The 54,294-nt window shown below is 66.6% G+C and carries 62 protein-coding genes and 1 pseudogene (2 of these 63 cut by a window edge); 16 read left to right on the forward strand and 47 right to left on the reverse strand.

Annotated elements, in window-relative coordinates:
* The 6 genes from C6A82_RS07205 to C6A82_RS07230 form a co-directional block, all read right to left on the reverse strand.
* Positions 1 to 299, reverse strand: the 5' portion of a protein-coding gene (locus C6A82_RS07205) for a carboxymuconolactone decarboxylase family protein (protein ID WP_105347057.1). 277 nt of this gene lie to the left of the window's left edge; 299 of the gene's 576 nt are visible here — the first part of the coding sequence; the start codon lies at positions 297 to 299; the stop codon falls past the left edge of the window.
* Positions 296 to 607 carry a hypothetical protein gene (locus C6A82_RS07210; RefSeq protein WP_105347059.1) on the reverse strand — a complete coding sequence of 104 codons (312 nt, stop codon included), beginning with the start codon at positions 605 to 607 and terminating at the stop codon, positions 296 to 298. The genes C6A82_RS07205 and C6A82_RS07210 overlap by 4 nt, the downstream gene beginning before the upstream one ends.
* 111 nt (positions 608 to 718) lie before the next feature.
* The gene (locus C6A82_RS07215) at positions 719 to 1,165 is read right to left on the reverse strand and encodes an STAS domain-containing protein (RefSeq protein WP_233217048.1); all 447 of its coding nucleotides are present in this window, start codon (positions 1,163 to 1,165) and stop codon (positions 719 to 721) included.
* 327 nt (positions 1,166 to 1,492) lie between these two features.
* Positions 1,493 to 2,545, reverse strand: a complete 1,053-nt coding sequence (locus C6A82_RS07220; protein WP_105347061.1) for a M42 family metallopeptidase — start codon at positions 2,543 to 2,545, stop codon at positions 1,493 to 1,495.
* A gap of 4 nt (positions 2,546 to 2,549) precedes the next feature.
* Positions 2,550 to 2,783, reverse strand: a complete 234-nt coding sequence (locus tag C6A82_RS07225; RefSeq protein ID WP_105347063.1) for a CsbD family protein — start codon at positions 2,781 to 2,783, stop codon at positions 2,550 to 2,552.
* A 60-nt stretch (positions 2,784 to 2,843) separates the two neighbouring features.
* Entirely contained in the window at positions 2,844 to 3,083 is a 240-nt protein-coding gene (locus tag C6A82_RS07230; RefSeq protein ID WP_105347065.1) for a DUF6480 family protein, read from the reverse strand.
* Positions 3,084 to 3,169: 86 nt separating this feature from the next.
* Here C6A82_RS07230 and C6A82_RS07235 point away from each other — a divergent pair, with 86 nt between their 5' ends.
* From C6A82_RS07235 to C6A82_RS07250, 4 genes are all read left to right on the forward strand, one after another.
* Positions 3,170 to 4,042 carry an alpha/beta fold hydrolase gene (locus tag C6A82_RS07235; protein WP_105347067.1) on the forward strand — a complete coding sequence of 291 codons (873 nt, stop codon included), beginning with the start codon at positions 3,170 to 3,172 and terminating at the stop codon, positions 4,040 to 4,042.
* Positions 4,043 to 4,062: 20 nt separating this feature from the next.
* Complete coding sequence (locus C6A82_RS07240) at positions 4,063 to 4,962, forward strand: NAD(P)-dependent oxidoreductase (protein ID WP_105347068.1); 900 nt, start codon at positions 4,063 to 4,065, stop codon at positions 4,960 to 4,962.
* 4 nt (positions 4,963 to 4,966) lie between these two features.
* On the forward strand, positions 4,967 to 5,719 hold the full coding sequence (locus C6A82_RS07245; protein ID WP_105347070.1) for a S9 family peptidase: 753 nt from the start codon (positions 4,967 to 4,969) through the stop codon (positions 5,717 to 5,719).
* 87 nt (positions 5,720 to 5,806) lie between these two features.
* Positions 5,807 to 6,241: a hypothetical protein gene (locus tag C6A82_RS07250; RefSeq protein WP_105347071.1), complete on the forward strand. Its 435-nt coding sequence runs from the start codon at positions 5,807 to 5,809 to the stop codon at positions 6,239 to 6,241.
* On the opposite strand, the gene C6A82_RS07255 is transcribed toward C6A82_RS07250, so the two are convergent.
* Both C6A82_RS07255 and C6A82_RS07260 read right to left on the reverse strand, forming a co-directional pair.
* Positions 6,222 to 7,034 (reverse strand): endonuclease/exonuclease/phosphatase family protein, encoded by an 813-nt coding sequence (locus C6A82_RS07255; protein ID WP_199193876.1) that lies wholly within the window; start codon positions 7,032 to 7,034, stop codon positions 6,222 to 6,224. The genes C6A82_RS07250 and C6A82_RS07255 overlap by 20 nt on opposite strands.
* Positions 7,031 to 8,002, reverse strand: coding sequence for an NADPH:quinone oxidoreductase family protein (locus C6A82_RS07260; protein WP_105347073.1), 972 nt, complete (start codon positions 8,000 to 8,002; stop codon positions 7,031 to 7,033). The genes C6A82_RS07255 and C6A82_RS07260 overlap by 4 nt, the downstream gene beginning before the upstream one ends.
* A gap of 63 nt (positions 8,003 to 8,065) precedes the next feature.
* On the opposite strand from C6A82_RS07260, the gene C6A82_RS07265 reads away from it, so the two are divergent.
* A complete protein-coding gene (locus C6A82_RS07265) occupies positions 8,066 to 8,248 on the forward strand; it encodes a hypothetical protein (protein ID WP_105347075.1) in 183 nt (60 codons plus the stop codon).
* On the opposite strand, the gene C6A82_RS07270 is transcribed toward C6A82_RS07265, so the two are convergent.
* Positions 8,245 to 9,594, reverse strand: coding sequence for a flavin monoamine oxidase family protein (locus C6A82_RS07270; protein WP_233217050.1), 1,350 nt, complete (start codon positions 9,592 to 9,594; stop codon positions 8,245 to 8,247). The genes C6A82_RS07265 and C6A82_RS07270 overlap by 4 nt on opposite strands.
* 28 nt (positions 9,595 to 9,622) lie before the next feature.
* On the opposite strand from C6A82_RS07270, the gene C6A82_RS07275 reads away from it, so the two are divergent.
* From C6A82_RS07275 to C6A82_RS07290, 4 genes are all read left to right on the forward strand, one after another.
* On the forward strand, positions 9,623 to 10,594 hold the full coding sequence (locus C6A82_RS07275; RefSeq protein WP_199193878.1) for a TIGR03617 family F420-dependent LLM class oxidoreductase: 972 nt from the start codon (positions 9,623 to 9,625) through the stop codon (positions 10,592 to 10,594).
* Between the two features lie 39 nt (positions 10,595 to 10,633).
* A complete protein-coding gene (locus C6A82_RS07280) occupies positions 10,634 to 12,133 on the forward strand; it encodes an NAD(P)/FAD-dependent oxidoreductase (RefSeq protein ID WP_105347078.1) in 1,500 nt (499 codons plus the stop codon).
* Positions 12,134 to 12,143: 10 nt separating this feature from the next.
* Positions 12,144 to 12,509, forward strand: coding sequence for a DUF4345 domain-containing protein (locus C6A82_RS07285; protein WP_105347080.1), 366 nt, complete (start codon positions 12,144 to 12,146; stop codon positions 12,507 to 12,509).
* A 152-nt stretch (positions 12,510 to 12,661) separates the two neighbouring features.
* Positions 12,662 to 13,762 carry a ferritin-like domain-containing protein gene (locus tag C6A82_RS07290; protein ID WP_105347081.1) on the forward strand — a complete coding sequence of 367 codons (1,101 nt, stop codon included), beginning with the start codon at positions 12,662 to 12,664 and terminating at the stop codon, positions 13,760 to 13,762.
* A 7-nt stretch (positions 13,763 to 13,769) separates the two neighbouring features.
* On the opposite strand, the gene C6A82_RS07295 is transcribed toward C6A82_RS07290, so the two are convergent.
* Both C6A82_RS07295 and C6A82_RS07300 read right to left on the reverse strand, forming a co-directional pair.
* On the reverse strand, positions 13,770 to 14,885 hold the full coding sequence (locus tag C6A82_RS07295) for a hypothetical protein (RefSeq protein WP_311101728.1): 1,116 nt from the start codon (positions 14,883 to 14,885) through the stop codon (positions 13,770 to 13,772).
* Positions 14,885 to 16,027, reverse strand: a complete 1,143-nt coding sequence (locus tag C6A82_RS07300) for a phosphotransferase family protein (RefSeq protein ID WP_105341698.1) — start codon at positions 16,025 to 16,027, stop codon at positions 14,885 to 14,887. Before C6A82_RS07300 ends, C6A82_RS07295 begins: the two co-directional genes overlap by 1 nt.
* Before the next feature lie 41 nt (positions 16,028 to 16,068).
* Here C6A82_RS07300 and C6A82_RS07305 point away from each other — a divergent pair, with 41 nt between their 5' ends.
* A complete protein-coding gene (locus C6A82_RS07305) occupies positions 16,069 to 16,671 on the forward strand; it encodes a TetR/AcrR family transcriptional regulator (RefSeq protein ID WP_105341697.1) in 603 nt (200 codons plus the stop codon).
* A 4-nt stretch (positions 16,672 to 16,675) separates the two neighbouring features.
* Positions 16,676 to 17,377, forward strand: coding sequence for a PIG-L deacetylase family protein (locus C6A82_RS07310; RefSeq protein WP_105341695.1), 702 nt, complete (start codon positions 16,676 to 16,678; stop codon positions 17,375 to 17,377).
* Here the strand turns inward: C6A82_RS07310 and C6A82_RS07315 are convergent.
* From C6A82_RS07315 to C6A82_RS07400, 18 genes are all read right to left on the reverse strand, one after another.
* Positions 17,359 to 18,132, reverse strand: a complete 774-nt coding sequence (locus tag C6A82_RS07315; RefSeq protein WP_105341694.1) for an enoyl-CoA hydratase — start codon at positions 18,130 to 18,132, stop codon at positions 17,359 to 17,361. The two genes, C6A82_RS07310 and C6A82_RS07315, sit on opposite strands and share 19 nt — an antisense overlap.
* A gap of 77 nt (positions 18,133 to 18,209) precedes the next feature.
* On the reverse strand, positions 18,210 to 19,793 hold the full coding sequence (gene nuoN / locus C6A82_RS07320; protein WP_311101729.1) for an NADH-quinone oxidoreductase subunit NuoN: 1,584 nt from the start codon (positions 19,791 to 19,793) through the stop codon (positions 18,210 to 18,212).
* Positions 19,790 to 21,337 carry an NADH-quinone oxidoreductase subunit M gene (locus C6A82_RS07325; RefSeq protein WP_105348055.1) on the reverse strand — a complete coding sequence of 516 codons (1,548 nt, stop codon included), beginning with the start codon at positions 21,335 to 21,337 and terminating at the stop codon, positions 19,790 to 19,792. Before C6A82_RS07325 ends, nuoN begins: the two co-directional genes overlap by 4 nt.
* Before the next feature lie 23 nt (positions 21,338 to 21,360).
* Positions 21,361 to 23,304 carry an NADH-quinone oxidoreductase subunit L gene (gene nuoL, locus C6A82_RS07330; protein ID WP_105348046.1) on the reverse strand — a complete coding sequence of 648 codons (1,944 nt, stop codon included), beginning with the start codon at positions 23,302 to 23,304 and terminating at the stop codon, positions 21,361 to 21,363.
* Positions 23,305 to 23,311: 7 nt separating this feature from the next.
* Positions 23,312 to 23,611, reverse strand: a complete 300-nt coding sequence (gene nuoK, locus C6A82_RS07335; RefSeq protein WP_066980161.1) for an NADH-quinone oxidoreductase subunit NuoK — start codon at positions 23,609 to 23,611, stop codon at positions 23,312 to 23,314.
* Entirely contained in the window at positions 23,608 to 24,366 is a 759-nt protein-coding gene (locus C6A82_RS07340) for an NADH-quinone oxidoreductase subunit J (protein WP_233217113.1), read from the reverse strand. The genes nuoK and C6A82_RS07340 overlap by 4 nt, the downstream gene beginning before the upstream one ends.
* A gap of 11 nt (positions 24,367 to 24,377) precedes the next feature.
* On the reverse strand, positions 24,378 to 24,956 hold the full coding sequence (nuoI, locus tag C6A82_RS07345) for an NADH-quinone oxidoreductase subunit NuoI (RefSeq protein ID WP_105348043.1): 579 nt from the start codon (positions 24,954 to 24,956) through the stop codon (positions 24,378 to 24,380).
* Positions 24,949 to 26,163, reverse strand: coding sequence for an NADH-quinone oxidoreductase subunit NuoH (gene nuoH / locus C6A82_RS07350; RefSeq protein WP_199193918.1), 1,215 nt, complete (start codon positions 26,161 to 26,163; stop codon positions 24,949 to 24,951). The genes nuoI and nuoH overlap by 8 nt, the downstream gene beginning before the upstream one ends.
* 2 nt (positions 26,164 to 26,165) lie before the next feature.
* On the reverse strand, positions 26,166 to 28,550 hold the full coding sequence (locus C6A82_RS07355; RefSeq protein ID WP_105348039.1) for an NADH-quinone oxidoreductase subunit G: 2,385 nt from the start codon (positions 28,548 to 28,550) through the stop codon (positions 26,166 to 26,168).
* A complete protein-coding gene (gene nuoF, locus C6A82_RS07360) occupies positions 28,550 to 29,875 on the reverse strand; it encodes an NADH-quinone oxidoreductase subunit NuoF (protein ID WP_105348037.1) in 1,326 nt (441 codons plus the stop codon). The genes C6A82_RS07355 and nuoF overlap by 1 nt, the downstream gene beginning before the upstream one ends.
* 1 nt (position 29,876) lies before the next feature.
* Positions 29,877 to 30,785: an NADH-quinone oxidoreductase subunit NuoE gene (gene nuoE, locus C6A82_RS07365; protein WP_105348036.1), complete on the reverse strand. Its 909-nt coding sequence runs from the start codon at positions 30,783 to 30,785 to the stop codon at positions 29,877 to 29,879.
* A gap of 28 nt (positions 30,786 to 30,813) precedes the next feature.
* The gene (nuoD, locus tag C6A82_RS07370; protein ID WP_105348034.1) at positions 30,814 to 32,145 is read right to left on the reverse strand and encodes an NADH dehydrogenase (quinone) subunit D; all 1,332 of its coding nucleotides are present in this window, start codon (positions 32,143 to 32,145) and stop codon (positions 30,814 to 30,816) included.
* Positions 32,145 to 32,855 carry an NADH-quinone oxidoreductase subunit C gene (locus C6A82_RS07375; RefSeq protein WP_105348032.1) on the reverse strand — a complete coding sequence of 237 codons (711 nt, stop codon included), beginning with the start codon at positions 32,853 to 32,855 and terminating at the stop codon, positions 32,145 to 32,147. Before C6A82_RS07375 ends, nuoD begins: the two co-directional genes overlap by 1 nt.
* Complete coding sequence (locus C6A82_RS07380; protein ID WP_105348030.1) at positions 32,852 to 33,406, reverse strand: NADH-quinone oxidoreductase subunit B family protein; 555 nt, start codon at positions 33,404 to 33,406, stop codon at positions 32,852 to 32,854. Before C6A82_RS07380 ends, C6A82_RS07375 begins: the two co-directional genes overlap by 4 nt.
* Complete coding sequence (locus C6A82_RS07385; protein WP_105348029.1) at positions 33,397 to 33,768, reverse strand: NADH-quinone oxidoreductase subunit A; 372 nt, start codon at positions 33,766 to 33,768, stop codon at positions 33,397 to 33,399. The genes C6A82_RS07380 and C6A82_RS07385 overlap by 10 nt, the downstream gene beginning before the upstream one ends.
* A gap of 165 nt (positions 33,769 to 33,933) precedes the next feature.
* Positions 33,934 to 34,335 (reverse strand): response regulator transcription factor, encoded by a 402-nt coding sequence (locus C6A82_RS07390; RefSeq protein WP_105348027.1) that lies wholly within the window; start codon positions 34,333 to 34,335, stop codon positions 33,934 to 33,936.
* A gap of 23 nt (positions 34,336 to 34,358) precedes the next feature.
* A complete protein-coding gene (locus tag C6A82_RS07395; protein WP_105348025.1) occupies positions 34,359 to 34,895 on the reverse strand; it encodes a YceI family protein in 537 nt (178 codons plus the stop codon).
* A gap of 13 nt (positions 34,896 to 34,908) precedes the next feature.
* A complete protein-coding gene (locus C6A82_RS07400) occupies positions 34,909 to 35,325 on the reverse strand; it encodes a nuclear transport factor 2 family protein (RefSeq protein WP_105348024.1) in 417 nt (138 codons plus the stop codon).
* Between C6A82_RS07400 and C6A82_RS07405 the strand changes: the two genes are divergently transcribed.
* Positions 35,324 to 35,953 carry a class I SAM-dependent methyltransferase gene (locus tag C6A82_RS07405; RefSeq protein WP_105348022.1) on the forward strand — a complete coding sequence of 210 codons (630 nt, stop codon included), beginning with the start codon at positions 35,324 to 35,326 and terminating at the stop codon, positions 35,951 to 35,953. The genes C6A82_RS07400 and C6A82_RS07405 overlap by 2 nt on opposite strands.
* Positions 35,954 to 35,970: 17 nt before the next feature.
* Here C6A82_RS07405 and C6A82_RS07410 read toward each other — a convergent pair whose 3' ends face one another.
* The 11 genes from C6A82_RS07410 to C6A82_RS07460 all read right to left on the reverse strand — a co-directional run bounded on the left by C6A82_RS07410 (position 35,971) and on the right by C6A82_RS07460 (position 45,819).
* Entirely contained in the window at positions 35,971 to 36,321 is a 351-nt protein-coding gene (locus tag C6A82_RS07410; RefSeq protein WP_105348020.1) for a DUF6285 domain-containing protein, read from the reverse strand.
* On the reverse strand, positions 36,318 to 37,271 hold the full coding sequence (locus tag C6A82_RS07415; protein WP_105348018.1) for a phosphotransferase family protein: 954 nt from the start codon (positions 37,269 to 37,271) through the stop codon (positions 36,318 to 36,320). The genes C6A82_RS07410 and C6A82_RS07415 overlap by 4 nt, the downstream gene beginning before the upstream one ends.
* Positions 37,268 to 38,506, reverse strand: a complete 1,239-nt coding sequence (locus C6A82_RS07420; protein WP_105348016.1) for an acyl-CoA dehydrogenase family protein — start codon at positions 38,504 to 38,506, stop codon at positions 37,268 to 37,270. Before C6A82_RS07420 ends, C6A82_RS07415 begins: the two co-directional genes overlap by 4 nt.
* A gap of 28 nt (positions 38,507 to 38,534) precedes the next feature.
* On the reverse strand, positions 38,535 to 39,146 hold the full coding sequence (locus C6A82_RS07425) for a TetR/AcrR family transcriptional regulator (protein WP_105348053.1): 612 nt from the start codon (positions 39,144 to 39,146) through the stop codon (positions 38,535 to 38,537).
* Positions 39,147 to 39,161: 15 nt separating this feature from the next.
* Positions 39,162 to 40,076 (reverse strand): hydroxymethylglutaryl-CoA lyase, encoded by a 915-nt coding sequence (locus tag C6A82_RS07430; protein WP_105348015.1) that lies wholly within the window; start codon positions 40,074 to 40,076, stop codon positions 39,162 to 39,164.
* Positions 40,073 to 41,275, reverse strand: a complete 1,203-nt coding sequence (locus C6A82_RS07435) for a CaiB/BaiF CoA-transferase family protein (protein ID WP_105348013.1) — start codon at positions 41,273 to 41,275, stop codon at positions 40,073 to 40,075. Before C6A82_RS07435 ends, C6A82_RS07430 begins: the two co-directional genes overlap by 4 nt.
* The gene (locus C6A82_RS07440; protein WP_105348012.1) at positions 41,272 to 42,438 is read right to left on the reverse strand and encodes an alpha/beta fold hydrolase; all 1,167 of its coding nucleotides are present in this window, start codon (positions 42,436 to 42,438) and stop codon (positions 41,272 to 41,274) included. Before C6A82_RS07440 ends, C6A82_RS07435 begins: the two co-directional genes overlap by 4 nt.
* Positions 42,438 to 43,553: a homogentisate 1,2-dioxygenase gene (locus C6A82_RS07445; protein WP_105348010.1), complete on the reverse strand. Its 1,116-nt coding sequence runs from the start codon at positions 43,551 to 43,553 to the stop codon at positions 42,438 to 42,440. The genes C6A82_RS07440 and C6A82_RS07445 overlap by 1 nt, the downstream gene beginning before the upstream one ends.
* Before the next feature lie 91 nt (positions 43,554 to 43,644).
* Positions 43,645 to 44,034: a nitroreductase/quinone reductase family protein gene (locus C6A82_RS07450; RefSeq protein ID WP_105348051.1), complete on the reverse strand. Its 390-nt coding sequence runs from the start codon at positions 44,032 to 44,034 to the stop codon at positions 43,645 to 43,647.
* A 12-nt stretch (positions 44,035 to 44,046) separates the two neighbouring features.
* Complete coding sequence (locus C6A82_RS07455) at positions 44,047 to 45,213, reverse strand: acyl-CoA dehydrogenase family protein (RefSeq protein WP_105348008.1); 1,167 nt, start codon at positions 45,211 to 45,213, stop codon at positions 44,047 to 44,049.
* A gap of 36 nt (positions 45,214 to 45,249) precedes the next feature.
* Positions 45,250 to 45,819 (reverse strand): TetR/AcrR family transcriptional regulator, encoded by a 570-nt coding sequence (locus C6A82_RS07460; protein ID WP_199193917.1) that lies wholly within the window; start codon positions 45,817 to 45,819, stop codon positions 45,250 to 45,252.
* A 308-nt stretch (positions 45,820 to 46,127) separates the two neighbouring features.
* Here C6A82_RS07460 and C6A82_RS07465 point away from each other — a divergent pair, with 308 nt between their 5' ends.
* Positions 46,128 to 47,099: an esterase family protein gene (locus C6A82_RS07465; RefSeq protein ID WP_105348007.1), complete on the forward strand. Its 972-nt coding sequence runs from the start codon at positions 46,128 to 46,130 to the stop codon at positions 47,097 to 47,099.
* Here the strand turns inward: C6A82_RS07465 and C6A82_RS07470 are convergent, their stop codons facing one another.
* The 5 genes and pseudogenes from C6A82_RS07470 to hisN all read right to left on the reverse strand — a co-directional run bounded on the left by C6A82_RS07470 (position 47,100) and on the right by hisN (position 51,301).
* On the reverse strand, positions 47,100 to 47,366 hold the full coding sequence (locus tag C6A82_RS07470) for a hypothetical protein (RefSeq protein ID WP_105348005.1): 267 nt from the start codon (positions 47,364 to 47,366) through the stop codon (positions 47,100 to 47,102).
* Positions 47,366 to 47,641, reverse strand: a pseudogene (locus C6A82_RS07475) (oxidoreductase); the annotation flags it as partial. The gene C6A82_RS07470 and the pseudogene C6A82_RS07475, both read right to left, overlap by 1 nt.
* Before the next feature lie 137 nt (positions 47,642 to 47,778).
* Positions 47,779 to 48,993 (reverse strand): acyl-CoA dehydrogenase family protein, encoded by a 1,215-nt coding sequence (locus tag C6A82_RS07480; RefSeq protein WP_105348003.1) that lies wholly within the window; start codon positions 48,991 to 48,993, stop codon positions 47,779 to 47,781.
* Positions 48,994 to 49,045: 52 nt separating this feature from the next.
* Complete coding sequence (locus tag C6A82_RS07485) at positions 49,046 to 50,437, reverse strand: acyl-CoA dehydrogenase family protein (RefSeq protein ID WP_105348002.1); 1,392 nt, start codon at positions 50,435 to 50,437, stop codon at positions 49,046 to 49,048.
* An 81-nt stretch (positions 50,438 to 50,518) separates the two neighbouring features.
* Entirely contained in the window at positions 50,519 to 51,301 is a 783-nt protein-coding gene (gene hisN / locus C6A82_RS07490; protein ID WP_105348000.1) for a histidinol-phosphatase, read from the reverse strand.
* 23 nt (positions 51,302 to 51,324) lie between these two features.
* On the opposite strand from hisN, the gene C6A82_RS07495 reads away from it, so the two are divergent.
* On the forward strand, positions 51,325 to 51,687 hold the full coding sequence (locus C6A82_RS07495) for a hypothetical protein (protein WP_105347999.1): 363 nt from the start codon (positions 51,325 to 51,327) through the stop codon (positions 51,685 to 51,687).
* Here C6A82_RS07495 and C6A82_RS07500 read toward each other — a convergent pair.
* Entirely contained in the window at positions 51,684 to 52,946 is a 1,263-nt protein-coding gene (locus C6A82_RS07500) for a DUF222 domain-containing protein (RefSeq protein WP_105347997.1), read from the reverse strand. The genes C6A82_RS07495 and C6A82_RS07500 overlap by 4 nt on opposite strands.
* A gap of 92 nt (positions 52,947 to 53,038) precedes the next feature.
* On the opposite strand from C6A82_RS07500, the gene C6A82_RS07505 reads away from it, so the two are divergent.
* Positions 53,039 to 53,383: a helix-turn-helix domain-containing protein gene (locus tag C6A82_RS07505; protein WP_105341193.1), complete on the forward strand. Its 345-nt coding sequence runs from the start codon at positions 53,039 to 53,041 to the stop codon at positions 53,381 to 53,383.
* A 380-nt stretch (positions 53,384 to 53,763) separates the two neighbouring features.
* Here C6A82_RS07505 and C6A82_RS26935 read toward each other — a convergent pair whose 3' ends face one another.
* Entirely contained in the window at positions 53,764 to 53,973 is a 210-nt protein-coding gene (locus C6A82_RS26935; RefSeq protein WP_142405676.1) for a hypothetical protein, read from the reverse strand.
* Positions 53,974 to 54,167: 194 nt separating this feature from the next.
* Here C6A82_RS26935 and C6A82_RS26940 point away from each other — a divergent pair, with 194 nt between their 5' ends.
* On the forward strand, positions 54,168 to 54,294 hold the 5' portion of the coding sequence (locus C6A82_RS26940) for a hypothetical protein (protein ID WP_396836806.1). It continues 35 nt past the right edge of the window; 127 of the gene's 162 nt are visible here — the first part of the coding sequence; it begins with the start codon at positions 54,168 to 54,170; its stop codon lies off the right edge, out of view.

Here is a 54,294-nt window from a genome sequence, read left to right on the forward strand (position 1 = left end):
GCAGCCACTTTCGCATCGTCGCCGTACCACAGGCCCGACGTCGCCGAGTGCGCGGCGACACAGAACGGGCATCGGTTGGCGTCGGCGACGAACGCCGCCATCAATTCCCGGTCGCCGACCGACCACTGCGAGGGGCCGCGCATCGCCTCGTCGGTGAGCGGCCCCGCGCCGTAGAAGTCCTTGCGGTAGAACGCGAGCTTGACCGCATCGACCACAGGTTGGCGTGTCATCAGCCGAATGACTGCGAACAGCGCCTTGGCGGGCAGTCCATGGCCGCGGTCGAGAACCTCCAGTCTCATTGCCCACCGCCTGTCGCCTCGGCGAGTGCCGCCGTCGCGGAGTCGTACTGTCGGCCTGCCACGCCGACAGCGGCGCAGACGATGAGCTCGAAGATCTGGTCCTCGCTCAAGCCGCTGGCGCGGACGGCTGCGACGTCCTCGTCTGTGACCGCGTACGAGCGGTTGGCGACCTTCTCGATAAGCGTCCGTATCGGCTCGTCCAGGCCGGCGTTGTCGGCTGCGGCCCTACGCAACTCGCGCGACGCCGTCGCGTGGCTGTCGAGGATGCGGGCGACGAGCTCACGACGGAGGCGGGATATGTCAGTCATCGTTCACCCGGTCGTAGGCGCGCTGACGTCCTTCACAGCTCACCCTTTACGTCATCGTCTCTCTAGTGAAGACGATCGGGGGATCACCCGGTAGGGCACCGGCGTCTGGTGTTATTCGCTCCAGGCGACGGCGTGGCGGCTTTTGGTGATGTGGTCGAGCCGCGCAAGGGCGGCCTCCAGCTCTTCGATGACCGGCAGCTCGCCGTCGGGGTCGCAGATGCGCAGGATGCGCAGCACTGAGCGCCCCGCGACGACCATCCAGTCCACGTCGCGGCGCGCGCATTGCACGCTGGCGTAGTACAGCGACGTGAAGCCCTGGCTGCCGAAGAAGTCGACCTCGGACAGGTCGAGCACGAGCTGTTTGGAGACGCGGGTGTGGCGCTGGATGAATCGGCCGAGCGCGTGCCGGTTGGTGGCGTCGACGCTGCCGCGGACGCCGATGAGCATGCGACCGTCGGATAGTTCCTGCGCTGTGAAGACTGCTCTGCCGGAACGCTGCACCTCATCGACGGATGGCAGATGCACATGCTGTAGCTGAACGGCAGTGGCGGTGGTCAACGTGAACTCCTTCCCCAGCGCGCGATCACGCTCGAGTGAGACTCGAACGGCCCTGCAGTCTGAAGGCCGGATAAGCGGCGCTGCGAACTTCGCGCCCCGCGACCGGCTGCAAGCTCAACCGGTGTTGAGATTACTACGAAATCCGCGTTGTGGAGGAAAACTCATGAACCTCTCAAGAATTTGTTGCGATGCTTCGCTTTTCGGATATCAATTCATTCAGAATCTGGCCTGGTGGACACGCGTCAAGAGCCGAAACAACGGATTCCGTGGTGTGGCCGGCACCCACGTCGAGCCCTATTGCAGGTGGTTTTCGTCTCGCTAGCGGGGCTACGCCAATCGAGGCGCCAGGAACTCGACGACGACGGCGGTGATCTCGGAGATCGCGTCGCGGCGGATGATCTCGTAACCGTGAGTGTTCAGCGTCGGCAGGCAGAGCAAGCCCGCCTGCGCGGCCAGGCCGCTCGCCTTGGCGTGTGACGCGTCGGACTCGAATGCGCCCAATACCGCTGCCTGCGGGGCCACCTGAAGGCGGTCGGCGATTTTCATCAGCCGATCGGCGATGCTCTTGTCGTAGACGCACTCGGCGTCGCTGTACGCGACGATCGGGCCGCCGCTGATCTTGGTGTCGTACTCCGCTTCGGTTGGACCCACCTCCAAGCCCAACGTGATGTGGCCTGGAAGGCTACGACTGGCGTAGGAGCCGCCGAGACCGCCAACCTCCTCACTGGTGGTGAAGACGACGTAGACGTCGTTCGGCGGCCGCGCACTCCGTTCTCGTAATTCCCTCGCGACGTCCAGCAGTGCGACCACCAATGCACGGTCGTCCATGAAGTAACAGCCGAGGTAGTCGCCGATGTCCACCAGGCTGCGTTTGCTTCTGTCGACGCAGACTCGAGTTCCAGCCTGCACGCCCGCTTCCGTTAGTTCGTCCGGAGTTCTGCCGGTGAAGACGTAGACGTGCGTCCAATCCATCGCCTTGTCGCCGCCGTCGGGCTTCGTCTCGAAGATCCGTTGGCTTTCGGAGGTGGTGTGCTCGGAACCCAGCGACAATACGCCGGTCAACGTTTCGCGATCACCGAGCACGGCGACCGGCCCGAGTCCGAAGTTGCCCGGATACATCGTGCCCAGCGGACTCAGATGCAAGCTGCCGTCGCCCGCGACACGCTTGACGACCATCGCCAACTCGTCCATGTGGACCATCACGCGGATGGCGTCCTCGGCGCCGTCACCGCGAATGAGGCCGATCAGATTGCCTGCCTTGTCGATCCAGACGTCGTCTGCAGACGTTTCCAGCTCGCGGTGACAGATGTCGCGGACGTCATCCTCCTGGCCAACCGGCCCACACGCCGACAGCAGCTCTTGAAGCAGGTCCCGGCGCATGCCGTTACTGGTTGGATTCTTCCCGCTTCTCCGCGGCCTTGGCGCTGCCGCGCGCCGACTCGGCCTCGGCCTCTTTCTTGGCGGCGTCCTTCTGGGCGTCGGCCTTGTCCTGCTGGGCCTTGCCCTCCTCGGTCAGGTCGTCGCGTCCGGTGACCGTTCCCGCGGCTTCCTTGGTCTTTCCCTTGACGTCTTCGACGGCGCCCTTGATGCCCTCTTGCGGGCCGCTGTTGTCAGCCATGCTCACTCCTCGTTTGTCGGACCGCCGAAGTGTTCCCGGGTGCGGACTCGTCAAACAAGATCAGAAAAGAAGGTCCATCACGAGCAGGACGCCGGTGGCGATGAACAACAACACGAAGACGGCGACCGCGACGATGCCTGCGACGGTCGCCGGGGTGTATTTGTGCCTGGCATGCGGCTGCGGCTCCGAAAGGCCGGACGTCTGTGCGGAGTCGGGCGGGGTTTCGCCGGGCCGCACGCCGCCGCCGGGTTCCAGGCTCGGCGTTCGCGCCGGGTCGGGATCGGGCGGCTGGGCGGTCACCTGTGGGGCATACCCGCCGAATGCCGCGCCACACGCGAGGGATATCGCGGTCCTGTGGTGAGGCACCGCACCCTACGATCTTCAGAATGGCAACAGCGCCCGAGACGTTCGTGACCCAGGCGCCCGGCGGCATCCGTATCGTCGCAGACCGGCTCGGCGATCCTGCGGCCCGCGCCGTGGTCTTCCTGCACGGCGGTGGCCAGACCCGGCGTTCGTGGGCCCGCGCGGCCGCTGCCGTGGCCGAGCGGGGTTGGCAGGCCGTCACCGTGGACTTCCGTGGCCATGGTGAATCGGACTGGTCGACCGAGGGCGACTACCGCGTGCTGACCTTCGCCGAGGACGTCCGCGAAGTGGTTGCACACCTACCGCCCGCCCCGGTCCTGGTGGGCGCATCGCTCGGCGGGTTCACCTCGATGCTGCTGGCCGGCGAGCTGTCGCCGGGCATCGCGAGCGCGGTGGTGCTGGTCGACATCGTGCCGAGCATGAACCCGTCCGGGGCGGCGCGCATCCACGACTTCATGGCCGAGAAGATGGTGGAGGGCTTCGCCTCGCTCGACGAGGTCGCGGACATGATCGCCGAATACAACCCGCACCGGCCGCGGCCCCGTGACCTCAACGGACTGCGCGCCAACCTTCGTCGCCGCGGCGACCGTTGGTACTGGCACTGGGACCCGCAGTTCATCGACGGCACCGCCGCCAACCCGCCGATCGAGGTGACCGACCCCGACCGCATGCACAAGGCCATCAAGGCGATCCTCGGTGCCGACGTGCCGATGCTTCTGGTGCGCGGCCAGGTGAGCGACCTGGTCAGCGAGGACCGCGCCGAGGAGTTCCTTGCGCGCTTTCCCGCGGTCGAGTTCGTCGACGTGCAGGGGGCGGGGCACATGGTGGCCGGTGATCGCAACGATCTGTTCGCCGGGGCCATCGTCGACTTCCTCAACCGGCACGCGGTGGCCTAGCCATTCCCTACGATCAGCGCATGCGCGGAGCCAAGATCCTCATCACCGGTCCCAGCGGTCAGGTGGCCGCTCCCATCGCACGGGCTTTGGCGACGGACAACGAGGTGTGGGGCATCGCGCGCTTCACCGATGCGGCCGCGCGGGAGGCTCTCGAACGCGACGGTGTCCGGTGCGAGACCGTGAACCTGGCGTCGGGCGACTTCAGCGCGCTGCCAAGGGACTTCGACTACGTGCTCAACCTCGCGGTGGCCAAGAGCGGTCGGTGGGACAAGGATCTGAGCGCCAATGCGGAATCGGCCGGTCTGCTGATGGCGCACTGCCCCGACGCCAAAGCATTTCTGCACTGCTCGTCGGCCGCTGTCTACGATCCGCCCGACGACGAGCCGCGCACGGAGCGCTCCGGCCTCGGGGACAACCACAAGCAGTTGTTCCCGACGTATTCGATCTCCAAGATCGCCGGCGAGGTCGTCGTGCGGACGATGTCGCGCGCGCTCGGTGTGCCCGCGATCATCGCGCGGCTCAACGTGCCCTACGGCGACAACGGCGGCTGGCCGTTCTTCCACATGGAGATGATGCTCGGGGGCATCCCGATTCAGGTTCCCGAGGGCGGCCCCGCCGTCTACAACCCGATTCACGAGGACGACATCATCGCGATGATCCCCAAGCTGCTCGAGAAGGCCGCGGTACCCGCGCCGACCGTCAACTGGTGTGGTGAGCAGGCCGTCAGCCTGCAGGACTGGTGCACCTACATCGGCTCGCTGATCGGCAGGGAACCGGTTTTCGAGCAGAGCGCGGCTGCGCTGCGCGGAAACCCGACCGACGCGACCCTGATGCGCGAGCTGATCGGCGGCACATCGGTCGACTGGCGCGACGGGATTGCCCGGATGGTGGCGAAGTTCCACCCGGAGCTGGTCGGCTGAGACGGTGGCCGAGCGCGTCGAGTTCCCGAGCACCACCGGCCCGGTCCTTGCGGGCCTGATCGATGTTCCCGAAGGGGAGGTGCGCGGATGGGGCGTCTTCGCGCACGGCTTCACACTGGGCAAGGACAGCCCCGCGGCGAGCCGGATCTGCAAGCAGCTCGCCAGCGAGGGCATCGGCATGCTGCGCTTCGACAACCTGGGACTCGGCGACTCAGAAGGGGACTGGGGTGACGGGTCGTTCTCGCACAAGGTGGCCGACACCGCGCGCGCGGTGAAGTTCATGAACGACTCCGGCCGTGAGGCACACCTGCTTGTCGGACATTCCTTCGGCGGATCGGCGGTGCTGGCCGCCGCGCATGACTGCCCGTCGGTCGCGGCGGTCGCCAGCATCGGGGCGCCGTACGAGCCCGGCCACGTCGAGCGCAACTACGACGCGCTGCTGGCCCGGATCGAAGCCGACGGCGAGGCGCCGTTTCAGGCGGGCGGCAAGGCGCTGACGCTCAAACGGCATTTCATCGACGACGTCCGCAAGGCCGACCTGCGCGAGCAGATCCGCACCCTGCGACGCGCGCTGCTCGTCATGCACTCGCCGACCGACAACACCGTCGGAATCGCCAACGCGAGCGAGATCTTCCGGGCGGCCCGCCACCCCCGCAGTTTCGTCTCGTTGGAGGGGGCGGATCACCTGCTCACCGGCAAGAATCAGGCCGCACGTGCGGCCCGCGTCGTCAGCGCCTGGGCCGACCCGTATCTCTGACGTCTCACGGGAAGGTGTTTCGTCGCGGGACGGCTCGGGTAACTCCGCTTACGACGACATTTGCTGTCGAGCGGCGGAGAAAGGCCTATGAGTGGAAAGCATCGCACCAGGACATCGAGGTCAAACCTCGTAATCGGGTCCATCGCGGCTTCGGTGGGCGTGTCAAGCGTCCTTGCCGCGGCGATCGTTGAACTCGTCTCGCCCGACGCCCCCACCGCGGCCACTCCAGCTCCACCTCCCGTCGCAGAGCAGTCGCTGAGCCAGCAGGGCCGGCTGATCGCCGTGACCCCTGACTCGTTGACCACGCAGAGCGCCGACGGCATGGTTCAGACCTTCGCCGTCACGCCCAACACGACCACGATCACCGGCGACGGCCACGCAGCGAGTCCCGCCGCCTCGTTCGCCGTCAACGACGAGGTCATGGTCGTCGGCACCCGGCAGGGCGGCGCCGTCGTGGCCACGGCTGTCGCCGACAAATCCGCGGTCGGCCCGGACGGCCCGCCTATGGACTACGGCTTGTGAGCCGGCACGCCACACCGAAATGATCCGAAGGAAATACCCGCGGCAGGTCCTTTGCAATGGGCTCGGTGCCGAGTAGCTCGATATCCGTCGCAGTCCAGCGGTCGCCTTTGAGCAGCACCCGGTCGAATCGGACGTGCCGGTGCTTGTCCTTCATGTCGTAGCGCATCAGGTTGATCGAGGTGTCCTCGGTGAAGCCGTCCTCGTCGGGCCGCAGCGCGGGCCAGAGGTCGAGATACGGCGGGCCGATACGGGTGTTCTCGGAGTCGCGCATGTTGAAGTCGCCGAGCACCACGGCGTCGTTCGCCGGCTTCAACGAGCCGAAGATCCGTCGCAGCTGCCACCCCCGTAGGCGCGCAGACCGCTTTCCGCTGTCAAGATGGACGCAGCAGACGACCGTCGGAGCACCCTGCAGTGCGAGTTCGGCGCGCAGAAACCCGCGCGACTGGCGGCTGGGCAACCTGGTGTAGGTGACCTCGCTGATCGGCACACGGGAGAGCATCAGCAGGCCGTAGTCGCCTGCCTCGCCGCCGGTTACCGCCGCGCGCGCATACCCGTCGCTGATCCACTGCTGCGTGAGCAACACCTCGACAGCGGTCGGCGTGACCTCCTGGAACACCATGACGTCGGGCTCGCGACGCGAAAGCAGCTCTGCGACAGCCCGATAGCGGTCGGCGGCATGCTTGGGATCGTTCCAGATGTTGTACGTCGTGAGCGTCAGCTCGTTGCGGCCGACAGTTGATGCGGCGCAGGCGTTTTCGACGCGGACGCTGCGCCGTCGCGGAAGCAGCCTCACCGGAGCTTGACGACGACCTTGCCCTTGGCGGTGCGGTCCTCCAGCGATGCGATGGCCTCACCGGCGCGTTCCAGCGGATAGCTCTCCGGCTCCGGCGCGGGCACGACCCCCGTGGCGAGCAGCGGTTCCAGCTCGTCCCACTGCTCACGGATGTAGTTGGGATGGGTGAAGGTCCACGCGCCCCAGCCGACACCGACAACGTCGACGTTGTTGAGCAGTAGCCGGTTCACCTTGACGGTCGGGATGTCGCCGCCGGTGAACCCGATCACCAGAAGGCGTCCGCCAGGCGCGAGGCAGCGCAGCGAATCGGTGAACCGGTCACCGCCGACGGGGTCGACCACGATGTCGACGCCCTTGCCGTCGGTCAGTCCCATCACCGCGTCCTTGAAGCCGTCAGCCAGCACCACGTCGGTGGCTCCGGCCGCGGTTGCGATCGCCTTCTTCTCCTCGGTTCCGACCACCGCGATCGTGCGCGCCGCGCCCCACACCGGCGCCAGCCGCAGCGTCGAAGTTCCGATACCTCCCGCGGCGCCGTGCACCAGTACCGTCTCGCCCTCGGCCAGTCGGCCGCGGGTGCGGAGTGCGTGATGCATGGTGAGGTCGTTGAACAGAAGGCCGGCGCCGGCCTCGAACGACACGTTGTCGGGCAGCTTGAACACTCGCTCTGGTTGCAGCGCAACGACTTCGGCCATGCCGCCGTTGAGCATCGTCAGCCCGGCGACACGGTCGCCCTTGGCGTATCCGCTATCGGAGGGCGCGCTGCGCACCACGCCCGCGACTTCGGCGCCGGGTACGAACGGAAGCTCGGCCTTGTACTGATAAAGCCCCCGCGACTGCAGCGCGTCGGGGAATGCCACACCCGCCGCGTACACCTCGAGGATGACGGCGTTCTCGTCGGTCGGCTCGTCGAGTTCGACCAGTTCTGCGGCCTGCGGACCGTCGAGGCTGGGTATCTGGATTGCGCGCATCGCCTTATTTAACAGCCTCGGCGCGGCGGCGCCGATGGCGCCTGAAGGTAACATCTGGCAGCTATGCCGAGAGGTCAGCGGGTCAGGCGCGGGGCGCGGCGGTTCACCGCGGCCGGCACGCTGCCACCATCGCGTCCGTCGAGCGTGCGCGACCACCGTGGCCACGGCCGCAGCGGCGTGCCGACGCGCCGCGCGAATTACGGCCTCAACTTCCTCGCCGCCGATCTCGACCGCGCGACGTCCTAAGGGGAGAGTTCGGCGTGCACTTCGGCGGCCGCGCGGCGGCCCGACCGCACGGCGCCGTCGAGGAAGCCGGTCCACTCGTCGGCGGTTTCGGTGCCTGCCCAGTGCAGGCCGTCCACCGGCTTGCGCAGCCAAGGCCCATAGCTGGTCCACGAGCCGGGCGGGACTGCGGCCGTCGGTCCGCCCGGTGCGAATTCCTCGCTGCCCCAACAGTGGTCGAGGTAATCGATGGGCTCCAGTGCCTCCGTGCCGAACAGGTCGGCGAACCCTGCCAGCGCACGCTCGCGACGCTCGGCGGGCGGCAGCGAGTCGAATGTGCGCGGGTCGGTGAAGCCGAGGAGAACGCCCGGTCCGTCTCCGTCCGGGCTGACGTCGAACGTGACGAACACCGCCCCTTCGTCGGACAGTGCCTCTCCGCTGCAGCCACCTGCGCGCCAGAACGGCGTCTCGTAAGCGGCGTAGGCCTTGCTGAGGCGTCCCTGCGGCCAGTGCTGCGCGAGCTTTTCGTATTCGGCGGGAAGGGCCGGGGAGAAGTCGATGGCCGTTCGATGTTCGGGCGGGATCGCCACGATGACCGCCCTGGCAGTGACGTCGCCGCCGCCGGCGCCGACGGTGAAGGTGCCGTCGGGGTGGCGCTCGACGCGCGCGACGATGGCGCCGAGCCTGACGCGATCCCCCAACTCCCCGGCCAGCTTCAGCGCGATCTGCTGAGTGCCGCCGGGGAAGCGGTCCTGCTGTGCGCCGCCCTGAACGTCGAGCATCCGGCCAAGCCCCCCCGCGGCCTTGACGTAGCGCACGGCATGCAGCATCGACACCTTGTCGGGTTCGCAGCCCCACGTCACCCTCGACATGATCGCCATCAGATCGCGCGTCGAGGCGCCGGCGTGCAGCGAGCGCAACCAGCGGTCCAGTGTCTGCTCGTCGAGATGGCTCGCGTGGGGCGCCTTCCACGGCTCCGCGAGCGACAGGCGGCGGCAGAGTCGTTCGAATCGCCACTGGATGCGGGAGACGTCGAACAGCTCGAGCATGGACAACCGCGGAATGGTGCTGCGGTAGGCGCGGACCCGGCCCCGCCACTTGATCAGGTTTTTGCCGCGGGTGTGGGTGGGGACGGTCTCGCAGCCCAGCTCGCGGGCCAGCTCCTTGACGGCGTCCTGCGTCGGGCCGATGAATGTGCCGCCGAGGTCGACCGGGACGCCCGCGATCATCGTGGTCGACGACCGTCCGCCGACCCGGTCACGGCCCTCCAGCACGACGACGTCGTAGCCGTGGCGGACCAGTTCCCGCGCCGCGGTCAGACCCGCGAACCCGGCCCCGACCACGACGACGTCGGCAATTGTCTGCGTCACGCGACTAGGCTCTCACGCCGTGAGGGTGATGACAGCGCTGTTCGGGCCCGGCAACGCAATCGAGCAGGCACGAGCCTTCCGAGACGCAGGTGCGGCCGGGGTCTTCACCTTCGAAGGGCCTCACGACGTTTTCACGCCGCTGACCCTGGCGTCGACTGTCGGCGGTCTCGACCTGATGACCAATGTGGCAATTGCATTTCCACGCAACCCGATCCATCTCGCTCACCAGGCGATCGATCACCAGCTGCTCAGCGAGGGCAGGTTTGCGCTCGGCCTCGGCACGCAGATACGGGCGCAGATCGAGAAGCGGTTCGGCGTGGAGTTCGACAAGCCGGTGGCGAGGATGACCGAGCTGGTCGCGGCGCTGCGGGCCATCTTCGACAGTTGGCAGACGGGCGAGCGGCTGAACTTCCGGGGCGAGTACTACCGCCACACGCTGATGACGCCGACGTTCAGTCCCGGTGAAAACCCCTACGGCCCGCCGCCGATCTACGTGGGCGCGCTCGGCCCGCGGCTGACCCGTGCGACCGCCGAACACGCCGACGGGCTGCTGGTCATGCCGTTCGGTAACAAGCGCTTCCTGCACGAGGTGACCATGCCCGCGGTGCGGGAGGGCCTGGCGGCGGGGGGAAGGACGGCAACCGATTTCGCCGTCATCCCGGAGATCATCGTGTCGGTGGGCGACGATCACACCGCCACCCGTCGGCTGCTGGGGTTCTACGGCTCGACGCCGGCCTATCGCCCGGTGCTGGAGATCCACGGCTGGGGCGACCTGCAGCCCGAACTCAACTCGCTGTCCAAGCAGGGCCGGTGGGAGGAGATGGGCAAGCTCATCGACGACGACGTGCTGCACACCATCGCCGCCTGCGGATCGGCGGCCGAGGTCGCGACCCATATCCGCGATCGGGTGGACGGCATATCCCACCAGATCTGCCTGTATCAGCCCGGTCCCGTCGCGCCGGAAGCCTTGGGTGAGATCGTTGACGCGCTGACCGCCTGACCGCATATCGTGGTACCCAGGCGGACCAAGGGAGGTCTAATGGCCGACGAGCGCTTGCGAACCGGCGCCGAGGCGGAGTACTCCGACGTGCTGATCATCGGCGCGGGCATCTCGGGAATCGGCGCGGCCTACCGCATCCACGAGAAGAACCCGACGTTGTCGTACACGGTGTTGGAGCGGCGCGCGCGGATCGGCGGGACATGGGACATCAATCGCTATCCCGGTATCCGGTCCGACAGCGACATCTTCACCTTGAGCTTCCCCTACGAGCCGTGGACGCGCCCCGAATACGTCGCGGAGGGTGCCGACATCCGCGAGTACCTCACCCAGACCGCGAGCAAGCACGGTATCGACGAGCACATCCGGTTCAAAACCCGTGTCCTGTCGGCCGACTGGGACTCCTCGACGGACACCTGGACGGTGGCCACCGAGATCGACGGTGAACCGAGGACCTACCGCGGCCGGTTCCTGTTCTTCGGCACCGGCTACTACAACTACGACGAGCCCTACCGGCCGGATTTCCCTGGGCTGCAGGACTTCAGCGGCCCCGTCGTGCATCCGCAGCACTGGCCGGAATCACTCGACTACACGGGCAAGAAGGTGCTGGTCATCGGCAGCGGCGCGACGGCGGTCAGCATGATCCCGACGCTGACCGAGAAAGCCGCTCATGTGACGATGCTGCAGCGCTCACCGAGCTATCTGATGTCCATGCCGCGTGTCAATCCGCTCCTGTCGGTGATCCGGAAGGTACTTCCGCTGCGCGCCGGGAACGCCGCGGCGCGGCTCTACGGAAAGATCGTCACCGTCCTGATCTATGCGATCGCGCGCAAGGCGCCCAAGGCCAGCAGGAAGTACATCCGCAGCACCGCGAAAAAGGCTCTGCCCGAGGGGTATCCGGTCGACGTGCACTTCAAGCCGCGTTACGACCCGTGGGATCAGCGTCTGTGTCTGATCCTCGGCAACGACTTCTACGAGGCGATCGGCGATGGCCGGTTGGACGTGGTGACCGATCAAATCGACCACATCGACGCCACCGGTGTCGTGCTGCGCTCCGGCGAGCGCATCGACGCCGACCTGCTGATCACCGCGACCGGTATCCAGTTGCAGGCACTCGGCGGCGTCGCGTTGAGCATCGACGGCGCCGAGGTCAAGCCGCAGGACCGGTTCGTCTACAAGGAACATCTGCTCGAGGACGTACCGAACGCGGCCTGGTGCGTCGGCTATGTCAACGCGTCGTGGACGCTGCGGGCAGACCTGACCGCGCGGGCGTTCGCAAAGCTGTTGTCCTACATGGACTCTCATGGCTACACACACGCCTACCCGCATCTTGGCGATGTGCCGATGGCGGAGAAGCCCGCGTGGAACATCAACGCCGGCTACGTGCAGCGCGCTGCGCATGCGCTACCGAAGTCGGGCACCCAGCGGCCGTGGAACGTGCGCCACAACTACGTGCTGGACGCGATCGATCACCGATTCGACCGGATCGAGGAGTCGATGGTGTTCGGCCGCGCCGACGCCGAGTCCGCACAGTCGGCGTAGGGCTCGAGCAGTGAACGTCGCGGTCATCGTGGTGATCGCGGTGTTCTTCTTCGGCATGGGCGCCTACGCACTGGCCGCGCCGAGGGCGCTGATCCGCCCGTTCGGCGTCACGCTGGAGTCGCCCACATCGCGGTCGGAGGTGCGGGCGGTCTACGGCGGCTTCGGGCTGGCGATCGCGGCAGTGCTCTCCTACGCCGCCTTTCGGGGCGGCGACCTGCAGAAGGGCGTCCTGATCACCGTCGGCATCGCGCTGGCCGGAATGGCCGTGGGCCGAATCGTGTCCGCGATCCTCGACGATCGCACGCCGTTCTACCCGAACTGGCTGTACTTCATCGTCGAGGCGGTCGCCGCCGCCGCACTGTTCGCAGTGGCCTGACGCACCGAGCCGCGAGATCCGACTTTTGTCCACGAAGTGCGAGTAGACGCGTGCAAAAGTCGGATTTCGTTCTATATGGAAAACGGCGCCCGGAAAATTGACTTTTGCGTCAGTATCGGCGTTATAGCCGAGAGCAGAAGGGGCGGCACCGCATGACCACAAGGGATAAATACACAGACGTGCCCGAGCCGTACTCCTGGAAAGTCTCCAGCGCCGGCGACGCGCGCTTCACGTGGGAGTACGACGACGGGCGCGCCCGGCTCCTCTCCCTGTACCAGAAGGGCAAGGACAAGCAGTGGGACGCCCAGTCACGCATCGACTGGACCCAAGACGTCGACCCGATGAACCCCATCGGACTGCCCGACGAGTTCCATCCGCTGTTCGGCAGCCCGATGTGGGAGGCCGCCGAGGAATCACGTCGCGCCGAGATGCGCCAACATTTCCAGGCCTGGCAGTTCTCGCAGTTCCTGCATGGCGAGCAGGGGGCGATGGTGTGCGCGGCCAAGATCGTCGAGGTCGTCCCGGACCTGGACGCGAAGTTCTACGCGGCCACCCAGACCATGGACGAGGCGCGGCACGTCGAGGCGTTCGGGCGGTTCCTGCAGGAGAAGGTCGAACTGGTCTACCCGATCAACACGAATCTGACCTCCCTGCTGGCAGACACCCTGCACGACTCGCGCTGGGACATGCCCTATCTGGGCATGCAGGTGCTCATCGAGGGGCTCGCACTCGCCGCCTTCGGGGTGCTGCGTGACATGGCGCCCCCGGACTCGCTGGCGAAGGCGGTGCTGGCGTATGTCATGCAGGACGAGGCGCGGCACGTCGCTTTCGGCCGAATCTCGCTGAAGGACTACTACTCCCAGTTGACCGAAGCCGAGCGGGACGAGCGGGAAGAGTTCGTCGTGGACGCCTGTTACCTGATGCGCGACAGGTTCCGCGGCGAGGAGGTCTTCGAGACCCTCGGCCTTGATGTCAAAGCATGTGCGGAGTGGGTCGATACGTCACCGCTGATGATCCAGTTCCGCTCCCACCTGTTCAGCCGCATCGTGCCGATCGTCAAGGACATCGGGTTGTGGGGCGACAAGGTGCAGAAGGCGTTTCGGGACATGGGTGTCCACGACATGGCCGGTTTCGACATCGAGGCGCTGATGAAGGCCGACGAAGACCAGGCCGAAGCGCTGGACACGGCGCACGCCGAAATGGCGGCCCGGTCCCTCGAGGTGAACCAGGTGATCGCGGCGGGCGCGAGTTGACCCGCGCCTAGGGCGCGACGGTGAGCCAGTCCGCGAAGCCCGACGGGTCGTGACGACCGAGCGCACCGTGCTCGAACAAACCCCACCCCTCGGTGGGCGTGCCGTGCGCTGAAGTGCACACCGCACGGCCGACATGGTCGATGACGCCGAAGCCGGCCCGTCCGACGATCGCCGGGTCGGTCATGTCGTAGGTCAGGCGCTCGGTGAACTTGTCGCCCTTCCAGGTGCCGTGGATCCAGTCCGAGTCGCCGCCGTATCCGCCGCCCACGTGAATCGGCACGGGCAGTTTGGACTCCACGTCGAAGCGGACCGGCGTGCCGTCGGCCGCGGTGGCGTCGATCGTCGCGCCGGTCGGTATCCGCGTGCCCGACGTGTAGTGGATCTTCACCCGCGGCCAGCCCAGCTGTTCGACGCGCCCGTCCTTCCAGATGCGCGTGCAGTCGTTCAGCGACCGGAACCCGCTGGGCTCCTCCTGGATGATGAGCACGATCGAAAAGTCGTCGAAGGCCATCGGCACGTACAACCACCACATGCCCTCGAACGGCGGATCCGCCGGCCGCCCAGCCGGTTCCGCCTCCCCGACGGGCCGGATGCCCCACGACCGGTCGCGCGTGCCGATCCACACCGACGGGTCGACGGTGATTTCTTCGCCGTCGATCGATATGGTGCCGCTCCACGACCCCACCTGCGCGAACCGCTGCGCGTCCAATGTCACTCGGGTGCCCGCCCGCAGGATGTGCCGCTGCTCCTGCACGACGTCGAACAGGCCGTTCCAGGTCAGGTCGACCGAGACGTCCTCGGTCTCGTCCATGACGATGCGCAACCGGTGCAGCGGATCGGTGACCTCGACGCGATAGCCGAGGACGTTCTGGTTCAGCCGGTCGGAATCGATGGCGTCCGAAAGGTGCACCGCCGTCTGTACATCCCCGCGCCGCACGAGCACGAACGCATCCTTGACGCCGAGGTTGGGGTAGTACCCGATACCGGTGATCAGGAAGATGTCGCCGGTGCGGTCGTGGGCGTTGAAGTAGGACCGGTCGTAAAAGTTGCGGTCCGACGAACCCGGCCACGCGATCGGTTGCGGGATTTGGTGGACGGGGAACTCGTCCATGGGGCCGAGCATCAGGCTTCACCTCCGATGAGGCGCCGCAGCAGGGCGCCGTGGTAGAAGAGCGTTTCGACGTCCTCAGGCTTCTCGATCTCGCCGAAGCGAACCCGACGGGCGCTGGTCCGCATGAACACGCAGCACCAGATCACTCCCGAGTACACGTAGAACCAGTTCAGGTCGCCGAGTTGCACTCCTGTCTTCTCGGCGTAGGTGGCCTTGACGTCGTCCTCCCGCATGAAGTCGGGCAGGCCCGGCATTCCGGCCAGGCCGGCGAGCTCCTGGAAAACCATGTGCGCGAACACCATCCACGCGGCGTCCATTTCCCGCGGACCCAGCGTCGCCATCTCCCAGTCCAGTACGGCGACGGGCTTGAAGTCTTCGTAGAGCACATTGCCAACCCGGGAGTCGCCCCAGATGAGCACCGGCTGGTTGGCCGCAATGTCTGCTGGCCAGTTGGCGTCGAGCCACTCGAGCGCCTGCTCGACGAGCGGTGATCGGCCGATGTCACCGACGGCGAACTCGTACCACGATTTCAGCCAGTTGAGGTTGCGTCGCAATGCGTTCGGCTCGTCTCCGTCGGCTTGAGAGGCTAGGAAACCGAACGTCGTTTCGGCATCGGGAATCTCGTGCAGTTTCGCCAGTACGTCGACGGTGTTGTCCTGCAGCGCGCGCTGTGACTCGGCGGGGGAGTCGGCGAACCAGTTGCCACCGAAGGTGTAGGGCATCACGTCGGGCGGAACCACGCCGGAGACGTAGTCCATCAGGAAGAACTGGGTGCCGAGCACCTCGCCCGTGGGTTCGAGCCAGCGCACCTGCGGCACCGGGACGTCGGTCAGCTCGCCGACCAACCGGATCACGTCGAACTGGTGGTCCATCCGGTAGGACGTGAACACCGGGACGTCCTCTTTCGTGGGCGCGACGCGGGCCACCCACTTCTCCTCGTGCGCTTGGCCGTCGGCTTCCCAGCGGCCGGTCAGAATGATGGTCTCCGAGGACATCCCGTTGGAGTCGACGCCGCTCTCAACGGTCACCTGCGGTTCGACGCCGCCGGGCATGACGGTGGACAGCCATCGCGACATCACGCCCGGCAGCGTGCTGATATCGCGAGCCGAGCGCTGGAGTCGGCCGACGTCTTCGACAGCCGGTTCTGTAGCCAAGGTTCTTCCTCCTGCCTTATTACGATACGGTGGGTAGCGTTATGAAAGCAGACCCGACTTCGATTGACAAGAGCCCGAGCGCCGGCAGGCCTCGGGACCCGCGTATCGACGCTGCCATATTGCGCGCGACGACGGATCTGCTTGTGGAAATCGGCTATTCGAATCTGACGATGGCTGCCGTCGCCGAGCGGGCGGGCACCACGAAGACCGCGCTGTACCGCCGGTGGTCGAGCAAGGCCGAGCTCGTCCACGAGGCCGCGTTCCCGGCCGCGCCGACGGCGATCGCAGCGCCGCCGGGGGATTTCGGCGCCGATGTCCGCGCGATGATCGCCGCGACGAGGAACGTGTTCACCAGTCCGGTCGTGCGCGCCGCCCTGCCCGGCCTGATCGCCGACATGACCGCCGATCCCGAGCTGAATGCGCGCGTGATGAGCCGCTTCACCGAGGTGTTCTCGGCGGTGCGGACACGGCTGGCCGAGGCGCTGCAGCGCGGCGACGCGCATTCCGACGTCGATCCGGAGCGGCTGATCGAAGTGATCGGCGGGGCGACGATGCTGCGGCTGCTGCTGTGGCCGGAGAAGGATCTCGACGACGACTGGGTTGATCAGACGACCGCCATCGTCGCCCACGGTGTGATTGCCTGACAGCGTGGTTCATCAGCCTTTTCCCACCGACTGGCGCACCGCACTGGTTCTGGTGCCCCATCCCGACGACCCCGAGTACGGCGTGGCCGCAGCCGTCGCCAAGTGGACCTCACAGGGCAAGCACGTCCATTACGCGCTGGCGTGCCGCGGCGAGGCAGGCATTCCCGGCATGTCGCCGGAGGAGACGGGTCCCCTGCGCGAACGCGAACAACGCACGTCATCGGCGATCGTCGGCGTCGACGATGTCGAGTTCTGGGACTTTCCCGACAGCCAGATCCTCAACACCCCCGAGCTGCAGGCCAAGATCGCCGAGGCGATCACAGAACTGGCGCCCGACGTGGTGATCACCCTCTACAGCGGCCCGGAGTGGGGGCCAGGGGCGCCGAACCAGCGCGACCACATCGAGTTCTCCAATGCGGTTGCCGCAGCCTACGATTCACTGCCCACCAAACCCCGATGGTTCTTCGAAAACGGCCCGCACGGCACACACTGCGAGGTCGTCGACGATTTCATCGACGTCGCGGTCGCATCGCTTGCCGCCCACGATGTCTATCTGTCGGTCTACAAACCCGATGTACCGGTGATCGAGCAGGCGCGGATCCAGGTCGACCGCACGACGCTGCCGCCGCTGCCCGGGTTCGAGGGCCACCGCTCGGTCGAGTTCATCCTCAAGCGGGAAGCGGGCGATCAGCCACCGTCTATCTGACGCCTGTTGCGCTCGGAAACCGCGCGGAACTGGTCGCCGAGCCCCTCGAAGTCGCGGTGCTGTGCGAACGCGATCTTCTCCTCGGCGGCCAGGAACGGAGCGATCACCTGGGCCGCTCCAGTGGTGTAGATCTCCTTGAGCCCCATCATGGTTGGACCCGTTACCTCCGCGATGTGAGTCGCCAACTCGAGCGCGCGGTCCAGCAGCCGTTCGTGGGCGACGACCTCGGTCACCAGGCCGATCCTCTCGGCGCGGGCGGCGTCGACGACCTCGCCCGTCATCGACAACCGCCTGGCCATGCCGAGGCCGACGAGCTGGGGGAGCCGCGCCGTCATACCGCCACCTGGCAGGATCCCGACACGGGCGTGGGTGTCGGCGAACACGGCCCGCTCCGATGCGATCAGGAAATCGCAGCCCAGCGCCATCTCGAGCCCGCCGGTGAACACCGCGCCGTTGATCGCCCCGATGATCGGCGTGCGCATGTTCGCGGTCGCAGCGATGCAGCTCTGCGACCGGAACTCCTCGAAGTAGCCCAGGCCGTCGCGCTGCGCCTCCTTGAGGTCCACCCCGGCGCAGAACGCGGGGTCGGTACCCGTGAGCACCACCGCGCGGACGGACTCGTCGGCGTCGGCCTCGGTCAACGCCCTGTACGCGGCCCTGATCAGATCACGGCTCAGCGCATTGCGGGCGGCGGGCCGGTTCAGGGTCAGCATCCGAATCGCGCCGTGGTCGGCGGTGACGACCAGCATGCTCATCCCTTCGCCGAGATCGACGTAATGGCGGAATCCTCTCGCACTCTTGCGCCCAAACGTTGGTTTGGGCGCAAATGGAGCTAGCTCAGGAAGGTGTTCGCGATGTTCGCGAGGTCCAGCAGCGGCTGCGGCAGGGCGCCGAGCGCGAACGTGATGGCTGCGGTGACGGTGACGACGGCCGTGGTGAAGACGCTGGGCACCACGACCTCGGGAGCGTCGTCGGGCGGATCGGTGAAGAACATCAACACGATGACGCGGACGTAGAAGTACGCGGCGATGGCGCTGGCGATCACACCGACGATGACCAGCGGGATCGCACCGCCTTCGCCCGCGGCCTTGAACACCGCGAACTTGCTGACGAACCCGCTCGTCAGCGGGATGCCGGCGAACGCGAGCAAGAACAGCGAGAACACAATTCCGACAATGGGATAGCGACGGCCGAGGCCGGCCCAGCGCGCCATCGCGGTCGCTTCCTGCCCGGACTTGTCGCGCACCAATCCGACGACGGCGAAGGCGCCGAGCGTGCTGAACCCGTAGGCGAAAAGGTAGAACAGCGTGGATGACAGACCCGACTCGTTCAGCGCGATCACGCCGGTCAGGATGAACCCGGTGTGCGCGACCGCCGAGTAGGCGAGCATCCGCTTGACGTCGGACTGGGTGACCGCGGTGACCGTGCCGACCACCATGGTCAGGATCGCGATCGCCCACAGCACCGGCCGCCAGTCGGCGCGGATCTCTGGCACCGCGACGTAGAAGATGCGCAGTAGCGCGCCGAACGCCGCGATCTTGGTGGCCGCGGCCATGAACGCGGTGATCGGCGTCGGCGCACCCTGATAGACGTCGGGAATCCAGGAGTGGAACGGCACCGCGCCGACTTTGAACAGCACGCCGACGAGCAGCAGGCCGACGCCGATGAGCGCCAGCGACGCCTTACCGGTGTTGGCATGGATCGCGTCGGCGATTCCTGACAGGCTCAGCGTGCCCGCGTAGCCGTACAGCATCGCCGCGCCGTAGAGGAAGAACGCCGACGAGAACGCGCCGAGCAGAAAGTATTTCAGCGCCGCTTCCTGGGACAGCAACCGGCGACGACGGGCGAGCCCGCACATCAGGTACAGCGGCAGCGACAGCACCTCGAGTGCGATGAACATCGTCAGCAGATCATCGGCCGCCGGGAACAGCAGCATGCCGCCGACGGCGAACAACGTCAGCGGGAACACCTCGGTCTGCATGACTCCGGCCTTGGTGGCCAGCTTCTCCGCGACGCTGCCCACGACCGCGGAAGCCTGTGGGGTGAACGAATCCAGTCCGCCCGCACCGCGTTCCGATTCGGACTCGACTTCGGCAGGGATGCGGCGCTCGGCGATCAGAAGGATGCCGAGGATGCCGACCAGCAGGATCGTGCCCTGCAGAAACAACGCGGGTGCGTCGACGGCGACGGCGCCGATCACTGCCGTGCGGCCGACCTCACCGTGCAGATCCCTGGCCACAGCCACCACCGCGACGAACGCGGCCGCAAGTCCGACCACGCTCAGCACGACTTGCACGAGGTAGCGCCGCCCGCGTGAGACGAACGCCTCGACGAGCACGCCGACGATCGCGGCTCCGAACACGATCAGCATCGGCGACAGCAGGCCGTACTCGACGCTGGGCGTTGGCAGGTTCATCGGGGGCGGCCTTCCGCCAGTCTGGGGGTGGGATCGGGTTGGTCGATCGTGGACAGGGTGTGGTCGACGGCCGGATTGATCACATCCAGAGCGGGTTTGGGATACACCCCGAGCACCAGCAGCAGCGCGATCAGCGGTGCGACGACCGCAAGCTCGCGGGGGATGAGGTCACGCAGCCGGTCGTTGCCCTCGGTGACCGGGCCGCCCATCATCCGCTGATACATCCACAGGATGTAGATCGCGGAGAGCACGAGGGCGGTCGACGCCACCACCGCGAACACCGGGTAGCGCGTGAACGTGCCGATCAGTACCAGGAATTCGCTGATGAACGGCGCGAGCCCGGGAAGTGACAGCGTGGCCAGCCCGGCGACGAGGAACGTCCCGGCCAACACCGGCGCGACCTTCTGCACGCCGCCGTACGCACTGATGAGGCGAGTTCCCCTGCGCGACACCAGGAAACCGGCGATCAGGAACAGCGCTGCGGTGGAGATGCCGTGGTTGACCATGTACAGCGTCGAACCCGACTGGCCCTGGCTCGTCATCACGAAGATACCGAGGATGATGAAGCCGAAGTGCGAAATAGAGGTGTAGGCGATCAGCCGCATCACGTCGGTCTGGCCGATGGCCAGGATCGCGCCGTACACGATTCCGATGACGGCCAACGTGATGATCAGCGGCCGGAAATACGCTGACGCGTCAGGGAACAACTGTAGGCAGTACCGCAGCATGCCGAACGTGCCGACCTTGTCCATGATGGCCATCATCAACACCGCGCTGGCCGGGGTGGCCTCGACGGCGGCATCGGGCAGCCAGCGGTGGAACGGCCACAGCGGGGCCTTCACGGCGAAGGCGAACATGAAGCCGGCGAACAGCGCGTTGACGATCGCGGGGCTGACGGCAAGGGCACCGCTGTTGACCGCCTCGACGATGGCCCGGAAGTCGAAGGTGCCGGCCTCGAACGCGTCGCTGCCCGCGGTCACCACGTACAGTCCGATGACCGCGGCGAGCATGATCAAGCCGCCGAAGAGGTTGTACAGCAGGAACTTGACCGCTGCCTTCGACCGGTGCTCCCCGCCGAATCCGCCGATGAGGAAGTACATCGGGATGAGCATGGCTTCGAAGAAGACGTAGAACAGCAGCACGTCCAGTGAGACGAGGGACATGATGACCATGCCCTCGACGGCCAGCGTCAGCGCCAGGTAGGTGTGTGTCGAGCGACCTCGCAGCCCGATCTGGCTGTCGGCGTCGTTCCAGCCGGCGACGATCAGCAGCGGCACCAGCACCGCGGTCAGCACGACGAGCGCCAGCGCGATCCCGTCGATGCCAAGGATGTAGCCGGTTCCGAACGACGGTATCCAGGGGAGGTCCTCGACGAACTGGTATTGCGGCCCGCTCGGATCGAATCCGACCGCGACGATGAGCGTCAGCACGAGCACAGCCACCGAGACCAGCAGCGCGAACCACTTGGCGGCCGAGCGTCCGGTGGCGGGGATCAGCATCACCAGCACGGCACCCAGCGTCGGCACCGCCCACAAGATCGTCATCCACGGCAGGGACAGGCCAGAGGTCACCACAGCTGCACCGCCAGAATGATCGCGACCACCAGCGCGGCGCCCGCGAGCATCGAAAGGGCGTAGGAGCGGGCGAAGCCGGTCTGCAACTGCCGCATGCCGTCCGACACCCGGCCGACCACCGCGGCCAGTCCGCTGCCTGCGCCGTCGATGGCCTTGTCGTCGACCCAGACCAGATCCTTGGTCAGGACTCGGCCCGGCTTCATCAGCAGCTCCTCGTTGATCGCGTCGCCGTAAAGGTCCCGACGCGCGGCGACGGTCAGCGGCGACACCTCCTCGGGCGCGGCGTCGGGCACCGACTTCTGCGCGTACATCCGGTAGGCGATGAGGATGCCCACCGCGACGACAGACAGCACGATGACCGTCACGACCCAGGCCGGCACGACGTGGTGCGCCTCGTGCTCGCCGACCACCGGCGCCAGCCAGTGCTCCAGCGTGCCGCCGATGGCGAACACGGCACCGGATGCCACCGAGCCCACGGCCAGCAGGATCATCGGCCAGGTCATGACGCGCGGCGACTCGTGCGGATGCGGCTCTGTCATTTCCCCCGTCACTGCGTTCCCCTGCGCTTCGGGCGGGAGGTGCCCCCTCGCCGAGGCTTTCCAGCGTTTCTCACCGAAGAACGTCATCAGCATCACGCGGGTCATGTAGAACGCGGTGATGCCCGCGCCGAGGATCGCGGCACCGCCGAGGACGATGCCCTTCGCGCCGCCGGCGCCGAGCGCGGCCTCGATGATCCCGTCCTTGGAGAAGAAGCCCGCCAGCGGCGGAATGCCGATGATCGCGAGATAGCCGAGCCCGAAGGTGACGAAGGTGATCGGCAGCAGCTTGCGCAGGCCGCCGTAGTGCCGCATGTTCACCTCGTCGTCCATCGCGTGCATGACCGAGCCCGCGCCGAGGAACAGGCCCGCCTTGAAGAAGCCGTGGGTCAGCAGGTGCATGATTGCGACGGCGTAGCCGGCGGGGCCGAGACCCGCCGCGAGCACCATGTAGCCGATCTGGCTCATCGTCGACGCGGCGAGCGCTTTCTTGATGTCGTCCTTGGCGCAGCCGACGATCGCGCCGAACAGCAGCGTGACCGCGCCGACGATGACGACGCCCAGCTGCGCGCCCGGCGCCAGGTCGAACACCGGGCCCGACCGCACGATCAGGTAGACGCCCGCGGTCACCATCGTCGCGGCGTGGATCAGTGCCGAGACCGGCGTGGGGCCTTCCATCGCGTCGCCGAGCCAGGATTGCAGGGGCACCTGTGCCGACTTGCCGCAGGCGGCCAGCAGGAGCAGAAGGCCGATGGCGTTGAGGGTGCCCTCGCCCAGTTCCGGGGCGGCCGCGAAGACGCCTTCGAACGAGATCGAGCCGATGTAGGCGAACATCACCATCAGCGCGACGGCGAGGCCGATGTCGCCGACCCGGTTGACGACGAACGCCTTCTTGGCCGCGGTGGCAGCCGACGGCTTGTGCTGCCAGAACCCGATCAACAGGTAGGAGGCCAGGCCGACGCCTTCCCACCCGACGTAGAGGCCGAGATAGTTGTCGGCGAGGACCAGGAGCAGCATCGCGGACAGGAACAGGTTCAGATACGCGAAAAACCTGCGGCGATCGGGGTCTTCGGCCATGTAGCCGACCGAGTAGATGTGAATCAGCGAGCCGACACCGGTGATCAGCAGAACGAAACACATCGACAGCTGGTCGAGTTGCAGCCCGAAGTCAACGTGCAGTTCGCCGACCGGCACCCAGCTGAAGAGCTTTTCTTCAACGGCGCGTTCCTCACCGCCGCGGCCGAGCATGTCGGCGAACAGCAGCGCGCCGACGACGAAGGAGCCGACCGACATCGCGCAGCCCAGCAGGTGGGCCCAAGGATCGGACCACCTCCCCGACAGCAGCAGTATCGCCGCACCTGCCAGGGGCAGGGCGATCAGAAGCCAAACCGGAATCGTCATCGCGGCCTTAGTTTTTCAGCAGGCTGGCGTCGTCGACCGAGGCCGAACGGCGGGTGCGGAAGATGGTCATGATGATGGCAAGCCCGACGACGACCTCGCAGGCCGCGACCACCATGGTGAAGAACGCCACCACCTGGCCGTCGAGGTGCCCGTGCATGCGGGAGAACGACACGAACGCGAGGTTGGCCGCGTTCAGCATCAGCTCGACGCACATGAACATCACGATGGCGTTGCGGCGCAGAAGAACTCCCGAGGCGCCGATCGTGAACAGCAGTGCCGACAGGTACAGGTAGTTGTCGGGGTTCATCGCTCACCGTCCGCATCGCCGTCGACGGGCGCCAGGACGCTCCGTCGGTGCAGGATCGCTGCGACCGAAATGTCGGAGCCCGAGCCGTCGGGGAGCCTCGCCTCCAGGTCAACGGCGTTGTGCCTGGCGAACACACCGGGATTGGGCATCGGCGTGGGATGTCCGCCTGGCCGGAACCGCTCTTCTGCGAGTTCGCGCTGGGTCTTGGCCTTCTCGAAGCGTTCCCGGTGTGCGAGCACCATCGCGCCGAGCGCCGCGGTGATCAGCAGCGCGCCGGTCAGTTCGAACGCCCACAGGTAGCGGGTGAAGATCAGCGCAGCAAGGCCTTCGACGTTCTGGTTGTTGTTGGCCTCCGCAAGACCCTGGAATCCGGCGGTGGACACGTTGCCGATCCCCGCTATGAGGAGCACTCCGAAACCGACGCCCGCGATGATCGCCGAAACGCGTTGGCCACGGATCGTCTCCACGAGCGACTCGGACAGGTCGACGCCGATGAGCATCAGCACGAACAAAAACAGCATCATGACCGCGCCGGTGTAGACGACGATCTGGACGACGCCGAGGAACAGCGCCTCCTGGGCGATGTAGAGCACCGCGAGCGAGATCATCGTCATCGCAAGGAAGATCGCCGAGTACACGGCCTTGGGTGCGGCGACCACCCCGATGGCTCCGGCCAGCGCGATGGCACCGAGCACCCAGAACGTGACAGCCTCGGCCGTCGAGGTGTGGCCGCTGGAATCGGCGGCCAGCGCCAGCAATTCGACGGTCACCGGGCATCCTCGGTGATGTTATCTGCTCCTTGCGTGCGCGGAATCTTCTGTGCTTCGCGCCAGTCATCGATGGGCGTGATGTTGCCCAGGTAGTAGTCCTCGTCGGTGCTACCGGGCTGCATGGGATGCGGCGGCGCCACCATGCCGGGTTGCATCGGCGCGAGAAGTTTGTCCTTACCCCAGATCAGGTCGGCGCGGTTGTCGTCGGCCATCTCGTACTCGTTGGTCATGGTGAGCGCGCGAGTGGGGCAGGCCTCGATGCACAGCCCGCAGCCGATGCACCGCAGATAGTTGATCTGGTACACCCGGCCGTAGCGCTCACCGGGCGAGAAGCGCTCCTGCTCGGTGTTGTCGTCGCCCTCGACGTAGATCGCGTCGGCGGGGCACGCCCATGCGCACAGTTCGCACCCGATGCACTTCTCGAGCCCGTCGGGGTACCGGTTCAGTTGGTGGCGACCGTGATAGCGCTTCGCGACGGGGCCCGGCTTCTCGGGGTACTCCTCGGTGATCGGCTTCTTGAACATGGTCCCGAAGGTGACGCCGAAGCCGGCGAGGGGATCTAGAAACTTAGGCATTGGTCTTCTCCTTTGGAAGCGGTGGCACCGGGAACCCGCCCTCGTCTGCCGCCTGCACCGGAATCGTCCGGACGGTCTTGACCTTCATCGAGCGCCACAGCAATGTGGCGACGAGAAGTGCGAAGACGGTGCCGACGGCGATAAGCCCGTTGGCCCATCCGGTTTCGCCTGCTGCCCGCAGGCTGCGCGAGGTCGCCACAATCGCGATCCAGACCAGTGAAACCGGAATGAGCACCTTCCAGCCCAGCGCCATGAACTGGTCATAGCGCAGACGCGGCAGGGTGGCACGCAGCCAGAAGTAGAAGAAGAGGAACCCCCACACCTTGGCGGTGAACCACAGCAGCGGCCACCAGCCGGTGTTGGCGCCGTCCCACATGTTGATCGGCCACGGCGCGTGCCAGCCGCCGAGGAACATCGTGGTGGCCAGCGCGGAGACGGTCGTCATGTTGACGTACTCGGCGAGCATGAACATCGCGAACTTCAGCGACGAGTACTCGGTGTGGAACCCGCCGACCAGTTCGCCCTCGGCCTCGGGCAGGTCGAACGGGGCCCGGTTCGTCTCGCCGACCATCGATGTCAGGTACACCAGGAACGACGGCAGCAGCAGGATGACGAACCAGCGGCCGTTCTGAGCGGCGACGATGCCCGACGTGGACATCGTGCCCGCGTAGAGGAACACCGCGGCGAACGACAGCGCCATCGCGATCTCGTAGGAGATCACCTGCGCCGACGACCGCAGCCCGCCCAGCAGGGGATAGGTGGAGCCCGACGCCCAGCCGGCCAGCACGATGCCGTACACGCCGATCGACGTGACGGCCAGGATGTAGAGCACCGCCACCGCGAGGTCGGTCAGCTGCAGCGGCGTCTGGTGGCCGAACACCGAGACCACCGGCCCCATCGGGATGACGGCGAAGGCGAGGAATGCCGGCACCGTCGAGATGACGGGCGCCATTAGGTAGATGGGCTTGTCGACGCCCGTCGGGACGAGGCCTTCCTTGAGGCCGAGTTTGAGTCCGTCGACCAGCGACTGCAGCAATCCCTTCGGGCCGACCCGGTTGGGGCCGAAGCGCATCTGCATGCGGCCGAGCAGCTTGCGTTCGATCAGGATCGCCGCCAGCACCGTCAGAAGCAGGAACACGAAGATGCCGACCGCCTTGGCGGCCATCAGCCAGATCGGGTCGTGTCCGAATGCCGAGAGGTCAGTCATTGTCACGCCCGTCCGATCGAGACCACGGCGCCCGCGGTCACCCCGAGTTGCGAATGGACCGCCGATCCCAGGGAGTTCATCGGCAGCCACACCACCCGGTCAGCCATGTCGGTGATGTCCAGCGGCAGGGTCACCTCGCCCCTGCCGGTGGTCACGGTCACCAGATCTCCTTCGGCTGCGCCGATCTCAGCTGCGGTGGTGGCCGACAACCTGGCCACGGGCAGCCGGGCGGTCCCGGCGAGGTAAGGCTCGCCGTCCTGCATCCGGCCGGCGTCGAGCAACATGCGCCACGTGGCCAGCACCGCCTCGCCCTTGCCGGGCTCAGCGGCGAGGCTCGACTTCACGTCCGGGGCGTCCGGTCGGTTACCGCCCCACCAGCCCAGCCTGGCCAGTTCCTCGCCCGCGGCCGCCGCGTCCGGCAGCCCGAGGTCGACGCCGATCTCGTCGGCCAGCGTGTACAGCACCCGGAGGTCGGGAATGGCATTGCTGGGCAGTGACGGCGCAAACGGCCTGATCCTGCCCTCCCAGTTGACGAATGAGCCGCCCTTCTCGACGACCGGTGCAACGGGGAAGACCACGTCGGCAAGGTCGGTGACGGCACTTTCGCGCAGCTCCAGGCTGACGACGAAGGGCACCGCCTCGATGGCCGCAAGCGCTGCGTCGGGATCGGGCAGGTCGGCGAGTTCGACGCCGCCGATCAGCAGCGCGCCCAGGTCGCCGCCCGCGGCCGCGGCGAGGATGCCTGCGGTGTCGCGACCGGGTGTGGCCGGCACCTCGGAGATGTGCCATGCGGCCGCGGTCTGGTCACGCGCCGTCGCGTCGGCGACAGGACGGCCGCCGGGCAGCAGGTTCGGCATCGCGCCGGCTTCCAGCGCACCGCGGTCGCCGGCACGGCGCGGCACCCAGCCGAGTCGGGCACGGGTCGCGGCCGCCAATCTGCTTGCGGCAGAGAGCGCTCCGGGTGAGGCGGCCAGCCGCTCACCGACGAGGATGATCGCGCCGGGCTGCTTGAGCAGCGTCTCGTCGGCCAGCCCGCCGAGCGCCGCCGCCTCGCCGCCGGGTGCGGTGCGGATCAGCTTGCCTGACATCTTGGTCAGGCCGCGGGTGGCGAAGGGTGCGACCGCCCATACCTGCAGACCCTTGCTGCGGGCGGCCTTGCGCAGCCGCAGGAAGACGATCGGCGACTCGTCTTCCGGCTCGAAACCGGCGAGCAGCACCGCGGGCGCCTTCTCCAGGTCGCTGTAGGTGACCGTCATCGGCAGGCCCGCGACATCGGAGGCGAGGAAGTCCGCCTCCTCTCCGCTGTGCGCGCGAATACGGAAGTCGATGTCGTTGGTGTTCAGCACCATCCGGGCGAATTTGGCATAGGCATAGGCGTCTTCGACGGTGCTCCTGCCGCCGACGAGGACGCCGGCGCGCCCGTAGGCGGCGGACAGTCCCGTCGCCGCGGCCCGGAGGGCCTCGGCCCACGACGCAGGCCGCAGCTTGCCGTCGTCCTCGCGGACCAGCGGGGTGGTGATGCGGTCGCCGACGGTTGCGTAGGTGAATGCCCACCGGCCCTTGTCGCAGTTCCACTCTTCGTTGACTTCCGGATCGTCGCCGGCCAAGCGACGCAACACCTTCCCGCGACGATGGTCGGTGCGCTGGGCACAGCCGGAGGCGCAGTGCTCACATGCGCTCGGGCTGGACACCAGGTCGAACGGCCGGGCGCGGAACCGGTATGCGGTGTTGGTCAGCGCGCCGACCGGGCAGATCTGCACGGTATTGCCGGAGAAGTACGACGAGAACGGTTCACCGGGCGCGATGCCCACCTGCTGCAGCGCGCCACGTTCCAACAGCTCGATGAACGGGTCGCCGGCGATCTGCTGGGAGAAGCGGGTGCACCTCGCGCACAGCACACAACGCTCGCGATCCAGCAGTACCTCCGACGAGATCGGGATCGGTTTGGGGAACGTGCGTTTGACGTCGTCGAAACGGGTCTCCGCGCGGCCGTTGGACATGGCCTGGTTCTGCAGTGGGCACTCACCGCCCTTGTCGCAGACCGGGCAGTCCAGTGGGTGGTTGATGAGCAGCAGCTCCATCACACCCTGCTGGGCCTTGTCCGCGGACTCCGAGGTGAGCTGGGTACGGACCACCATGTCGGGCGTGCACGTGATGGTGCACGAGGCCATCGGCTTGCGCTGGCCTTCGACCTCGACGAGGCACTGTCGGCATGCGCCGACAGGGTCGAGCAGCGGATGGTCGCAGAACCGCGGGATCTGGATGCCCATCAGCTCGGCCGCGCGAATCACCAACGTGCCCTTGGGCACACTGATCGGCTGGTCGTCGATGGTCAGGTTCACCATCTCCACTGCAGGCGCATCCCGGCTCGGCTCGGTCACCGTCATCAGGCACCCACCCCTTCGGCCGCCATCAGGGTCGAGGCGTGCGGATCGAACGGGCAGCCGCCGTCCAGGTGCTCGACGTACTCGTCGCGGAAGAACTTGATCGACGACAGGATCGGGCTTGCGGCACCGTCGCCGAGCGCGCAGAACGACTTCCCGAAGATGATGTCGGAGATGTCCAGCAACTTGCCGATGTCCTCTTCTGTGCCACGCCCGGTCTCGAGCCGCTCGTAGATCTGGCTGAGCCAGTACGTGCCCTCCCGGCACGGTGTGCACTTGCCGCACGACTCGTGGGCGTAGAACTCCGTCCACCGCCGCACCGCCCGCACGACGCACGTCGTCTCGTCGAAGATCTGAAGCGCCTTGGTGCCGAGCATCGACCCGGCGCCGGCCATCCCCTCGTAATCCAGTGGCACGTCGAGGTGTTCGGCCGTCAGCAACGGTGTCGACGACCCACCGGGCGTCCAGAACTTCAGCTCATGGCCGGCGCGCACGCCTCCGGCGTAGTCCAGCAGTTCGCGCAGCGTGATACCGAGCGGCGCCTCGTACTGACCCGGATTCGTCACGTGACCCGACAGCGAGTACAGCGTGAAACCGGGCGACTTCTCCGTGCCCATCGACCGGAACCAGTCGATCCCGTTCAGCATGATCGGCGGCACGCTGGCGATCGACTCGACGTTGTTCACCACCGTCGGGCAGGCGTACAGACCGGCGACCGCGGGGAACGGCGGACGCAGCCGGGGCTGGCCGCGTCTGCCCTCGAGCGAGTCGAGCAGCGCGGTCTCCTCGCCGCAGATGTAGGCGCCGGCGCCCGCGTGCACCACCAACTCGAGGTCGAAACCCGAACCGTTGATGTCGGTGCCCAGATAGCCGGCCTCGTAGGCTTCGGCGACGGCGGCCTGCAGCCGCCGTAGCACCGGGACCACCTCACCGCGCACGTAGATGAACGCGTGGTGCGCCCGGATCGCATAGGCGGCGATGATCGCGCCTTCGACAAGGAAGTGCGGCGTGGTAAGGATCAGCGGAATGTCCTTGCACGTACCGGGTTCCGATTCGTCGGCGTTGATGACGAGGTACTTGGGCTTCGCGCCGGCGCCGGTGTCGTCCTGCGGAATGAAGGACCACTTGGTGCCGGTCGGGAAGCCGGCACCGCCGCGGCCGCGCAGGCCCGAGTCCTTCACCATGGTGATGACCTCGTCGGGCTCCATCGACAGCGCCTTCTCCAGCGCGTGATATCCGTCGTGACGGCGGTAGGTTTCCAGCGTCCAGGGTTCGGGGTCGTCCCAGTACCGGCTGAACACAGGTGTGAGGGGAGTAGCAGGTGCCATATCAGTCGCGTGAATCCGTTGTGCTGGGATCGGTTTCCTCCGTGTCGGCTTCGGCGGGCACGGTGGCCGACGGTGCCGGTGCCGGTTCGTTCTTCGTCGTCTCGACGGCCTCCGGCTTCGTGCCATTGGAATCGGGCGGTGTCGAGGAGGGCTGCGCATCCGGCGGGGGCGCCTCCATGTCGAGTTCGCGCGCGACCCGCAGCCCGGCCAGCGTCGCCGTCGGCACCTGACCGTCCGCGGTGATTGGGCGGTCGTCGGGCAGCCCGGCGAGTACGCGGGCGGTCTGCTTGAACGTGCACAGCGCCGCACCGCGGCTTGGTACGACTTCCTCGCCATCCCGCAGCGCATCGACCAGATCACGTGCGGTGGAAGGGGTTTGGTTGTCGAAGAACTCCCAGTTGACCATGACGACCGGGGCGAAGTCGCAGGCCGCGTTGCACTCGATGTGTTCGAGGGTGACTCTGGGCTTTCCATCAACGGACTCGGTGGTCTCGCCGGCGTGGATGCCCAGGTGGTCCTGCAGCGAGTCGAGGATCGCGTCGCCGCCCATGATCGCGCACAGCGTGTTCGTGCAGACGCCGACCAGATATTCGCCGGTCGGGGTGCGTCGGTACATCGAGTAGAACGTGGCGACCGCGGTCACCTCGGCCTCGGTCAGGTCGAGCTGGGCAGCGCAGAACGCCAGGCCTGCCTTGGTCAGGTAACCGTCCTCGGACTGCACCAGGTGCAGCAAGGGCAGCAGTGCCGACCTCGAGCGCGGGTACTTGGCGATGATGTCGCGCGCGCTGGCCTCGAGTCGGGCCGTCACATCGGCCGGGTACAGCGCTTCTCCGCCGATCGGCGGTCCCGCCTCGTCGGGCCGCTGACCCAGCTCGATGAACACCGGAGAACCATTGGGGGACAGCGTCATCGGTGCCCTCGTCTCTTCGCGCGAGCGCTCATCGGTCGACGCCCCCCATAACCGGGTCGATGGAGGCGACAGCCGAGATCGCGTCGGCCACCATGCCGCCTTCGCAGGTGGCCGCCACCGCCTGCAGGTTGGTGAACGACGGGTCGCGGTAGTGCACGCGGTACGGCCGTGTGCCGCCGTCGGACACCATGTGAACGCCGAGTTCGCCGCGCGGAGACTCGACGGCTACGTACACCTGTCCCGGTGGGACGCGGATACCCTCGGTGACGAGCTTGAAGTGATGGATCAGCCCCTCCATCGAGTGGCCCATGATCTTGGCGATGTGCTCGGGCGAGTTACCCAGGCCGTCGGGCCCCAGCTTCAGGTCCGCAGGCCAGGCCAGCTTCTTGTCGTCGATCATCACCCGGCCGGGTGTCTTCTCCAGACGTTCTACGCACTGCTCGATGATCTTCAGCGACTCGTACAGCTCCTTCACCCTGATCAGGTACCGGCCGTAGGCATCGCAGCCGTCGTCGGTGATGACCTCGAAGTCGTAGGTTTCGTAACCGCAATAGGGTTGGGATCTGCGCAGGTCGTGGGGGAGCCCGGTGGCGCGCAGGACCGGGCCGGTGATGCCGAGTGCCATGCAGCCCGTCAGGTCCAGATACCCGATGCCCTGGGTGCGGGCCTTCCAGATGTAGTTCTCGCTGAGCAGGTCGGAGAGGTCCTTGAGCCGCTTGGGCATCAGCTTGAGCATGTCGCGGATCTGCGGCAGCGCCTCGTCGGGCAGGTCGGCGGCCAGCCCCCCTGGCCGGACATAGGAGTTGTTCATTCGCAGGCCGGTGATCGTCTCGAAGATCGACAGAATCTGCTCGCGCTCGCGGAAGCCGTAGAACATCGCGCCCATGGAGCCCAGCTCCATGCCGCCGGTGGCCAGCGCGACAAGGTGGCTGGAGATGCGGTTCATCTCCATCATCAACACCCGAATGATGTTGGCGCGCTCCGGGATGTCATCGGTGACACCGAGCAGCTTCTCCACCCCGAGGCAGTACACCGTCTCGTTGAAAAGGGGTGAGAGGTAGTCCATCCGGGTGACGAACGTGACACCCTGGGTCCAGGTGCGGTACTCGAGGTTCTTCTCGATACCGGTGTGCAGGTAGCCGATTCCGCAGCGGGCCGAGACGATGGTCTCCCCTTCGATCTCGAGAATCAGCCGCAGCACGCCGTGCGTCGACGGGTGCTGCGGGCCCATGTTGACCACGATGCGTTCGCCGGCGTCGGCCTGGGCGGCAGCGGTGACGACCTGGTCCCAGTCCTCACCGCCGACCATGACCACCGTGTCGGTCCCCCCGCCGTCGGGCGGGTTGCTCGGTGCGCTCATCAGCTGTATGCCCTCCGCTCGTCGGGCGGGGGTATCTCGGCGCCGTGGTACTCAACGGGGATGCCGCCCAACGGATAGTCCTTGCGCTGCGGGTGCCCCACCCAGTCGTCGGGCATCTCGATGCGCGTCAGCGAGGGATGGCCGTCGAAGATGATCCCGAAGAAGTCGTAGGTCTCGCGTTCGTGCCAGTCGGTGGTCGGGTAGACGCGGAACAGCGACGGGATGTGCGGATCGGCATCGGGCGCAGTCGTCTCCACCTGGATCCGCCTGTTGTGGGTGATCGACATCAGCGGATACACGGCGTGCAGTTCGCGCCCCGTGTCCTGTGGGTAGTGCACGCCGCTGACACCGAGGCACAGCTCGAACCGCAGCCCGGCGTCGTCGCGCAGCGCGGCCATGACCGCGGGCAGGTGCTCGCGGCGCACCTCGAGGGTCAGCTGGTCGCGGTACACTTCCACCCGCTCGATGGCCGCGGTGAAGGGTTCGTCGCCGAGCACCGACGCCAAGGTGTCGACGACCTCGTCGAAGTACCCGCCGTACGGGCGCGGCGAGCTGCCTGGCATCGCCACTTCGCGGACCAGCCGCCCGTATCCGGAGGTGTCGCCGGACCCCGTGGGGCCGAACATCCCCCGGCGTACGCCGACGACTTCCTTCTCGGTCTCGCCGTTGCCCTGGGGAAAGCTCTCTGGCGCATCCGACGGCGTGGTCACCGCAGCAGCCCCTTGAGCTCGATCGTCGGCGTGACCGCCAGGGCCGCCTTCTCGGCTTCGCGGACCGCTTCCTCACGGTTGACGCCGAGTGGCATCTCCTGGATCTTGTCGTGCAGTTTCAGGATCGCGTGCAGCAGCATCTCCGGCCGCGGCGGGCATCCGGGCAGGTAGATGTCCACCGGAACGACGTGGTCAACGCCTTGGACGATGGCGTAGTTGTTGAACATTCCGCCCGAGGACGCGCAGACGCCCATTGCCAGCACCCACTTGGGCTCGGCCATCTGGTCGTAGACCTGCCGCAGGACCGGGGCCATCTTCTGGCTGACCCGGCCCGCCACGATCATCAGGTCGGCCTGCCTCGGGGTCGCCGAGAACCGCTCCATGCCGAAACGCGAGATGTCGAAGCGCGGACCGGCTGTCGCCATCATCTCGATGGCACAGCAGGCCAGGCCGAATGTGGCTGGCCACAGGGACCCCTTGCGGACGTAGCCCGCGAGCTTCTCGACTGTCGACAGCAGGATGCCGCTCGGCAGCTTTTCCTCTAGTCCCAATTCAGGCCTCCCCTGCGCCAGACGTAGGCGTACGCCACGAACACGGTCGCCATGAACAACAGCATCTCGACCAGCGCGAATATCCCCAGGCTGTCGAAGGCGACGGCCCACGGGTACAGGAACACGATCTCGATGTCGAAGACGATGAACAGCATCGCGGTGACGTAGTACTTCATCGGGAACCGCTGGCCTGCGGCCGCAGGGTTGGCCAGGTCCGGCATGGGCTCGATACCGCACTCGTATGCCTCGAGCTTGGCCCGGTTGTACCGCCGCGGCCCGCCAAGGAGGGCAGCGATGACCGAGAACACGGCAAACCCGGCTGCGACAGCGCCGAGCACCAGGATGGGCAGATACAGGTTCATGCAGGTGTGACCGCTCCCTCGTGGGCTTCCGATGTGAGCTGACCCACAGCCTAGCGATGTTCCAAATGGGCGTCACACCAAGGGGTTAGTATCGGTTTCGGTTGCCAGCCGGTGGCTTTGCCATGTCGCGAAAAGCCAACCGCCGTAGGGAATTAACTTGAACGGCTACTGGACAGGCGCGCGCAGAAGCGAGACAACGGCCTCGCCCAAACGGATGGGGTCGATCGGGTGCGGAACGGCCGCCTCGGCGCGCGACCAGTTCGCCAGCCAGGCGTCGTCGCGGCGGCCGGTGAGGACCAGCAGCGGCGGGCAGTCGTCGAGTTCGTCCTTGAGCTGCTTGGCTATTCCCATGCCGCCTGTCGGGGTGGCCTCGCCGTCGAGAATCACCAGATCGAAGCCGCCCTCGTCCATCTGCGCGATCACCATCGGCCCGGTGGCCACCTCGAGATAGGTCAGCTCGGGCAGGTCAGGATGCACGCGCTTGCCCAGAGCCAGCTGGACCTGTTCGCGAGTCCGGGGGTTGTCGCTGTAGACCAGGACTCGCAGCGGCCGAGATGATTCGGGCATGGGCCAGATGCTAGACGAACCCGCTACGTAGCAGTTCGGCGGAACACCAGGTCGCTTGAGAGCGTTGCCTGGTCGCCGATCATCCCGATCAGGTTGCCGTTGACACCGAAATCCTGCCGATTGACCGTTCCATGACCGGTCAGACGCATCCCGCCGTCGCCGGTCGGCGTCACCGTGGTCGTCAACTCGACGGGTTTTGTCGTGCCCTTGACGGTGAGGTCCGCGCGCAGCCTGAGTGTGTCGCCCTCGACGGCCTCGACTCCGGTGACCACCACGTTGATGTCCGGAAAACGCTCGGCGTCAAAGAAATCCGCGGAATGCAAGTGCTTGTCACGCTTGCGGATGCCGGTGCGCATCGAGGCGGCCTTGATGTCGACGTGGCCGGAAACCGTTTGTGGAGCGGCGAGGAGACCCTCGCCGCTGAACTCGCCGAACCGCCCCTTGACGGGAACGAGGCCCCACATCGACTTGGCCTTGACCGTGATAGTCGATTGATCGGCGTCCAGCGTCCACGTGCCCGCCGAGGCGGGGTCGCTGAAAAACTCGCTGAGGCTTGCCATGACGTCCTCCCTATCATTTGCGCCGGCGGAGCAGTGGCTCCAGTTCCGCCGGGTCGAAGTATTCGTCGATCTTGGTGATCAGGCCGTTCATGCCCACCTTGATGACGATGCAGACCCGCAAAGAGATCGATCCGCCGCCCTTGCCTGCGGCATGCAGCACATGCTGTTGCACGAATCCGCCGTCGAAGAACTGCCGGTCGAGGATCTCATACCGGCGTGAACTGGTGCTGTCCATGAACCAGGCGATCACCCGCATGGCGCGATTCTTGGCCTGCTCCTCGGGTTCTGCGGACTTCCACACCAGCACGTCGGCATCCCACAGCGCCTCGACGGTGGCTGCGTCGCCTTTCTCGATCGCTGTGAACAGCCTGTCGGCCACATCTTCGACGGTTGACCTCAAGTTCGGTTGAGGTAGAACACTGTCATTCATGGACCAAACTCCCGCTCTCTCGCGCTTTGACGAGTTTTACCGAACGACGACTCCGCCGTGGGTGATCGGCGAACCGCAACCTGCGATCGTCGAGCTTGAACGCGCCGGGCTGATCCGGGGCGCCGTGCTCGACGTCGGCTGTGGCACCGGCGAACACACGATCCTGCTCACGAGGCTGGGCTACGACGTGCTCGGCATCGACTTCGCGCCCGAGGCCATCGAGCAGGCCCGCCGCAACGCGGAGACGAAGGGTGTCGGGGCGCGATTCGAGGTCGCCGACGCCCTGAACCTCCGCGACCAGCCGGGCTACGACACCATCGTCGACAGTGCGCTGTTCCACATCTTCGACGACGGCGACCGCCCCCGCTACGTCGCCAGCCTGCACAACGCCTGCAGACCCGGCGGTCTTGTGCACGTTCTCGCGCTGTCGGACGCGGGTCGCGGATTCGGTCCGCAGGTCAGCGGCGAGACGATCCGCGATGCCTTCGGCGACGGATGGGAACTGGAGGCGCTGGAGCCCACGACCTATCGCGGTGTCGTCACCGAGGTGCACGCAGAGCAGATCGGGCTGCCGGTCGGCACCCGTGTCGACGAGCCCGCGTGGTTGGCCAGGGCTCAGCGGGTCTAGTCGCACCCCCACAGAACTCATGCGATCTCGTCATAGCCGGGATGTGCGACGGCCAACCGATGCCTGACGACGGCACGCAGACACGGCAGCACCTCGCCCGCCCTGCCGTCGAGCTCGCCGGCCCGAATGGCGGCGGCCAGCGCAGCCTCGTCGGCATACCCCAGCAGGTCGGGTGCGGCCCGGTCATCAGTCAGCTCCCGTTCGACGGTGCGCAGCACGTTCGCCGCGACACGGGCATGGAACGACACCTGCCCAGCGTCGGCGAGCCGACCATCGGGCTGGAGCGCTTCGCGGACGTCGTTCTCCAGGAAGTCGGCGACGGCGGCGACCAGTTCGGCGGCGGTCGGGCGTCCGTACAGCGAACTCATTTCGCGGTCCCCTCGAGCAGATCCAGCACATCCCACTCGGTTTCGCTGACGCGGCGGCCGATCGCGGCCAACTCGACCGACGGGGTCTGCCCCGACAGGTGGCGGTCGGCCTGAAACCGGCAGATGACGCCCCAGCGCAGCGTCGCGACCGTCAGGTGCCAGCGGAACGCGTCGCGATCGACTTCGATACCCGCGGCCTCTTCGTAGGCGGCCAGGAAGCTTTCGACGCTGCCGAGGCCGCCTGCGCCGAGTGCCTCTGGCGCGCCGAACCGCCAGGCCCGGATGCAGAACCACGCCAAGTCCTCGTAGACCTCGCCGATGTGGACCAGCTCCCAGTCCAGCACGGCGGCGAGCCCGTCTCGGTCGACGATCAGGTTGCCCATCCGGAAGTCGCCGTGCACCAGCCGTGGCGGTGTCTGCGAAGGCCGGTTGGCGGCAAGCCACCGGAACGCCCATTCGAATGTCGCTGTGGTGTCGCCCATTTGGTCGAGCCGGTCGCGCCATTCGGTCAGCTGTTCGGACTGCTGCAGGCCCATCCCATCCGGGTCGGCGCGGTGGATTGCCGCGAGCGCCTGCGCGCACTGCCGCAGCAGTCGTTCCCGTCCCGCGTCGTCGAGCGAGCGGTGGATGCGCCGGACGATCGTCTCGCCCGCGATCGCGTTGCAGATCAGGTACGGGTTGCCCAGCGCCGCAGGCGAATCGTCGGCGGTCACGATGTGCGGAACGGGCGCGCCCACCGCCGCCGCACGCTGTTGGACACTCGCCTCGAGCTCCATCCCGGCGTGCACGTCGTCGGGCGGTCCGGTGCGAAGGATGAGGGCCTGCCGTTGTGCGCCGACGGCGTCGAAGGCCCACGTGGTGCGGCTCGCCCCACCGGTCAGGGCGGTGAGGTTCTCGATGCGCACCTCGCCGAGCACCGGCGCGAGCACTTCCGCCAGCCGCTGTTTCACTTGCGTCCGAAGCCGAACAGCCGCTGCGCCACCCGCCGGATCTGGATCTCCTCTGCTCCCTCGGTGATCCGATAACGGCGGTGATGACGGTAGATGTGCTCGAACGGCTCGTGGCGGCTGTAGCCGACACCGCCGAGCACCTGCATCGCCCGGTCGGCGGCATCGCACACCAGTCGATTGGCTCGGTAATTGGCCATCGACACCTTGTCCGACACCTCCATGTGGTGGTTGCGATCGAGCTCCGAGGCCGCATACCGCACCAGTAACCGCACCATCTGCGCTTCGGTCTGCAACTCCACCAGGGGCCACTGCACGGCCTGGTTCACGGCTAGCGGCTTGCCGAACACCATGCGCTGCCCGGCGTACTCGACGGCCCGGTCGATGCAGTGCTGCGCGGCGCCGAGGCTGCTGGCTGCCTGCCGAATCCGGTTCTCGTGCAGAAAGGTCTGCCCGACCTCGAGGCCGCGGTCGACCTCTCCGAGGATGGCGTCGCCGGGCACCCGGACGTCGGAGAGCTCGACCTCACCGTGGTCGGTGGGCATGTTGAACGTCCACCAGTAATAGGGCACCGAGAATCCCGGCGCATCGGTCGGCACGAGAAACGCGGTGATGCCGCGGGCCTGCCCAGCCTCTCCCGATGTGCGGGCGAACACCAGGTCGTGGGTGGCGCGGTGCACGCCGGTGTTGAAACGCTTGGCGCCGTTGATGACCCACTCATCCCCGTCCTGCACGGCCGTGGTCTCCAGCCAGGTGGCATCCGAGCCGTGGTTGGGTTCGGTCAGCCCGAACGCCATCGACCGTTCTCCGGTGATCAGCGCGTCGGTCCACTCCTTCTTCTGCGCCTCGGTGCCGAACCGGTCCATCATGATGACCTGAGGGAAGTTGCCGACGATCGACGACTCGTCCTGCAGATCGTTGTGCAGCCCGAGACCTTTGTGGGCAAGATGCTCCCGGATCACCGCCATGTCGATGTTGCTGCCGTCGCGGCCGCCGAACTGCGAGGGCAGCCCGTAGCGCAACCACCCGGCGGCGTCGGCGCGTCTGCGCATCTCGCCGAGCAGGTCCTCCCATTCCCGTCGAGGGATTCCGCCGTTGTCCCAGTCGGTGCGGGCGTTCTCGCGGCGATGGTCGAAGTACTGGATGTTCTCGCGTTCCAGCGGTTTGATCTCGGCCTCGATGAACGCATCCATCTCGGCCAGCAGGCCGGGAAGGTGCTCGGGGAGAGCAAAGTCCACGGTGATCCCTTCTTCTTGGTGATGTCGCCTAGAACCCGTACAGCGTCTTCTTCCAGATCGTCGACAGCGTCGCGATGGCGTCTTCGTCGTTGATCTGGACCCCGAGGCTCGAGCGGCCGACGAAGACGGTGGTGAAGTTCTCGAACAGCAGCGCGATCGCCGCAGCCGTGTGTTCAGGGTTCAGCTCGGTGCCGTGCCCGTGTTCCTGCGCCCGCCGGACGGACGCCGCGACGATGTCCATGCCGAAGCGCCGGAACTCGTTCTGCACATCGGCGAATCGCTTCTGGGTCGCAGCGAGCTGGGCGACGGCGATCATGATCCCGATGTTCTGCTTGAACATGTTCCAGTAACCCGTGACGACCGAGCGGAAGAACTCGCTGTCGTTGGGAGACTCGGGCAGCTGCAGACTCAACCCGGACGGCGTCACGATGTCGCGGAGGAAGGACTCGGCCAGCGCGGCGAGCAGGTCCTCCTTATCGGTGTAGTAGCGGTAGAAAACCGCGGGCGACTTGCCGGCTGCCGAGGTGATGTCGGCCAGCGTGGTGCCGTGGAAGCCGCGCTCGGCGAACAGCTTTCTCGCGGCCTGCTCGATGGCGAGCCGGGTCTGGCGGCCCTTGGGAGTGAGCGTCCCCGAGGTCATGGACGGCATGTCGGGCTAATTCCGCAGCCGGTCGCCGGCACGCAGCAGTGCCCCGGGCAGTTCGTGCCCGACCGCGGTCTGGGCGACCTCGGCGGCCGCGATGGCGGCCTCCAGGTCGACGGCGACGTGAATTCCGCTGTCGCGCAACAGGTAAACCAGGTCCTCCGTCGCGATGTTGCCGCTTGCTCCCGGCGCGAACGGGCAGCCACCGAGACCACCGACGGACGCGTCGAGTCGGGTGATGCCTGCGCACACGGCGGCGTATGCGCTTGCCAGGCCGGCGCCACGGGTGTTGTGGAAGTGGGCGCCAAGCGGAATGTCGCCGATCAGCGGCCGAACCTCGGCGACCAGATCGGTGACCCGCTTCGGTGTGGTGGTGCCGATGGTGTCGGCGATCGCGAGTCGGTCCGCGCCGGTGTCGCGGGCCGCCGTCACGATGTCCAGCACGCGTTGCGGCGGTGTCGGGCCGTCGAACGGGCAGTCCCACGCGGTGGCGATGATGACCTCGACCGTGGCGCCGCTGTCGTGGGCGATCGCGACGATGTCGGGGATCTGCGCGGCGGCGTCGGCGGTGGACTTGCCGACGTTGGCGCGGCTGTGGCCGTCGGCGGCCGACACCACGTACTCGATGGAACCCAGCCCAGCCGCGATCGCGCGCTTGGCGCCGTTGGGACTGGCGACAAGCGCGGAGAACTCGACGCCTGCGGCTTCCCTGAAGTCGGCGAGCTCCGCGGCCAGCTCGGCGGCATCGGCGAGCGCGGGCACCTTGCTGGGGGAGACGAATGCGGTCGCCTCGACCTCCTTGACGCCGGTGGCGACGATCGCCTCGAGCATCTTCAGCTTGTCCGACAACGGGATCGGATCCTCGATCTGCAGGCCGTCGCGCAGCGCGACCTCGCGGATGTCGACGTGTTGTGGCAGCGCGCTCATATGACTCCCGCTTCCCTCAGCGCGGTCAACTCGGCGTCGGTCCTGCCGAGCAGCTCGCGGTATATCTCGTGGTTGTGCTGGCCCGGCCGGGCCGAACCGGCGTTGCGGATGGTGCCGGGGGACTCCGAAAGCACCGGTACAACACCGGGGCCTTTGACGTTGCGCTCGATGCGCTCGTCCCAGTGGTCGGCGATCATTCCGCGGGCCTGCAGCTGGGGATCCGCTACGACTTCGGCGACGGTGTTGATCGGCCCGCTGATCACCCCGGCCTCCGACAGCGTGGAGATGATGTCGTCCGCGCTTCGTTGCGCCGCCCAGTCGCCGATGATCTTGTCCAGCTCGTCCTGATTCCTGCCGCGCGCAACGTGGTTGGCGAACCGGTCGTCGGCGGCGAGCTCGGGCCGGTCCATCGCCGCGCACAGCCGTCGGAACACCGTGTCCTGGTTCGCCGCGATCACCACCCAGATGCCGTCGGCGCTGCGGTAGATGTTCGACGGCGCGATGCCCTCGAGCCGGGTGCCCGACGGACCGCGGATCACACCTCCGACGTCGTAGTCGGGGATCGTCGACTCCTGCACGGCCAGACAGGATTCCGTCAGCGCGGCGTCGACGACCTGGCCCTCACCGGTGACGGTGCGGCGGTACAGCGCGGCCATCGCGCCCTGGGCGGCGAACATCCCCGCGAGGCTGTCGCCCAGCGACAGTGCGAGCCGAGGCGGCGGTCCGCCGGGGAAGCCGTTCATGTGCCGAAGCCCGCTGGCGGCTTCGGCCACCGACGCGTAACCGGCCTTGTGCGCCTCGGGCCCCGTCTGGCCGTATCCGGAGACGCGCACCAGGATGATGCCCTTGTTGCGCGCGGCGAGCGCGTCGTAACCCAGCCCCCACTTCTCCAGAGTGCCGGGCCGGAAGTTCTCCACGATGATGTCGCTGCGCTCGACGAGCGCGAGGAAGAGGTCGCGGCCCTCGGGCTGGCGAAGATTGAGCGTGACGGCCTTCTTGTTGCGGGCGTGCACCGTCCAGAAGAAGTGGTGCCCGTCGAGCTCGGCCTGCCCCCACGTCCGTAGCGGATCGGGCGCGCCCGGCGGCTCGACCTTGACGACCTCGGCGCCCATGTCGCCGAGCAGCCTGCCGGCGAACGGGCCCGAGATCAACGTGCCGACCTCGATGACGCGGACCCCGTCCAGCGGACCGGTGCTCACTGCGACAACCCGTGCCGGTGAAGCCAATCGGTGCAGATGGCGACGGCCTTCGCTCGGGGCTCGCGCTGGTTCGGTCCCGAGTAATAGTGGTTGGCGCCGGGGATCTCGTGCATCTCCTTGTCAGGATGCCCGATCGCGTCGTAGAGCCGACGCGTGTGGCTGGGCGTGCAGGCGTCGTCGGCCAGGTTGCCGATCACCAGGGTGGGCACCGCGATGTCGGGACCGCACGCGACGGCGTCGCCGTTGGCGTCGTCGTAGCTCCACTGCGAGAGCCAACTGCGCAGCGTGCAGAACCGGGCGAGTCCGACGGGGCTGTTGTTCACCAGCTGGGGCTCGCCCAGGTAGGTCATCCGCGGCGCCCGCTCGTTCGGGTCGACGGCGGGGTCCAGCCACCGGGGGTCGGCCATGGTGCCGTGGACGACGAAGCCGAACTCGTCATCGGGACGGCCGGCGGCCTCGAGTTCGGCGAGTTTGTCCTTGACCCACTTGGTGATTCGGCGGTTGCGCGCGAGCTGTGCTGCCCGATAGCGCTCGAGGAACTCCTCGGTGTACGGCGGCTGGTTCGGGTTGTCGGGGTTGTACAGGTCCAGCTCGGGATCGCGGTTGGACGGGTCGGATTCGTCGAGGATCGATGCGTCGAGCCACTCGGTGAGTGTGCCGTGGCGGCTGACGTGCGCGGCAAGCAGCATGATGCCGTCGGCCGGGATCAACCCCAGCTTGGTCAGGTCGGGTCCGTCGCCCGACGGGCTTGCCGTGATGGTCGGGTTCTGCGCCTGCTGCTGATAGAACACCGACAGCGATCCGCCGCCGCTCCAGCCCGCCAGCACGACCTTCGAGTAGCCCAACCGGTTCTTGGCGTCCTTGATGCATTCGCCGAGATCTTCGACGACCTTCTCCATCAGCAGTGCCACGTCGGTTCCGCGAAAACGGCTGTTGCAGTAGATGACGTGATGGTCGCCTCGGGCCAGTGCGGTGATCATCGGAAGGTAGGCGCCGCCGCCGATGGGGTGCATGAACACCAGCACCGTGTCCGACGGCTTGTTCTTGGGCCTAAGCAGGTAGCTCTCCATCACGACGAGTTCGGCCACGCCGCCGTAGGTGTCGCGCACCCCCGAGTTATTCTCAAAGGCAACAAGATACGGAATGCGGTCGTACTCGCTCATCAGTGCTGCCCCAGGTCGTTGGCGAGCACTTCGTCGGACGGAATGAGCCTGCGACGGGTGTCGATGGCGATCACCGACCAGTCCACCCTGTCGTACTCGTCGAACTTGCGGCGGGCTCGTTCCCGCGCCTTCTCCGGCGCGCCGTGGTGAACACCCTGTGGTGCGTGCGAAATCAGGCCGGGCGGCATCGGGATGCCGTAGAGCGAGCCCGCATGGAAGAACGCGATCTCGTCGTAGTCGACGTTGCGGTGATACCACGGTGTGCGCTCGGTGCCCGGCACACCTTCGGCGGGTTTGGGCAGGAAGTTCATCACGTAGACGCCGGTGGCTTGCATGAACAGGTGCACGGTCGGCGGCAGGTGCACGCTGTCCGACGTCACCACGTTGTAGTCGGCGATGTTGAACGTGAACGCGAAGTTGTCGCCGCGCCAGCCCTCAACGTCGAGCGGATGGTGTTGGTAGAAGAGAGAGGTCGTGCCTGCCCCATCGATCGGGGAGTGGACGAGCCGCACTTCGTACTCTCCGTCCTTGTGCGGCCCATCGCCGGTGTCGATGGGCGCCGGGTCGGGGATCACAGCCTGCGACGGGTCGAACGGGAAGTGCCTTCCGAGCGTGCCGGGCGGCGGCACGCGCAGTTCGTCGGTGGTCTGGATCAGCAGGACCGTGGATTCGTCGTCGGGTACGTGGCGGAAGGTGCACGCCTTCGGGATGTAGACCCAGTCGCCTTCGCGGTAGCGCAGCGGGCCGAACTCGGTCTCGATCAGGCCGGCGCCTTTGTGCACGAACCACAGCAGGTCCCCGTCGACGTAGCGCACGAAGAACGGCATCGGCGCAGCACGGCGTGACAGCTTCACCTGGCAGTCGGCGTTGGAGAACACCAGCATCGGCCCGCCCGCGGCGTCGGTGGCATCGCTCGGCTTGAGTTCGCCTGCCAGCACGTCGAGGGGACGCAGCGGACCTGCGCTGCGGTAGGCGGTCGGGTCGTTGCGGCGGTACATGTTGGCGGTTCGGCCAGTGAACCCGCCGCGGCCCAGCTCGTCGTCCTTGAGGCCGTCCAGGTCGGCGTGCAGCCGTCGCGGGGTCGTGCCCTTTCGCAGGTGAATGAACGATTCCACGGGTTCGCTCCAGTGCGCGTCGACGTCAGGTGCGGGAAAAGTAAATCTGACGTTACTTTTGTAGGGAGTCGACGTCAACGCCGGAATCTCGCTAGTCGGTCAGTTCGACGCGGATCGTGAGCAGGTTCGTGCCGAAGGTGCGCACGCCGAAGCTGTTGAACTGCGGCAGTGAGCGCAACCGCTCGTGCGGATCGTCGTCGGGCACCAGGTGGGCGATGCCGGTATACCACGTGCCCCGCAGACGGACCCTGACGTTGGGGTTGGCCTTGATGTTCTTCACATACTGCGACTTCTCGCCGAACTCCGAGACGAACCAGAACTCGTTGCCGACCTTGCTGCCGTCGAGTGGGGTCTGGCGCGGCTGCCCGGATTTGCGCCCGGTCGTCTCGAGCAATGTCTGTATGGGCAGTCGTCGCATCAGGGGATTGGCAACGCGCCGCTGGAACAGCGTGGTGACGCGGTCGCGATATCGGTCAGCCATGGTGGCCACCTTTCAGACCATCGAGGTACGGGGGACATCGATTCCCAGTATCAGCGCGCCCGCAAGCTCGCGGCTTGTGTCGTAGTCGAACACAACATGACCGGAAAGCACGTCGACGTCGCGCTTGATGCGCTGGAGCGGGTTGTCGAGGAAGTGGGCGCTGGCCCCCGATGCAGCGAGCAGGCGGCCGATGATCTCCCGCGACTCGTACACGATGTGTGCCGCGGCAAGCCGCGCCTCGCTGCGCACCGGCCGTGGCACGGGATCGCCTGTTGCAACAAGAGTTTCGAGCTGGCCGACGGTGTCGTCGAGCAAGCCGCGCAACGCCCGCAGCCGTACCCGCGCCTCGCTGAGGTGGGCCTGCGCGATGGGCTTGTCCTTCTGTGTGACGCCCTCGTAGGCCAGCACGCGTTGGGAAAGCCGCTCGGCGTAGATGTCGGCGGCTCGCTCGGCACTGCCGAACGCGGGCATCGCCGCCAACAACGCCAGCGCGGGCACCATCGGCCAGCGGTAGGTGTCGGAGTCGTGCAGCGCCGCACCGGGCGCGGTGCCCTTGTAGATGTCGGTGACGCGCACCAAACGGTGAGTGGGGACGAACGCTTCGGTGATGACGACGTCGTTGGAGCCGGTGGCACACATCCCGTCGGTGTGCCAGACGTCCTCGATGGCGGCATCGTCGATCGGCAACAGCGCCAGCGCCGGATAGATCCCGTCGTCATGGCCGCACAGCGCGCCGACGATGACCCAGTTGCCGTGCATCACCCCGGTCGCCCACGACCAGCGCCCTGACAGCCTGATGCCTCCGTCGGCCGGCTTGCCGCGGCCGGTGGGCGCAAGGGGTGCGGGCGCCAGGAACGGGCGCGTCGCGAACGCCTCCTGCTGAGCCTCCTCGCCGAACAGCGCCATCATCCAGTTGTGCAGCGTGTAGAAGCCGAGCGTCCAGGCGCTCGAGGCGCATCCGTGGGCCATCCGCCGCACCGGGTCGAGGATCGCCTGCCAAGGTGCCTGTACGCCGCCGTAGCGGGCGGGCACGAGCAGTTCGTGCAGCCCGGACGCGACGTAGTCCTCGACTGTTGCGCTGGGCAGCCGCCGCAGCTCCTCGGCCTCTTGTGCGCGCTCCGCCAGGCTTGCGACGAAGTTCTGGCTGATTTCCGGCGACGTGGCCGGCGCCGCGGTCATGACCGGACCGTACCATACTTTTTAGTATGGAACGGTTCAGCGGGACAGCATGAGGTCGAGGAACCGCTCCCGCCGGGCCAGTCCCGTCGCGTTGGGCGTTCGCCCGGAGAGATGGAGGAAGCCGATGCCTGCGGCGAAGGTGGCGTTGGCGCGCAGGTCGGCGTCCTCGGCGTCGAAGCCGTGGTCGACGAACGCCTGTCTGACGGCGTCGAGGACACGCTGATCGGCGGCGCGCACGCTCGCGGCGACTGCCTCGTCGGTTCTGGCCCACTCGCGCATCGCCCGTTCCAGCGTCCAGTGCCTGGCGCTCACCAACGACGACATCATTTGCGACAGCCGTTCGCGAGGCGCTATGCCGGACATGTCGCCGAAATGGCTGCGGTCGTCATCGCGCAACTCACTCCACGCTGCGATGAGAGTCGCTCGGTAACTTGCGATATCGGTGAAATGCCAGTAGAAGCTGCCTTTGGTGACCTCTAGGCGGTGGCAAAGGCGATCGATCTTCAGTGCCGTGATGCCCTCTTGTGCGAGGATCTCGAAACCGGCAGCAAGCCAGTCTTCAACAGTTAACCGGCTGGTGGCAGCCCCCGCGCGATCGATGGCCATCGACCCTCACGATACGTCGGGCGGCTCGGCGCCGGATGCCGCGTACACGACCGGAATTGACTGTGGCGTCACGACAAATTTCGCTTACGAATGAGCCACAGAGCGGCGGCCCGGGTTTTCCCTGTGCAATTCACATGTTTTACTCAACAGCGCACAACTGAAATTACTCGGTCTGCGTTCGGGTGGCTGCGGTCATGCGGAGGCGGGCGCGATGGCGCAGTGAAGAAGATGCTGCGGGACCGGAGCGGAGTTAGCTCGCGGGACTTAGGCGTATGACGCGACAACCGAAAGATGGATGGACTGCAGTTATGACGTTCGTTGACAAAATCCGAACCCGCTGGGGGCGCAGGATCACCGTTGCCGCACTTGCGGCGCTCCTGCTGCCGGGGATCATCGGCTTCGCGGGTGGATCGGCGACCGCGGGGGCGTTCTCCCGTCCTGGGCTGCCCGTTGAGTACCTGATGGTGCCGTCCGCGTCGATGGGCCGTGACATCAAGATCCAGTTCCAGAAGGGCACCGGATCCCACGCGGTCTACCTGCTCGACGGTCTTCGCGCGCGCGAAGACTTCAACGGCTGGGATCTGGAAACCCAGGCGTTCGAGTGGTATTTCGAGAGTCCGCTGTCAATCGTCATGCCGGTCGGCGGCCAGTCCAGCTTCTACACCGACTGGTATCAACCCGCCTGCGGCAGCAACGGCTGCCAGACCTACAAGTGGGAGACATTCCTGACCGCCGAGCTACCGCAGTGGCTTTCGGCTGAGAAGGGCGTCTCCACGACCGGTAACGGCGCGGTCGGCCTTTCCATGTCCGGTAACTCGGCGATGATCCTGTCGGTCTACCATCCCGAGCAGTTCATCTACGCGGGTTCGTTGTCGGCGTTCCTTAACCCCTCCGAGGGCACGTGGCCGTTCCTGATCAACCTGGCGATGGGTGACGCGGGCGGCTACGACAGCGGTCCGATGTGGGGTCCGGCGGAGACCGATCCGGCCTGGAAGCGCAACGACCCGATGGTCCAGATCCCCGCGCTGGTGGCGAACAACACGCGTCTGTGGGTCTACTGCGGTAACGGCACGCCCAACGAGCTCGGTGGCGCCGACCTGCCCGCGACCTTTCTCGAGGGCCTGACCCTTCGAACCAACGAGACCTTCCGCGACAACTACATCGCCGCGGGCGGCAAGAACGCCGTGTTCAACTTCCCGCCGAACGGCACCCACAGCTGGGGCTACTGGGGCGCGCAGTTGCAGCAGATGAGGCCCGACCTGGAGCAGTACCTCGGGTGATCAACGCCTGATCGTCGGACTGTGACCAACCCCCGTCGAGGGTCTCCTCGGCGGGGGTTGGTTTTGCGCCATGGAGATACACGTGCCGAGATGGCCTGCGACGCAGGGAACCCCGTTCATCGTCGGCACCGGGCCACCGGAGATGACGGTCGGCACGCCGTCGCCATAGGGCGCGTAAACGGAGTTGTCGCCGGCGGGTTCGGCGGTCGCCATCGGTGCGACGGGGATCGCAGCGATGCACACGGCGACGAGCACCACCCGCCGCATCAGAAGCCCCCGGACACCTTCACCACCGCACGACCGGAGTAACGACCTTCGCGGATCTGGTCGAGCACATCGACGACGTCCTTCACGTCCACATCGTTCGTGATATCTGAAAGATGCTGTGGCGCATGAGTGCTCCCAAGTTTCTGCCACAGGGCACGACACGGTTCGATCGGCATCTGCACCGAATCCATACCCAACAGGGACACGCCGCGCAGAATGAACGGCATCACGGTGGTGCTGAGCCCGGGACCTCCGGTGAGGCCGCTGGCCGCGACGCGGATCGTCACGTCGCCGGGCGGGAGGTCCGACTCGTCTAGGGTTTCGACAGCACAGTCGATGCGATCGTCGTTCTTGCGGGCGACCAGAGCGGCGAAAGGGTCCATGCCCCGACATTACGTCGCGGCCGGATCGGCTACTTCAGTTCGGCTGACGACAGGCCCAGCAGCCTGCGCGCCACGACCAGCTGCTGAATCTGCTGGGTACCCTCGAAGATGTCGAGGATCTTGGAGTCACGTGCCCATTTCTCGAGCAGTGTCTCTTCGGAATACCCTGTGGTTCCTGCCATTTCGACAGCCTTGAGGGTGATGTCGGTGGCAACCCGGGCGGCCTTGGCCTTGCCCATCGACGCTTCCTTGGAGTTGGGGATGTCATTGTCGGCCTGCCATGCGGACCGGACCATCAGCAGATACCCGGCCTCCCAGTCGGCTTCCATGCGCAGGAACTCCGCGGCCGCGGCGCTCTGGGCGTGTGCCGGCCTGTCGTAGGAGATCTCCACGCCCGCGTCGGTGAGGATCTTGCGCAGGTCTTCGAGCGCGGCACGCGCGATGCCGACCGCCATCGCGGCGACGACGGGCCGCGTGTTGTCGAACGTCTCCATGACGCCCGCGAAGCCCTTCTCCACGTGGATCTCGGGGCTGCCGAGCAGGTTCTCCTTGGGGATCCGAACGTTGTCGAAGCGGATCGCCGCGGTGTCGGAGGCTTTGATGCCGAGCTTGTCCTCGAGGCGCTCGACGGTGACACCGGGATACTCGCGCGGCACGATGAACGACTTGATCGCCGCGCGGCCCAACGACTTGTCGAGCGTCGCCCACACCACGATGTGCGTCGCCCGAGAACCACCGGTGACGTAGATCTTCTCGCCGTTGATGACGTACTCGTCGCCGTCTAGCTTGGCTGTGGTCGAGACCGCGGCGGAGTCGGAGCCGAAGCCCGGCTCGGTGATGGCCATTGCGGCCCACACGTCTTTGCCGAGTCGCTCCAGTTGTTCGTTGGTGGCGACACCGCTGATCGCGGCGTTACCGAGGCCCTGGCGCGGCACCGACAGCATCAATGCCACGTCGCCCCAACTGATCTCCATCACGTTGAGGACCGCGGACATGTTGCCGCCGTTGTGGTTGGTCTCCTTGGCGTCCTCCGCGTCGCGGAAGGCTTCGGCGCCCGCGAACGCGACGAAGTTCGCCTCCGAGATGCCTTCGAACAAAGTGGCCAGGGTGTCCAGCTCGACAGGATATTCGTGTTCCCGCAGATCCCACTTGCGCGAGATCGGCCGCAGCATCTCGGCTGCGCCCTGATGAGCCTTCTCGATCACCGCGTTCAGCTTGCGGGGAAGCTCCAGATTGATTGCCATGACTGTGGTTTCCGTTCGAAGAGGAAGGACGATCAGAAGTAGGACGACTCGGTCAGAGAACTACGATGCCCTCGGCGACACCGATTGCGCGCAGGTCGCGATACCAGCGTTCGACAGGATGCTCCTTGGTGTAGCCGTGGCCGCCGAGCAGCTGCACGCCGTCCAGGCCGATCTGCATGCCCTTGTCTGTGCCAAGCTTCTTGGCCAGCGCGGCCTCACGGGCGAAGGACAGGCCTTGGTCGGCGCGAGAGGCGCCACGCCAGGTGATCAGCCGAAGGCCGTCGAGTTCGATCGCGATGTTGGCGCACATGAAGGCGACCGACTGCCGGTGTGCGATCGGTTCGCCGAAGGCTTCGCGCTCCTTGACGTAGGGAACGACGTAGTCGAGGACCGCATGGGCGGTGCCGACGGCCAGCGAGGCCCAGCCGAGTCGCGACAGCGCAACGGTGTCGGAGTAGTCCGCGTCGGTGGCCTGGTCCTCGCCGAGGCGCGCCGACAGCGGGACGGTGACGTTGTCGAGCTCGACCCGGCCGAGTGCCGCGGCGCGGATGCCCATGCTCGGATCGGCCGTAACGGTGACGCCCTTGGTCGACGACTCGACAATGAAGAGCGCGGGCTTACCGTTCAACTGCGCGGCCACAATGAGCAATTCGGCTTCTTTCGCGGCGACCACCAACGACTTCTCGCCGTCGAGGCGATACCCGCTCGGGGTCCGGACTGCGGTGGTCTTCAGCGCGGTCGGATCGAACAGCGGACGTGGCTCGGCGATCGCCAGGCACGCTTGCGGAACGTTGTCGCCTGCGAACTCCTTGAGGTAGGTGGCCTGCTGATCGGCGCTGCCCCAGTGGGTGAGCGCCGAAGCGACACCGGCGGGCGCGAGGATCGGCAGCGCCAATCCCATGTCTCCGTAGGCAAGTGCCTCGGCGACCAGGGCGTTGGTCACTGCAGCGCGGTGTTCGGCGATCCCGTCGAAGTCCTCGGGAATGTTGATCGCAGCGATCCCGAGCTCGTTGGCCTTCGCCACGAGATCGGCTGCGTACGTTGCGTTTTCGTCAGACTGGCGCGCGACGGGTCGCAGCACCTCTTCGGCGAACTCGTTGACCGTTTCAACGATCATCTTCTGGTCGTCGTCCGGGGTGAGATCGAAATAGTCGGCGCCGCTGGCCTTCAGTCGGGTGGGCCCGCTCTTGGCGCCGGATACCTTCTTGAATTGGCGGCCGGTCGCTCCGGCGACGGAGAAGACCTGCTTGACGCCGTACTTGAGTCCGCGGTTCAGCGGGTCGCGGAGGTTGTAGCGGTCCAGGAACTCCTGTCCGACGATCGGCGTGATCAACGCCAGGCCGATGTCGGTCGCGGTTCTCTTGTGCTTGTGCGCTCCGACGGCGCTCTCCCGCCCATTGCTCTTCGGAGGACGCGCAGCCTTGCGGTCGATGGTGTTGGTCATTTGTGCAGCCTCGCTCAGTAGGGCCAGTGCCGATGACCCTATCTTACTCCGGAGTAAGATAGAAAACGAATGTTACGCGCTTCACACCCCATTGAGCCTGGCCAACACCGTTTCATGGAGCAATCCGTTCGTCGCCACCGAACTGCCGCCGTGCGGACCCGGCTGGCCGTGAAGGTCGGTGAAGGTGCCACCTGCCTCGCGCACGAGGATGTCGAGGGGCGCGACATCCCACGGCCTGATCTCGGGCTCGACCGCGATATCGACGGCGCCCTCGGCCACCAGGCAGTAGGACCAGAAGTCGCCGTAGGCGCGCACCCGCCAGACCTCGTCGGTGAGGTCGATGAAGCGCGATCGCCCGTCGTCCCATCCGGTGGTGAGGTCGGAGAACGACAGGCTCGCCGACGCGAGGTCGTCGACCCCCGAGACGGAGATGCGCCGCGCCGCACCGCCGAACGACGTGAAGGCGCCTTCGCCTTCGCCTGCCCACCAACGGCGTGCGAGCGCCGGGGCGCTGACGACGCCGACGACGGGGGAGCCGTCGACGAGTAGGGCGATCAGCGTGCACCACACCGGGACGCCACGGACGAAGTTCTTCGTGCCGTCGATCGGATCGAGCACCCACTGCCTGCCGGTGAAAGTCGGTGTGCCACCGAATTCTTCGCCGAAAATGGAATCGTCAGGGCGGTTGGCCGTCAGCGACGCGCGCAACAGCTCTTCAGCCGATCTGTCGGCGTCGGTCACCGGCGTCAGATCCGGTTTGGTCTCGATACGCAGGTCGAGTGCGCCGAATCGGTCCAACGTCAGTGCATCGGCGGCGTCGGCGAGCTCGAGAGCGAGCGCGAGGTCATTTGCGACCGAGGTCATGCCAGCAGTCCTACCATGGCCGTGTGTGGGAATTCTTCATGCTCGTCCTGCTCATCGGAGCGCTCGTGCTGATCGCCGGGCCCTGGCTCATGCGACGCCGAGGAATGCGCGGCGACCTGGCACAGGGCACGTTGGTGGTGACCGGCGTGAGCCCGCGTCCCGAGGAGATCGGCCGGCAGTTCGTCACGATCACCGGGGTCATCAACGGACCGACGGTCAACGAACACGTCGTCTATCAACGGCTCGAGGTCGACGTCGACGAATGGCCGACGATGGGCCAGCTCTTCCCGGTGGTCTACGCGCCGAACAATCCCGACAAGTGGGCGTTCGCTCCGGCGGGGCCGCCGCACGGCATGGAGCCGCCGCCCGCCTATCCGCAGAACTAGGCGGCCTCCTGCTCGGCGATCGCGATACCGATCCTGACTTCTAACTCGGTCACTTCGATGTCAGGTGAACCTGGTAGCGGAGGAGCGGTGGATCGGTAGCGATGGCCGGTCGGGGTGACGAATTTTGCTGTGTGTACCCCGTGTTCGGTTCCTGCGGTCACCGACCAGCCCGGTGACTCCTTGACGTAGTTGCAGTGTTCGCATTCGCCCAGCCCGTTCTCGGCACTGGTGGGTCCGTCGCGATGGCGGGGTTGGGCGTGGTCACGTTGTCGGATCGGCGCATCGCAGTACGGCGTGCGACATCTTTGGTCACGCAGATCGATGAACCTCGCCAGACCCTTCGGGAAGAACCGCGACCGTGACTCCATCGCGACCAGTTGGCTCGACCTCGGGTGGCGGTAGAGCCGCCTCAGTGTGCATCGCGACCGCTTGTCGCTGACGGCCTTGCTGACCAGCCCGCGCGCCACCGAAGCGGGGATCGGACCGTATCCGCTGACAGTTGCCGGGACATCGTCGCCGCCCAGCAGAGTCTCATCGGTGATCACCAGGTCGACAGCCACCGGATCGGCCACATCGGCCGGCTGCCCCGTGACCCGCTCGAAGACGGTGTCGGCCATGACCTGGCCTCGCGATCGGTCATCGAAGGTGGTGTCGGCGGCGCGCTTCAGTGACGCGTACACCCCCACACCTTTGGCCACCGGCAGCAGGATGGTCACATAAGCCATGCAATCGGGTGCTGGACGGATCGTCACCGTGCGCTCGGATTCGGCTTTGGCCGCTCGGTCGACCACCGACTGCGGGTCGAGCCGGTAGGCGATCGCCTTGGCGTTTGCGATGATCCGCGCATCGCCAAGGCCGTCGAGCTTGCTGACATCTGCGCACATCTCGGCGTCCAGCGCGCGCCGGTCCCCGACCGTCAGGCACGCCGACTCCTTCACGATCAGCGTCGCCCGCCATTCCGACAGCGCGCCGCACTCCAACGCCGCCAACGTGTGCGGCATCTCGAACACCAGCGCCGTGGCGAACCCTAGATGACGACCGCCGCGCGCCGGAGAGTCGCGCCGCGCCAACGCGATCTCGCTGGCAAGCCCGCGGCACTGCTTGGCGCGGGGCACACCGGCGGCGGCGTCAGCGACGCGCCGCTTATCGGCCAATACCGCCGTCAGCCGCGCCTGACCAGCGGCAGCCGCCGACTTCACCCGCTCCAGGCGGGCGATCTCGTCGATCAGCTCCGCCTCGCCGCCGACCCAATCGAACATACTTTCGATACTAGACCACTCCAATGACTCAAACTTTCTGGCAGGGCTGCGTTATTCACAACGCGGCCACTGTTGAGGAGGTTGAGTGGGTCATGGTCAGATCGCGACGAACGAAGATTCCTGCCGAGGAGAAAACCCGACTGGTGTTGGCGGTGCTGGCCGGGGAAATGACTGGTGCCGAGGCAGCCCGTCGGTGCGGGGTGTCGCCTACCCAGGTGACCAAGTGGAAGCATCAGTTCCTTGAGGCCGGCGCCCAACGAATGCACGAAGTACCCAGCGGCGCGCCTGGACGTGCGGGCCTTCCCGAGCAGCGGCGTTTGCGCCGGGAGAACGAGGAACTCAAACTGGCCTTGGCTGAAGCCACGGTCCAGTTGCGGATCTGGCAGCGCGGAGCTGCCTTGGCCGACCAGGTCCCTTCGCGGACCTCGAAACCCTAAGAGAAGCAGCAGGTCTGCCGGTTTCGAGGTTTGCTGTATTGGCCGGCATTCCGGAGCGGACCTATCGACGCCGGCTGGCCCGCCTGCGCGCCGGTAACCCCGACAAAGGTCCGTGGCCTGCGCCGGTGGTCGACCGAATCGAAGCGACAGCGGCCAAATATGCTCAAGAGTGGCCAGCGTGGGGCTACCGCAAGATCGCCGCGCTGATGCGCGCCGATGGTCACGAGGTAACCAACTCTTCGGTGCAACGGGCGCTGCGGCGGCGTGGTCTGCTGCTCCCTCAAGGATTCCGAGCTGACCGAAAGTCCTGGGCTGCTCTGCGCCGCCGGGTATTTCACGACCCCCCGACACAACGCAACAGGGTGTGGCAGACAGACTTCTCAGAGTTTGAAACCGCCCACGGTGGGATCTGGCGGATCAGCGCTGTCATCGACTACGTCACCAAATATTGTTTCGCGGTCACTGTCACCCCCACCAGTCGCGGCCGCGACGCGGCGCACTGCATACGGCTGGCCGTCGAGGAAGCCACCCGCGTTCTCAACCTGACCGACCTGCGACTCGACCGCGGCGAAATGGATGTCCTCGACCACGAAGACAACGTCATCGGGCGAGCGCCGGCACCCATCGCCATCGTGTCCGACAACGGCCCCTGCTACCGCGGAAAAGACTTCCACACACTGTTCACAGGCCATGATCCACTCCTGCGCCACATCCGCACACGGATCAAATCACCCAAACCAACGGCGTCATCGAGCGGTTCTTCGAGACACTCAAATACGAGCACCTGTTCCGCGGCTACATCGGCGACGGCGACGCTTTCGACATGGAAGCCCACCGCTTCCGCATCATCTACAACACCATCCGACCCCACCAAGCACTCGACGACCGCACACCCCAAGCCGCCTACCTCG

Origin of the sequence: Mycobacterium sp. ITM-2016-00318 (assembly GCF_002968285.2) — a bacterium.
Taxonomy (GTDB): domain Bacteria; phylum Actinomycetota; class Actinomycetes; order Mycobacteriales; family Mycobacteriaceae; genus Mycobacterium.

What these genes read in the sequence shown, in the direction of transcription:
- C6A82_RS07440 (WP_105348012.1), bottom strand. Translation starts at nt 42,438, where the DNA reads ATGAGCGAGTACGACCGCATTCCGTATCTTGTTGCCTTTGAGAATAAC.
- C6A82_RS07210 (WP_105347059.1), bottom strand. Translation starts at nt 607, where the DNA reads ATGACTGACATATCCCGCCTCCGTCGTGAGCTCGTCGCCCGCATCCTC.
- nuoD (WP_105348034.1), bottom strand. Translation starts at nt 32,145, where the DNA reads ATGAGCGCACCGAGCAACCCGCCCGACGGCGGGGGGACCGACACGGTG.
- C6A82_RS07505 (WP_105341193.1), top strand. Translation starts at nt 53,039, where the DNA reads ATGGTCAGATCGCGACGAACGAAGATTCCTGCCGAGGAGAAAACCCGA.
- C6A82_RS07500 (WP_105347997.1), bottom strand. Translation starts at nt 52,946, where the DNA reads ATGTTCGATTGGGTCGGCGGCGAGGCGGAGCTGATCGACGAGATCGCC.
- C6A82_RS07465 (WP_105348007.1), top strand. Translation starts at nt 46,128, where the DNA reads ATGACGTTCGTTGACAAAATCCGAACCCGCTGGGGGCGCAGGATCACC.
- C6A82_RS07430 (WP_105348015.1), bottom strand. Translation starts at nt 40,076, where the DNA reads ATGAGCGCGCTGCCACAACACGTCGACATCCGCGAGGTCGCGCTGCGC.
- C6A82_RS07460 (WP_199193917.1), bottom strand. Translation starts at nt 45,819, where the DNA reads ATGGCCATCGATCGCGCGGGGGCTGCCACCAGCCGGTTAACTGTTGAA.
- C6A82_RS07250 (WP_105347071.1), top strand. Translation starts at nt 5,807, where the DNA reads ATGAGTGGAAAGCATCGCACCAGGACATCGAGGTCAAACCTCGTAATC.
- nuoK (WP_066980161.1), bottom strand. Translation starts at nt 23,611, where the DNA reads ATGAACCCCGACAACTACCTGTACCTGTCGGCACTGCTGTTCACGATC.
- C6A82_RS07265 (WP_105347075.1), top strand. Translation starts at nt 8,066, where the DNA reads ATGCCGAGAGGTCAGCGGGTCAGGCGCGGGGCGCGGCGGTTCACCGCG.
- C6A82_RS07400 (WP_105348024.1), bottom strand. Translation starts at nt 35,325, where the DNA reads ATGAATGACAGTGTTCTACCTCAACCGAACTTGAGGTCAACCGTCGAA.
- C6A82_RS07280 (WP_105347078.1), top strand. Translation starts at nt 10,634, where the DNA reads ATGGCCGACGAGCGCTTGCGAACCGGCGCCGAGGCGGAGTACTCCGAC.
- nuoN (WP_311101729.1), bottom strand. Translation starts at nt 19,793, where the DNA reads ATGAACCTGCCAACGCCCAGCGTCGAGTACGGCCTGCTGTCGCCGATG.
- nuoI (WP_105348043.1), bottom strand. Translation starts at nt 24,956, where the DNA reads ATGCCTAAGTTTCTAGATCCCCTCGCCGGCTTCGGCGTCACCTTCGGG.
- C6A82_RS07315 (WP_105341694.1), bottom strand. Translation starts at nt 18,132, where the DNA reads ATGAGCATGCTGGTCGTCACCGCCGACCACGGCGCGATTCGGATGCTG.
- C6A82_RS07355 (WP_105348039.1), bottom strand. Translation starts at nt 28,550, where the DNA reads ATGACGGTGACCGAGCCGAGCCGGGATGCGCCTGCAGTGGAGATGGTG.
- C6A82_RS07425 (WP_105348053.1), bottom strand. Translation starts at nt 39,146, where the DNA reads ATGACCTCGGGGACGCTCACTCCCAAGGGCCGCCAGACCCGGCTCGCC.
- nuoH (WP_199193918.1), bottom strand. Translation starts at nt 26,163, where the DNA reads ATGACTGACCTCTCGGCATTCGGACACGACCCGATCTGGCTGATGGCC.
- C6A82_RS07225 (WP_105347063.1), bottom strand. Translation starts at nt 2,783, where the DNA reads ATGGCTGACAACAGCGGCCCGCAAGAGGGCATCAAGGGCGCCGTCGAA.
- C6A82_RS07405 (WP_105348022.1), top strand. Translation starts at nt 35,324, where the DNA reads ATGGACCAAACTCCCGCTCTCTCGCGCTTTGACGAGTTTTACCGAACG.
- C6A82_RS07260 (WP_105347073.1), bottom strand. Translation starts at nt 8,002, where the DNA reads ATGCGCGCAATCCAGATACCCAGCCTCGACGGTCCGCAGGCCGCAGAA.
- C6A82_RS07275 (WP_199193878.1), top strand. Translation starts at nt 9,623, where the DNA reads ATGACAGCGCTGTTCGGGCCCGGCAACGCAATCGAGCAGGCACGAGCC.
- C6A82_RS07450 (WP_105348051.1), bottom strand. Translation starts at nt 44,034, where the DNA reads ATGGCTGACCGATATCGCGACCGCGTCACCACGCTGTTCCAGCGGCGC.
- C6A82_RS07240 (WP_105347068.1), top strand. Translation starts at nt 4,063, where the DNA reads ATGCGCGGAGCCAAGATCCTCATCACCGGTCCCAGCGGTCAGGTGGCC.
- C6A82_RS07390 (WP_105348027.1), bottom strand. Translation starts at nt 34,335, where the DNA reads ATGCCCGAATCATCTCGGCCGCTGCGAGTCCTGGTCTACAGCGACAAC.
- C6A82_RS07485 (WP_105348002.1), bottom strand. Translation starts at nt 50,437, where the DNA reads ATGACCAACACCATCGACCGCAAGGCTGCGCGTCCTCCGAAGAGCAAT.
- nuoL (WP_105348046.1), bottom strand. Translation starts at nt 23,304, where the DNA reads ATGACGATTCCGGTTTGGCTTCTGATCGCCCTGCCCCTGGCAGGTGCG.
- C6A82_RS07455 (WP_105348008.1), bottom strand. Translation starts at nt 45,213, where the DNA reads ATGACCGCGGCGCCGGCCACGTCGCCGGAAATCAGCCAGAACTTCGTC.
- nuoF (WP_105348037.1), bottom strand. Translation starts at nt 29,875, where the DNA reads ATGGCACCTGCTACTCCCCTCACACCTGTGTTCAGCCGGTACTGGGAC.
- C6A82_RS07480 (WP_105348003.1), bottom strand. Translation starts at nt 48,993, where the DNA reads ATGGCAATCAATCTGGAGCTTCCCCGCAAGCTGAACGCGGTGATCGAG.
- C6A82_RS07290 (WP_105347081.1), top strand. Translation starts at nt 12,662, where the DNA reads ATGACCACAAGGGATAAATACACAGACGTGCCCGAGCCGTACTCCTGG.
- C6A82_RS07295 (WP_311101728.1), bottom strand. Translation starts at nt 14,885, where the DNA reads ATGCTCGGCCCCATGGACGAGTTCCCCGTCCACCAAATCCCGCAACCG.
- C6A82_RS07410 (WP_105348020.1), bottom strand. Translation starts at nt 36,321, where the DNA reads ATGAGTTCGCTGTACGGACGCCCGACCGCCGCCGAACTGGTCGCCGCC.
- C6A82_RS07395 (WP_105348025.1), bottom strand. Translation starts at nt 34,895, where the DNA reads ATGGCAAGCCTCAGCGAGTTTTTCAGCGACCCCGCCTCGGCGGGCACG.
- C6A82_RS07385 (WP_105348029.1), bottom strand. Translation starts at nt 33,768, where the DNA reads ATGAACCTGTATCTGCCCATCCTGGTGCTCGGCGCTGTCGCAGCCGGG.
- C6A82_RS07470 (WP_105348005.1), bottom strand. Translation starts at nt 47,366, where the DNA reads ATGCGGCGGGTGGTGCTCGTCGCCGTGTGCATCGCTGCGATCCCCGTC.
- nuoE (WP_105348036.1), bottom strand. Translation starts at nt 30,785, where the DNA reads ATGACGCTGTCCCCCAATGGTTCTCCGGTGTTCATCGAGCTGGGTCAG.
- C6A82_RS07305 (WP_105341697.1), top strand. Translation starts at nt 16,069, where the DNA reads ATGAAAGCAGACCCGACTTCGATTGACAAGAGCCCGAGCGCCGGCAGG.
- hisN (WP_105348000.1), bottom strand. Translation starts at nt 51,301, where the DNA reads ATGACCTCGGTCGCAAATGACCTCGCGCTCGCTCTCGAGCTCGCCGAC.
- C6A82_RS07220 (WP_105347061.1), bottom strand. Translation starts at nt 2,545, where the DNA reads ATGCGCCGGGACCTGCTTCAAGAGCTGCTGTCGGCGTGTGGGCCGGTT.
- C6A82_RS07235 (WP_105347067.1), top strand. Translation starts at nt 3,170, where the DNA reads ATGGCAACAGCGCCCGAGACGTTCGTGACCCAGGCGCCCGGCGGCATC.
- C6A82_RS07325 (WP_105348055.1), bottom strand. Translation starts at nt 21,337, where the DNA reads ATGACGATCTTGTGGGCGGTGCCGACGCTGGGTGCCGTGCTGGTGATG.